This window comes from Pseudomonas sp. FW305-3-2-15-C-LB1, assembly GCF_058787615.1.
This window is the reverse complement of sequence record NZ_JBYSZX010000013.1, coordinates 57672-113021: the sequence shown is the minus strand read 5'-3', so window position 1 is coordinate 113021 and position 55350 is coordinate 57672. Positions and strand designations below refer to the sequence as shown.

General features: G+C 63.0%; 55 protein-coding genes and 1 pseudogene (1 of these 56 cut by a window edge). 35 read left to right on the top strand and 21 right to left on the bottom strand.

All coding sequences use genetic code 11. The features are described 5' to 3' along the window. From AC3WP7_RS22685 to AC3WP7_RS22595, 19 genes are all read left to right on the top strand, one after another. A protein-coding gene (locus AC3WP7_RS22685) for an iron chelate uptake ABC transporter family permease subunit (protein ID WP_102592733.1) crosses the window boundary here: on the top strand, window positions 1-811 show its 3' portion. 158 nt of this gene lie to the left of the window's left edge; the window shows 811 of its 969 coding nt (coding positions 159-969); its start codon lies beyond the left edge, outside the window; its stop codon occupies window positions 809-811. A 4-nt stretch (window positions 812-815) separates the two neighbouring features. Then, complete coding sequence (fecE, locus tag AC3WP7_RS22680) at window positions 816-1607, top strand: Fe(3+) dicitrate ABC transporter ATP-binding protein FecE (protein ID WP_092250461.1); 792 nt, start codon at window positions 816-818, stop codon at window positions 1605-1607. Window positions 1608-2094: 487 nt separating this feature from the next. Then, window positions 2095-3786: a type II secretion system ATPase GspE gene (gene gspE / locus AC3WP7_RS22675; RefSeq protein WP_102592732.1), complete on the top strand. Its 1692-nt coding sequence runs from the start codon at window positions 2095-2097 to the stop codon at window positions 3784-3786. After that, window positions 3783-4979 carry a type II secretion system inner membrane protein GspF gene (gspF, locus tag AC3WP7_RS22670; RefSeq protein ID WP_102592731.1) on the top strand — a complete coding sequence of 399 codons (1197 nt, stop codon included), beginning with the start codon at window positions 3783-3785 and terminating at the stop codon, window positions 4977-4979. The genes gspE and gspF overlap by 4 nt, the downstream gene beginning before the upstream one ends. A gap of 13 nt (window positions 4980-4992) precedes the next feature. Continuing rightward, window positions 4993-5382, top strand: coding sequence for a type II secretion system protein GspG (locus AC3WP7_RS22665; protein ID WP_010209194.1), 390 nt, complete (start codon window positions 4993-4995; stop codon window positions 5380-5382). A 7-nt stretch (window positions 5383-5389) separates the two neighbouring features. Next, window positions 5390-5815, top strand: a complete 426-nt coding sequence (locus AC3WP7_RS22660; RefSeq protein WP_102592730.1) for a GspH/FimT family pseudopilin — start codon at window positions 5390-5392, stop codon at window positions 5813-5815. Next, window positions 5812-6144 carry a type II secretion system protein gene (locus tag AC3WP7_RS22655; protein WP_102592729.1) on the top strand — a complete coding sequence of 111 codons (333 nt, stop codon included), beginning with the start codon at window positions 5812-5814 and terminating at the stop codon, window positions 6142-6144. The genes AC3WP7_RS22660 and AC3WP7_RS22655 overlap by 4 nt, the downstream gene beginning before the upstream one ends. Continuing rightward, window positions 6141-6710 (top strand): prepilin-type N-terminal cleavage/methylation domain-containing protein, encoded by a 570-nt coding sequence (locus AC3WP7_RS22650; protein WP_102592728.1) that lies wholly within the window; start codon window positions 6141-6143, stop codon window positions 6708-6710. The genes AC3WP7_RS22655 and AC3WP7_RS22650 overlap by 4 nt, the downstream gene beginning before the upstream one ends. Then, window positions 6707-7408: a general secretion pathway protein GspK gene (locus tag AC3WP7_RS22645; RefSeq protein ID WP_093513046.1), complete on the top strand. Its 702-nt coding sequence runs from the start codon at window positions 6707-6709 to the stop codon at window positions 7406-7408. The genes AC3WP7_RS22650 and AC3WP7_RS22645 overlap by 4 nt, the downstream gene beginning before the upstream one ends. Continuing rightward, the gene (locus tag AC3WP7_RS22640) at window positions 7405-8394 is read left to right on the top strand and encodes a type II secretion system protein GspL (protein ID WP_093124524.1); all 990 of its coding nucleotides are present in this window, start codon (window positions 7405-7407) and stop codon (window positions 8392-8394) included. Before AC3WP7_RS22645 ends, AC3WP7_RS22640 begins: the two co-directional genes overlap by 4 nt. After that, on the top strand, window positions 8369-8971 hold the full coding sequence (gene gspM / locus AC3WP7_RS22635; protein ID WP_102592727.1) for a type II secretion system protein GspM: 603 nt from the start codon (window positions 8369-8371) through the stop codon (window positions 8969-8971). The genes AC3WP7_RS22640 and gspM overlap by 26 nt, the downstream gene beginning before the upstream one ends. Continuing rightward, entirely contained in the window at window positions 8968-9486 is a 519-nt protein-coding gene (locus tag AC3WP7_RS22630; protein ID WP_071492154.1) for a type II secretion system protein, XpsN-like, read from the top strand. Before gspM ends, AC3WP7_RS22630 begins: the two co-directional genes overlap by 4 nt. A 5-nt stretch (window positions 9487-9491) precedes the next feature. Next, entirely contained in the window at window positions 9492-11609 is a 2118-nt protein-coding gene (gene gspD / locus AC3WP7_RS22625) for a type II secretion system secretin GspD (RefSeq protein WP_102593289.1), read from the top strand. A gap of 1171 nt (window positions 11610-12780) precedes the next feature. After that, on the top strand, window positions 12781-15174 hold the full coding sequence (locus tag AC3WP7_RS22620) for a TonB-dependent receptor plug domain-containing protein (RefSeq protein WP_102630120.1): 2394 nt from the start codon (window positions 12781-12783) through the stop codon (window positions 15172-15174). 16 nt (window positions 15175-15190) lie between these two features. Beyond that, window positions 15191-16156, top strand: a complete 966-nt coding sequence (locus AC3WP7_RS22615; RefSeq protein WP_102592874.1) for an amino acid ABC transporter permease — start codon at window positions 15191-15193, stop codon at window positions 16154-16156. Further along, complete coding sequence (locus tag AC3WP7_RS22610) at window positions 16149-16922, top strand: amino acid ABC transporter ATP-binding protein (protein WP_092244447.1); 774 nt, start codon at window positions 16149-16151, stop codon at window positions 16920-16922. The genes AC3WP7_RS22615 and AC3WP7_RS22610 overlap by 8 nt, the downstream gene beginning before the upstream one ends. A gap of 18 nt (window positions 16923-16940) precedes the next feature. Next, window positions 16941-17864, top strand: coding sequence for an ABC transporter substrate-binding protein (locus AC3WP7_RS22605; protein ID WP_071492149.1), 924 nt, complete (start codon window positions 16941-16943; stop codon window positions 17862-17864). 12 nt (window positions 17865-17876) lie between these two features. Further along, window positions 17877-19460 carry a flavin monoamine oxidase family protein gene (locus AC3WP7_RS22600; protein WP_102592875.1) on the top strand — a complete coding sequence of 528 codons (1584 nt, stop codon included), beginning with the start codon at window positions 17877-17879 and terminating at the stop codon, window positions 19458-19460. A gap of 11 nt (window positions 19461-19471) precedes the next feature. Beyond that, window positions 19472-19906, top strand: a complete 435-nt coding sequence (locus AC3WP7_RS22595; protein ID WP_093528148.1) for a RidA family protein — start codon at window positions 19472-19474, stop codon at window positions 19904-19906. Window positions 19907-19909: 3 nt separating this feature from the next. Here AC3WP7_RS22595 and AC3WP7_RS22590 read toward each other — a convergent pair whose 3' ends face one another. Further along, complete coding sequence (locus AC3WP7_RS22590) at window positions 19910-20287, bottom strand: c-type cytochrome (RefSeq protein WP_092244456.1); 378 nt, start codon at window positions 20285-20287, stop codon at window positions 19910-19912. 298 nt (window positions 20288-20585) lie between these two features. Between AC3WP7_RS22590 and AC3WP7_RS22585 the strand changes: the two genes are divergently transcribed. After that, complete coding sequence (locus AC3WP7_RS22585; protein ID WP_102592877.1) at window positions 20586-21920, top strand: LLM class flavin-dependent oxidoreductase; 1335 nt, start codon at window positions 20586-20588, stop codon at window positions 21918-21920. 78 nt (window positions 21921-21998) lie between these two features. Here AC3WP7_RS22585 and ssp4 read toward each other — a convergent pair whose 3' ends face one another. Next, entirely contained in the window at window positions 21999-22913 is a 915-nt protein-coding gene (gene ssp4, locus AC3WP7_RS22580; protein WP_093124503.1) for an Ssp4 family T6SS effector, read from the bottom strand. 184 nt (window positions 22914-23097) lie between these two features. On the opposite strand from ssp4, the gene AC3WP7_RS22575 reads away from it, so the two are divergent. Together AC3WP7_RS22575 and AC3WP7_RS22570 are read left to right on the top strand one after the other, a co-directional pair. Next, a complete protein-coding gene (locus AC3WP7_RS22575) occupies window positions 23098-23586 on the top strand; it encodes an Hcp family type VI secretion system effector (RefSeq protein WP_092244460.1) in 489 nt (162 codons plus the stop codon). 19 nt (window positions 23587-23605) lie between these two features. Further along, a complete protein-coding gene (locus AC3WP7_RS22570) occupies window positions 23606-23890 on the top strand; it encodes a hypothetical protein (RefSeq protein ID WP_092244463.1) in 285 nt (94 codons plus the stop codon). A 16-nt stretch (window positions 23891-23906) separates the two neighbouring features. Here AC3WP7_RS22570 and AC3WP7_RS22565 read toward each other — a convergent pair whose 3' ends face one another. The 4 genes from AC3WP7_RS22565 to AC3WP7_RS22550 all read right to left on the bottom strand — a co-directional run bounded on the left by AC3WP7_RS22565 (window position 23907) and on the right by AC3WP7_RS22550 (window position 27496). After that, complete coding sequence (locus AC3WP7_RS22565) at window positions 23907-24731, bottom strand: 5'-nucleotidase, lipoprotein e(P4) family (protein ID WP_102592878.1); 825 nt, start codon at window positions 24729-24731, stop codon at window positions 23907-23909. Between the two features lie 46 nt (window positions 24732-24777). Then, window positions 24778-25974, bottom strand: a complete 1197-nt coding sequence (locus AC3WP7_RS22560) for a DUF1835 domain-containing protein (protein ID WP_093513034.1) — start codon at window positions 25972-25974, stop codon at window positions 24778-24780. 150 nt (window positions 25975-26124) lie between these two features. Beyond that, complete coding sequence (locus tag AC3WP7_RS22555) at window positions 26125-26367, bottom strand: hypothetical protein (RefSeq protein WP_058426121.1); 243 nt, start codon at window positions 26365-26367, stop codon at window positions 26125-26127. Between the two features lie 52 nt (window positions 26368-26419). Further along, a complete protein-coding gene (locus AC3WP7_RS22550) occupies window positions 26420-27496 on the bottom strand; it encodes an aldo/keto reductase (RefSeq protein WP_102592879.1) in 1077 nt (358 codons plus the stop codon). A gap of 131 nt (window positions 27497-27627) precedes the next feature. On the opposite strand from AC3WP7_RS22550, the gene AC3WP7_RS22545 reads away from it, so the two are divergent. The 6 genes from AC3WP7_RS22545 (at window position 27628) to AC3WP7_RS22520 (ending at window position 32735) form a co-directional block, all read left to right on the top strand. Continuing rightward, window positions 27628-28305 (top strand): ABC transporter ATP-binding protein, encoded by a 678-nt coding sequence (locus AC3WP7_RS22545; RefSeq protein ID WP_102592880.1) that lies wholly within the window; start codon window positions 27628-27630, stop codon window positions 28303-28305. Beyond that, window positions 28302-29093, top strand: coding sequence for an ABC transporter permease (locus tag AC3WP7_RS22540; protein WP_071492141.1), 792 nt, complete (start codon window positions 28302-28304; stop codon window positions 29091-29093). The genes AC3WP7_RS22545 and AC3WP7_RS22540 overlap by 4 nt, the downstream gene beginning before the upstream one ends. A 113-nt stretch (window positions 29094-29206) precedes the next feature. Continuing rightward, window positions 29207-29827 carry a glutathione S-transferase family protein gene (locus AC3WP7_RS22535; RefSeq protein WP_092244478.1) on the top strand — a complete coding sequence of 207 codons (621 nt, stop codon included), beginning with the start codon at window positions 29207-29209 and terminating at the stop codon, window positions 29825-29827. 91 nt (window positions 29828-29918) lie between these two features. Continuing rightward, window positions 29919-30839 (top strand): LysR family transcriptional regulator, encoded by a 921-nt coding sequence (locus AC3WP7_RS22530; protein WP_102592881.1) that lies wholly within the window; start codon window positions 29919-29921, stop codon window positions 30837-30839. Then, window positions 30839-31723, top strand: a complete 885-nt coding sequence (locus AC3WP7_RS22525; protein ID WP_102592882.1) for a LysR family transcriptional regulator — start codon at window positions 30839-30841, stop codon at window positions 31721-31723. The genes AC3WP7_RS22530 and AC3WP7_RS22525 overlap by 1 nt, the downstream gene beginning before the upstream one ends. A gap of 79 nt (window positions 31724-31802) precedes the next feature. Continuing rightward, the gene (locus AC3WP7_RS22520) at window positions 31803-32735 is read left to right on the top strand and encodes a pyridoxamine 5'-phosphate oxidase family protein (protein WP_102592883.1); all 933 of its coding nucleotides are present in this window, start codon (window positions 31803-31805) and stop codon (window positions 32733-32735) included. Window positions 32736-33023: 288 nt separating this feature from the next. On the opposite strand, the gene AC3WP7_RS22515 is transcribed toward AC3WP7_RS22520, so the two are convergent. After that, window positions 33024-34511, bottom strand: a complete 1488-nt coding sequence (locus AC3WP7_RS22515; protein ID WP_102592884.1) for an aldehyde dehydrogenase family protein — start codon at window positions 34509-34511, stop codon at window positions 33024-33026. Between the two features lie 236 nt (window positions 34512-34747). Here AC3WP7_RS22515 and AC3WP7_RS22510 point away from each other — a divergent pair, with 236 nt between their 5' ends. Together AC3WP7_RS22510 and AC3WP7_RS22505 are read left to right on the top strand one after the other, a co-directional pair. Then, entirely contained in the window at window positions 34748-35917 is a 1170-nt protein-coding gene (locus AC3WP7_RS22510) for a p-hydroxyphenylacetate 3-hydroxylase oxygenase component (protein WP_102592885.1), read from the top strand. Window positions 35918-35974: 57 nt separating this feature from the next. Then, window positions 35975-36454 (top strand): annotated as a pseudogene (locus AC3WP7_RS22505) (flavin reductase family protein); the annotation flags it as partial. 32 nt (window positions 36455-36486) lie between these two features. On the opposite strand, the gene AC3WP7_RS22500 reads toward AC3WP7_RS22505, so the two are convergent. Further along, the gene (locus AC3WP7_RS22500) at window positions 36487-37809 is read right to left on the bottom strand and encodes an alginate export family protein (protein ID WP_102592887.1); all 1323 of its coding nucleotides are present in this window, start codon (window positions 37807-37809) and stop codon (window positions 36487-36489) included. A 217-nt stretch (window positions 37810-38026) separates the two neighbouring features. Between AC3WP7_RS22500 and AC3WP7_RS22495 the strand changes: the two genes are divergently transcribed. From AC3WP7_RS22495 to feaR, 3 genes are all read left to right on the top strand, one after another. Continuing rightward, window positions 38027-39526, top strand: a complete 1500-nt coding sequence (locus AC3WP7_RS22495; protein WP_092244502.1) for an APC family permease — start codon at window positions 38027-38029, stop codon at window positions 39524-39526. Beyond that, window positions 39489-40055, top strand: a complete 567-nt coding sequence (locus AC3WP7_RS22490; RefSeq protein WP_102592888.1) for a DUF3156 family protein — start codon at window positions 39489-39491, stop codon at window positions 40053-40055. The genes AC3WP7_RS22495 and AC3WP7_RS22490 overlap by 38 nt, the downstream gene beginning before the upstream one ends. 113 nt (window positions 40056-40168) lie before the next feature. Then, window positions 40169-41110: a transcriptional regulator FeaR gene (gene feaR, locus AC3WP7_RS22485; protein WP_102592889.1), complete on the top strand. Its 942-nt coding sequence runs from the start codon at window positions 40169-40171 to the stop codon at window positions 41108-41110. 134 nt (window positions 41111-41244) lie between these two features. Here the strand turns inward: feaR and AC3WP7_RS22480 are convergent, their stop codons facing one another. Genes AC3WP7_RS22480 through AC3WP7_RS22470 form a run of 3 tightly spaced genes read right to left on the bottom strand, consistent with a single transcriptional unit; the run spans window position 41245 to window position 43774 of the window. Continuing rightward, entirely contained in the window at window positions 41245-42066 is an 822-nt protein-coding gene (locus tag AC3WP7_RS22480; protein ID WP_093124462.1) for a molybdenum cofactor biosynthesis F family protein, read from the bottom strand. 13 nt (window positions 42067-42079) lie between these two features. Beyond that, window positions 42080-42445, bottom strand: coding sequence for a cupin domain-containing protein (locus AC3WP7_RS22475; protein ID WP_093124459.1), 366 nt, complete (start codon window positions 42443-42445; stop codon window positions 42080-42082). Window positions 42446-42475: 30 nt separating this feature from the next. Next, complete coding sequence (locus AC3WP7_RS22470; protein ID WP_093124456.1) at window positions 42476-43774, bottom strand: NAD(P)/FAD-dependent oxidoreductase; 1299 nt, start codon at window positions 43772-43774, stop codon at window positions 42476-42478. A gap of 207 nt (window positions 43775-43981) precedes the next feature. Here AC3WP7_RS22470 and hpaR point away from each other — a divergent pair, with 207 nt between their 5' ends. Beyond that, complete coding sequence (gene hpaR, locus AC3WP7_RS22465; RefSeq protein WP_092244522.1) at window positions 43982-44404, top strand: homoprotocatechuate degradation operon regulator HpaR; 423 nt, start codon at window positions 43982-43984, stop codon at window positions 44402-44404. Between the two features lie 123 nt (window positions 44405-44527). Here hpaR and hpaI read toward each other — a convergent pair whose 3' ends face one another. Genes hpaI through AC3WP7_RS22425 form a run of 8 tightly spaced genes read right to left on the bottom strand, consistent with a single transcriptional unit; the run spans window position 44528 to window position 51722 of the window. Further along, the gene (gene hpaI / locus AC3WP7_RS22460; protein ID WP_102592890.1) at window positions 44528-45328 is read right to left on the bottom strand and encodes a 4-hydroxy-2-oxoheptanedioate aldolase; all 801 of its coding nucleotides are present in this window, start codon (window positions 45326-45328) and stop codon (window positions 44528-44530) included. 16 nt (window positions 45329-45344) lie between these two features. Next, on the bottom strand, window positions 45345-46148 hold the full coding sequence (gene hpaH / locus AC3WP7_RS22455; protein WP_092244528.1) for a 2-oxo-hept-4-ene-1,7-dioate hydratase: 804 nt from the start codon (window positions 46146-46148) through the stop codon (window positions 45345-45347). 11 nt (window positions 46149-46159) lie between these two features. Further along, the gene (locus AC3WP7_RS22450; protein ID WP_092244531.1) at window positions 46160-47464 is read right to left on the bottom strand and encodes an MFS transporter; all 1305 of its coding nucleotides are present in this window, start codon (window positions 47462-47464) and stop codon (window positions 46160-46162) included. Between the two features lie 46 nt (window positions 47465-47510). Then, a complete protein-coding gene (locus AC3WP7_RS22445; protein WP_092244535.1) occupies window positions 47511-47903 on the bottom strand; it encodes a tautomerase family protein in 393 nt (130 codons plus the stop codon). 15 nt (window positions 47904-47918) lie between these two features. Further along, window positions 47919-48776 (bottom strand): 3,4-dihydroxyphenylacetate 2,3-dioxygenase, encoded by an 858-nt coding sequence (gene hpaD, locus AC3WP7_RS22440; RefSeq protein ID WP_093124439.1) that lies wholly within the window; start codon window positions 48774-48776, stop codon window positions 47919-47921. Between the two features lie 47 nt (window positions 48777-48823). Continuing rightward, window positions 48824-50284, bottom strand: coding sequence for a 5-carboxymethyl-2-hydroxymuconate semialdehyde dehydrogenase (gene hpaE, locus AC3WP7_RS22435; RefSeq protein ID WP_092245503.1), 1461 nt, complete (start codon window positions 50282-50284; stop codon window positions 48824-48826). Window positions 50285-50289: 5 nt separating this feature from the next. After that, entirely contained in the window at window positions 50290-51060 is a 771-nt protein-coding gene (locus AC3WP7_RS22430) for a fumarylacetoacetate hydrolase family protein (protein WP_092244541.1), read from the bottom strand. Continuing rightward, window positions 51057-51722, bottom strand: a complete 666-nt coding sequence (locus AC3WP7_RS22425; RefSeq protein ID WP_092244544.1) for a fumarylacetoacetate hydrolase family protein — start codon at window positions 51720-51722, stop codon at window positions 51057-51059. The genes AC3WP7_RS22430 and AC3WP7_RS22425 overlap by 4 nt, the downstream gene beginning before the upstream one ends. Before the next feature lie 128 nt (window positions 51723-51850). Between AC3WP7_RS22425 and hpaA the strand changes: the two genes are divergently transcribed. Then, window positions 51851-52711: a 4-hydroxyphenylacetate catabolism regulatory protein HpaA gene (hpaA, locus tag AC3WP7_RS22420; protein ID WP_102592891.1), complete on the top strand. Its 861-nt coding sequence runs from the start codon at window positions 51851-51853 to the stop codon at window positions 52709-52711. Here the strand turns inward: hpaA and AC3WP7_RS22415 are convergent. Together AC3WP7_RS22415 and AC3WP7_RS22410 are read right to left on the bottom strand one after the other, a co-directional pair. Further along, window positions 52638-54089 carry an efflux transporter outer membrane subunit gene (locus AC3WP7_RS22415; RefSeq protein ID WP_102592892.1) on the bottom strand — a complete coding sequence of 484 codons (1452 nt, stop codon included), beginning with the start codon at window positions 54087-54089 and terminating at the stop codon, window positions 52638-52640. The genes hpaA and AC3WP7_RS22415 overlap by 74 nt on opposite strands. Beyond that, window positions 54089-54880 (bottom strand): helix-turn-helix transcriptional regulator, encoded by a 792-nt coding sequence (locus AC3WP7_RS22410; RefSeq protein WP_092244553.1) that lies wholly within the window; start codon window positions 54878-54880, stop codon window positions 54089-54091. Before AC3WP7_RS22410 ends, AC3WP7_RS22415 begins: the two co-directional genes overlap by 1 nt. Window positions 54881-55350: the final 470 nt, after the last annotated feature.

Sequence of the window (55350 nt, the reverse complement as noted above, 5' to 3'; positions counted from 1 at the left end):
CCTGCCGCGCAGCCTGATCGCGATTCTCGCCGGTGCGGCCTTCGGCCTGGCCGGGGCGATTGTGCAGGGCGTGATCCGTAATCCGCTGGCCTCGCCGGAGATCCTCGGCGTAACCCAAGGCGCCGGGCTCGCGCTGACCGTGGCGATCATCAGTTGGCCACACCTGCCGATTGCCTGGCTGCCGCTGGTGGCTTGCCTGGGCGGGGCCGGCGGCGCGTTGCTGCTGGCGCTGTACAACACCGGCGTGAGTTTTTCCGGGGTGCGCTTTGCGTTGTCCGGAGTGGCGATTGCGGTGACCTTGTCCAGTGTCACCGAGTTTCTGATCCTCTCTCACCCCTTGGATATCAACACCGCGCTGCTCGCGCTGACCGGCAGCCTGTGGAGCCGCAACTGGCACCATGTGGCGCTGGTGTTGCCGTTCCTCGTATTGATCCCCGTGGGCCTGTGCCTGGCCAAGCCGCTCAACCTGATCGCCTTGGGCGATGAGGCGGCCCACAGCCTGGGCACCGCGCTGAGCCGTACGCGTTGGTCGGCGATGGCCTGCGCGGTGTTGCTCACCAGCCTGGGCGTGGGGGTGATCGGTCCGATTGGCTTTATCGGCCTGGTCGCGCCGCACATGGCGCGCCGGCTGGTGGGCGGGCATCACCAGTACCTGCTGCCGGCGGCGATGCTGATCGGTGCGTTGCTGCTGGTGCTCGCCGATACGCTGGGGCGCACGCTGATCGCGCCCAGCGAAATCCCCGCCGGGGTGCTTACGGCGGTGATCGGCGCGCCGTATTTTCTTTGGTTGCTGGCACGGTTCAAGGGTTGATGACATGAGTATTCTCCAGGCACGCGAGCTGGACATCGGCTACGGCGCCACTCGTATCGTGCAAGGTCTGTCCTTTGCACCGCCCGCCGGCAAGGTCACCGCGTTGATCGGCCCCAATGGCTGCGGCAAGTCCACCTTGCTCAAGGCCTTCGCGCGTATCCTCAAGCCGACTCAGGGCGAGCTGACCCTGGATGGCCAGGCCTATGCCAGCCTGTCTGCCCGCCAGTTGGCCCGGCACATCGCATTCTTGCCGCAAGTGTTGCCGGTGCCGGAAGGCGTCAGCGTGCGCCAGTTGGTTGCCTATGGCCGCAGCCCGCATAACTCGCTGTGGGGACGCCTGAGCGGCAGTGATCAAGCTCACGTGAGTCAAGCCATGCAGCGCCTGGAACTGGACGTGCTGGCTGATCGCGCCCTGGCGGACCTGTCCGGCGGCCAGCGCCAGCGTGCCTGGCTGGCGATGGTGTTGGCGCAGAATGCGCCGGTGGTGCTGCTGGATGAACCCACCACTTACCTCGACATCAGCCATCAGGTCGAACTGCTCGACCTGATGGGCGAACTGGCTGCCGAGGGCAAGACCGTGATCACTGTGCTGCATGACATCAACCAGGCCTGCCGTTATGCCGATCACCTGGCGGTGATGCACGGCGGCAAACTGGTCGCTGATGGCGCACCGGCGGAGGTGGTCAGTGCCGAGTTGATGCGGCGGGTATTTGAGGTGCAGGTGCAGGTGATGCAAGAGCCGGTCGCCGGCACGCCGATGTGCCTGGTTGAAAAAAGCACTCGGGCCAAGGCCTGATCAAGATCAAGAGCGACTCGCTTCGCATTGTGGATACGGTTTTTGTTCTGTGTAGCCGGCCTGCTGTGGCGAGCGGGCTTGCCCCGCGTTGGGCTGCGAAGCAGCCCCAAAAACAGTCACGCAATCCAGTCAGCGCGCTCCCACATTTCAACGCTCGATAATCCTGGTGAACAGCCACTAGAAAGTCTAAGTGTGCTTCGCATCGAAGGTGAAGTAAGTCCTGTGAATTTATTGGGCTGCCGTTTAATTGTGGCAAAGCGCACAAGTGGCTAATTGCAACTAGCGAAGTAGTGGCTATTAGCTGCTAAGGCTCTGTCACGGGGTTCTTGGTCATTGTGTTTATTTTATTCCCCTCTTTCAGGAACTAGCGCTATAACTTCCAGTCGATAACCCCGGCTTGTTCTCGCTTGGGTTATGGCTAACTAATGGCATGTTTAAGTAGTTCCAAATAGCCATACTTTTTCGCAATACTAGATACCTCAACCTTATGTCGTCAGCGCCTATCGATGCCTGCCAGATGCAGATCCCGCACACCGACCAGGTGTGTGCGTGGTTGATGCAGCATGCTGGGCTGAAAATGGTAGACCTGGAGCGCGCCCGGCGCTTGCCGTCGGATGACCTGCTAAGCCTGCTGACCCGCCTGGGCCTGGTTTCCGATATCGAACTGGCCCGCGCCTGGGCGGCGTTGCTCGGTGCGCCGCTGTTGCTGGCGGACGCCGCGCCGCCGTTGCTCGATCCCTTGCCTGCCCTGACTGAACGCTTCATGCGCCATTACCAGGTCGCGCCCATGGGCTGGACCCAGGGTGGCCTGCGCGTGCTGGCCGCCAACCCGGCGCTGCGTTATCCGTTCCAGGCCCTGGCCTATGCATGCCAGGTGCCGGTGTGGCTGGCCATCGGTCCGCGCACTGAGGTCGACACACTGATCGAGCGTTACTACGGCCAGGGCCGTTCGGCCATGGGCACGCTGATCGAAAACCTCGATGAACAGGGCGGCGCCCAGGACGATATCGAACACCTCAAGGACCTGGCCTCCGAAGCGCCGGTGATCCGCCTGGTCAACCTGATCCTGCAACGCGCCGTGGAGCAACGTGCTTCGGACATCCACATCGAACCCTTCGAACACCAGCTCAAGGTGCGCTACCGCATCGACGGTGTGCTGCATGACGCCGAAGCGCCGCCGGCCAGTTCCTCGGCGGCGGTGATTTCGCGGGTGAAGATCATGGCGCGGCTGGACATCGCCGAGCGCCGGCTGCCGCAGGATGGGCGCATCATGTTGCGTATCCAGGGCAAGGAACTGGACCTGCGGGTGTCCACGGTGCCCACCAGTTTCGGCGAGTCGGTGGTGCTGCGCCTGCTGGACCGGCAAACCGTGCAGTTCGACTTTCCCAGCCTGGGCTTCGACGGCCAGCGCCTGGCCGCCTTCCTCGACCTGCTGGAACGGCCCCACGGCATCCTGCTGGTCACCGGGCCCACTGGCTCCGGCAAGACCACTACGCTCTACACCGCGCTGTCGCGGCTCAACACCGCCGAGCGCAAGATCATCACCGTGGAAGACCCGGTGGAGTACCAGCTCGAAGGCATCAACCAGATCCAGGTCAAGCCCGCCATCGGCCTGGACTTCGCCGGGGCGTTGCGCTCCATCGTGCGCCAGGACCCGGACGTGATCATGATCGGCGAGATCCGCGACCTGGAAACCTGCCGCATCGCCATCCAATCTTCCCTCACCGGGCACCTGGTGCTCTCCACCCTGCACACCAACAGCGCCGCCGCGAGCATCACGCGGCTGCTGGACATGGGCGTGGAAAGCTACCTGATCGCCTCGACCGTCAGCGGCATCCTCGCCCAGCGCCTGGTGCGGCGCCTGGACCCGGCCACGCGTGTCGCTTTCGAAGCGCCGCCCGAACTGATCGCCGAACACGGCCTGGATCGCCTCACCGAACAACGCCCGATCCTGCTCTATCGCGGCGCCTATCACGGCCGCAGCGCCCTCACCGAACTGCTGGTGATGAACGACGAACTGCGCAGCCTGCTGATGCGCCACGCCGATGCCTCGACCCTGGAGCAGGCCGCGCGCCGCGCCGGTTTGCGCACCTTGTATGAAGAAGGTTTGCGCCAGGCACTGGCGGGGATTACTTCGCTGGAAGAAGTGCTGCGCGTGACCCGTGGAGAGGATGCGTGAGCCTGTTCAGATACCGCGCCCTGGACAGCCAGGGCACGCCGCAGAACGGTACGTTGGAGGCCACCGATCAAACCGCTGCGGTGGCGGTCCTGCACAAGCGCGGGTGGCTGCTGTTGCACATCGAACCGGCCGGCAGCCTTGGCCTGCGCACGGCACACAGGCCGTTGAAGGGCCAGGCGTTGGTGAGTTTTACCCAGCAATTGGCGACGCTGCTGGGGGCGGGCCAGCCGCTTGAGCGCTCGTTGAGCCTGCTACTCAAGCAGCCCGGCCCACCCCAGGTACGTGCGCTGATCGAGCGCCTGCGCGACCGCGTCAAGGCCGGCAAGCCATTGTCCGCCGCGCTGGAGGAAGAGGGTGCGGCGTTCTCGCCGTTGTACCTGAGCATGGTGCGCGCCGGTGAGGCCGGTGGCGCGCTGGAAGCAACCCTGCGCCAACTCAGTGATTACCTGGAACGCAGCCAATTGCTGCGTGGCGAAGTGATCAATGCGCTGATCTATCCGGCATTCCTGGTGGTGGGCGTGCTGGGTTCCCTGGCGTTGCTGCTGGCGTATGTGGTGCCGCAGTTCGTGCCGATCTTCCAGGACCTGGGCGTGCCGATTCCACTGATCACCGAGGTGATCCTGGCCCTTGGAACGTTTCTCGGCGCCTATGGCCTGGCGCTGTTGGCCGGGTTGATCGTGATCGTCTGGTTGGGGGCCGCGCGCTTGCGCGATCCGCTGTTTCGCGAGCATTGCGACCGGCGGCTGCTCGGTATTCGCGTGGTCGGCCCGTTGCTGCAACGCGTCGAGGCGGCGCGTCTGGCACGCACCCTCGGCACGCTGCTGAGCAATGGCGTGGCGTTGCTGCAGGCCTTGGTGATTGCGCGGGAAGTCTGCACCAACCACGCGTTGCAGGCGCAGGTCGGGCGTGCGGCGGAATCGGTAAAAGGCGGCGGCACCCTCGCCAGCGCGTTCGGCAGCCAGCCGCTGTTGCCCGAACTGGCCCTGCAAATGATTGAAGTCGGCGAACAGGCCGGCGAACTCGACGGCATGTTGCTCAAGATGGCCGACATCTTCGACGTCGAAGCCAAGCGCGGCATCGACCGCCTGTTGGCCGCGCTGGTGCCGTCCCTGACAGTGGTCATGGCGGTGCTGGTGGCGGTGATCATGCTGGCGATCATGCTGCCGCTGATGAGCCTGACCAGCAATCTATAAAGGAGCTGACCCCATGAGAAAACCACGCCGCCAAGGCGGTTTCACCCTGTTGGAAATGCTCGCGGTGATCGTGCTGCTGGGCATCGTCGCCACCATCGTCGTGCGCCAGGTCGGCGGCAATGTGGACAAGGGCAAGTACGGTGCGGGCAAGGCCCAGTTGGCCAGCCTGAGCATGAAGATCGACAGCTACGCCCTCGACGTCGGTGCACCGCCCACCAGCCTGCAACAGCTGGTGGACAGGCCCGGTGGCTATGCCAAGCCGTCGGACCTCAAGGACCCGTTCGGGCACGCCTTCGGTTATCGCTTTCCCGGCGAACACGGCGCGTTCGATCTGATCTTCTATGGCCAGGACGGCCAGCCGGGCGGCGAAGGCTACAGCGCCGACCTGGGCAATTGGGAGTAGGGCCGCCATGTTGCAGCGCGGCTTCACCCTGCTGGAAATGCTGGTGGTGATCCTGCTGATCAGCCTGGCTGCCAGCGTGCTGGGGCTGGGCGTGCGCCAGGGCTTGCAGGTGGCGCAGGAACGCCGTGCGGTGGGGCAGATGGTGGAGGCGCTGCGTACCACGCGGGCGGGGGCGATTGTCAGCGGGCAGCCTGCGCGTACCGTATTCGATCTGAGCGACCGTACGTTCCAGGCGCCGGGGCGTGCGTCGCAACGGTGGCCGTCGCGGTTGCATGTCACGCTGCACACCGCCGAACAGGTCGGCCCTGGCGTCGAGTTCTACCCCGACGGCAGCTCCACCGGCGGCAATCTTCTGGTGGCCAGTGGCGCCCGGCGTTGGCGCATCGATATCGGCTGGCTCACCGGCAGCGTGCAATCCAAGGCGCTGCCATGAAGCGCCAGGCCGGTTTCACCCTGCTGGAAATGCTCGCCGCCCTCACGCTGATGGCGGTGTGCAGCACGGTGCTGCTGGTTGCGTTTGGCCAGAGTGCGCGCTCGTTGTCCCAAGTGGCCCACAGCGACCGGTTGACCCACGCAGCGCTGACGATTTTCGACCAGGAAGCGGCGGGGCGCTTGAGCAACGGCGTCAGTCAGGGCGAACTCGACGGCATCCACTGGCAGTTGACCAGCACCCGGCAGCAGTCACGGATTGTGCGCCTCGACCTGGTCCTCAGCGAAGGCTCGCGCCAGGCCCGCTTCAGCACCTTGAAGGCGCGCCTGTGAAGCGCCGTGAACGGGGCTTCACCTTGCTGGAAATCCTTGTGGTGCTCAGCTTGCTCGGCGTGTTGCTGGTGCTGGTCGGCGGTGCATTGCTGGGGGCCAATCGTGCCGTGTCCAAGGCCCAGGCATACGCAGTGAACCTGGATGAAGTGCGTGCCGCCCAACAGTTCTTGCGCACGGCGATCAGCGAAGCGTTGCCGCTGGCGGTGGGCGAGGGCGATGGTTTCTTTGTCGGCACGGCGCAGCGCCTGGAGTTCGTCTCGACCTTGCCCGGCGTGCTCGGTGGCGGGATCCATCGGTTCAGCCTGCAACGGGTCGAACAGGCGTTGCAGGTGGGGTTTTCTCAGCGTGAACCCCAAGTGCTGCTGAACAACATCGAGGTGTTGCAGTTCAGCTATCGCGGTGAGTCGCCGCTGGGCCAACCCACCGGCTGGGTGAGTGAATGGCCCTGGCCCAGGCGCTTGCCTTCGGCCGTGCGTATCGCTGCCAGCGTGGAGGGGCCGGTGCCCTGGGTCACCCAGGTGATTGCCCTGCGCCTGAACCTGTCCAGCGGAAGCGTTGAAGAATGAGGCGCCAACGCGGTGCAGCGTTGCTGCTGGTGCTGTGGGTACTGGCGCTGCTCAGCGTGTTGCTCGGCGGCCTGGCTGGCTGGGTACAGCTGGAAAGTCGCCAGGCCCTGTGGCTGCGCCAGCACACCCAGACCGTATTGGCCGCCGAAGCCGGCATCGCGCTGGTCATGGCCGAGCGGCACTGGGTTGCCGATGGCCGCGATATCCCCCTGAGCTTTGACGACGCCATCTTGCACGTGAGCCTGCGCAGCGAGCGCGGCAAGCTCTACCTGATCAACGCTGATGCCCAGGACTTCACGCGCCTGGCCCTGGCCTGTGGCGCTACGCCGACCCAGGCCAGGCAACTGGCCACGGCCCTCGAAGCACGACGCAACCAGGGCCTGGCGCCGTTGCGGGTGCTGGAAGAAGTACGCCAGTTGCCCGGCATGACGCAAACCCTCTACAGCCGCTTGCTGCCCGAAATCACCTTGTGGAGCGATCTGGACCGCCCCGATCCCGCCTTCGCCAGCCCGCTGATGCGCAAGGCGCTGAACCTGCCGCGCCAGGACGCCGAAGGCGTGGACCCCGGCGAAGTACTGGTGGTCGACAGCCGCGCCGAGCGGCCCGGCGGTTATCAGGCGCGGCTGCAAGTCACCGTTTTATTGAGCCCATCGGAGGACAGCGCACAACCCTACCGGGTGTTGCGTTGGCAAGAATGAATCGACTGGAACCCATCGCCCGACACTGGCGCGGCAGCCTGCTGCAACAGGGTTGGCAGGCATGGATCGCGGAGTTGCGCGCCTGTGTACCTGCATGGCTGGCGTGGCAGGAGCCGCCCGAGCAGATCCATCACTGGCCATTGAGCGCGCCGGTTGCAGCAGCCAGCACGCGCCAGGTGCTGATGCTCGGCGCCGACGCTGTGCTGGTGCAAACCGTACAACTGCCCCTGGCGGCCGCGCGCAACCTCAGCGCCGTGGTCGGTTATGAGCTGGACCGCTACACGCCATTCGAGGCGGACCAGCTCTACTTTGTGGCGCGTCAGGAGCGGCGCACGCCCACCCACCTTGAGGTGACAGTGGTGGCGATCCTGCGCGAGCGCCTGGACCGGATCCTTGCCGACTGTGCCACCCTCGGCCTGCATCCCCACCGCGTGGATGCGGCCGACCTCGGCGTTGATCTGCTGCCCGCGCCACTTCGCCCGCAGCGGCCCACCGGCATGGGCCTGCAACGCAGCCTGCCGTGGCTGTGCGGGGCGTTGCTGATCGCGGCGATGCTGCTCTGGCTCAACGACCGCCAGCGCGTTATCGACGTGATGCACGCCAGCGTCCAACGGCAAAAAGCCGAGGTCGCCGAGGTGCACGCGCTGCGCCAGCAACTGCTCAATACCCGCGGCGCCGCGCAGTACCTCACCCGGCGCAAACTGGCGCAACCGCCACTGGCGGCGCTGCTCAACGACCTGACCACCTGCCTGCCCGCCGACACCTGGCTGGATCAACTGGACGTGAAGGATGGTGAAATTTCCATCTCCGGCCAGAGTGCCAAGGCCAGTGCGCTGATCACCCGCATCAAGGGCTGCCGCAGCCTGGAAAACGCCCAGTTCGAAGGGGTGATCCAGCCCGATGCGCGCACCGGCAAGGACCAGTTTGCCTTGCGCGCCCACCTACGCCAGGAGGCCGCCGATGCGCCGACCCCTCACACCCCGTGAACGTCGCGGCGCGGCCTTGCTGCTACTGGCCGTGGTGGTCGGCGCGGCCTACTGGCTGTTGGTCGACAGCTGGTTTGCCGGCCCCTTGCGTGACATGGGCGAACAGGCCGAACAACTGCGCGAGCAACAGCAACGTTATGCCGGTGTGTTGCGCCAACGCGATGCGTTGCGCCAACAGCTTGAGCAAGCCCGCCAGGACCCCGCCAGCAGCACCAGCCTGCTGCCGGGGGACGACCCGGACGTGGTCGCCGCCGATCTGATGCAGCGCCTCGCTGACCTGATCAATAGCCACGCCAACCTCGGCGGCGGGTGCAGCCTGACCCAGCGCAAGCCCATCACCGCGGAGCAGGACGATGGCGAGCCGTATCGCCAGGTCAAGGTCAGCCTGACACTCGATTGCGCCATCGAACCCCTGGAAGCGCTGCTGCATGAGCTGGAGTACCAGCCGCCGTTCCTGTTTGTGGATGAGTTGCGCATCCGCCGCAGTCAGCAGGCGCCGGCCAGTGGTGGTGCGGGCAAGCTGGTGGTGCACCTGCTGGTGCGCGGCTACCTGCAACCGTCGCGGGTGACGCCATGATGAGCCGGTTGCGCCCCGTGGAGTGGGGCTTGCTCGGCCTGTCGGGGTTGCTGGGCGTGTTGATGGCGGTGATCCTCAGCAGCCTCGGTGATGAACCGCAATGGCTGCCCGAAGCGCCTGTGCGCGCCCATCCCACTCCTCGAGTACAAGGGCTGCCCAGTGTGCCGTTGGACAACCTGGCCGCGACGTGGCAAGCGCCGCTGTTCAGCCCGGATCGCAGCCCGGATCGTGTGGTGGGCAAGGCACAGGTCAGTAGCCTGGCCCATCTCACCCTCAGCGGCATCATGATCACCGGCAACCTGCAGATGGCCATGCTCAAGCAGGTCGACGGCCCGCTGCTGACCGTGCGCCTGGGCCAGACCCTGCCCAACGGCTGGCGCCTGGAACACCTCACTCCGCAATCCGCCCGTTTCAGCCTGGACGGTCGCACCCAGACCTTGAGCTTCTACGCCAAGCGCTTGCCGCCACCGTCCAAGCGACCCCCCCTTACTTTGCCCCGCGAGCCCCTCCCTTGATCGACATGCGCACCTCCACGTTATGCCTGGCCACCGCCCTTGCCCTGGGCGGCTGTGGCAGCTTCCCCGACCGTCTCGAACCGGATGATGAGCTTCTGCACGAGGCCATGCAGGGCACTGGCTCGCAACGCCCGCCCGGCGAGGCGCCCCCAGTGGAAGTTGCCCGGCCCTTGGTCAAGTCCCCCGCGCAGCGCCAGTTGATGCGGGGCAACCAGCAGTTCGTGCGTCCGCCGGCGACCGCGCCGGGTGTGAAGGCAGAGGGCGGCGACATCGTGTTCAACTTCGCCGACCAACCCATCGAAGCGGTGATCAACAGCGTGATGGGCGACCTGCTGCACGAAAACTACAGCATCGCCCAGGGCGTGAAGGGCAACGTCAGCTTTTCCACCTCCAGGCCGGTGGACAAGCAGCAGGCCTTGTCGATTCTCGAAACCCTGCTGTCCTGGACCGACAACGCGATGATCAAGCAGGGTGACCGCTACGTGATCCTGCCGGCCAGCCAGGCGGTGGCGGGCAAGCTGGTGCCGCAGATGAGCGTGGCGCAACCTTCCAGCGGCTTGTCGGCGCGGCTGTTTCCGCTGCGCTACATCTCCGCCACCGAGATGCAGAAACTGCTCAAGCCCTTCGCCCGCGAGAATGCGTTTCTGCTGGTCGACCCGGCGCGCAATGTGCTGAGCCTGGCCGGTACGCCGGATGAGCTGGCCAACTACCAGGACACCATCGACACCTTCGACGTGGACTGGCTCAAGGGCATGTCGGTGGGCGTGTTCGGCCTGCAACGCGCGTCGGTGGCCGAGTTGATGCCTCAGCTGCAAAGCCTGTTCGGCCCGGACAGCGGCATGCCCCTGGCGGGCATGCTGCGCTTTCTGCCGATTGAACGGACCAACTCGGTGGTAGCGATTTCTTCCCAGCCCCAGTACCTCAGCGAAGTCGGCGACTGGATCCGCACCATCGACGAAGGCGGCGGCAACGAGCCACAGATGTACGTCTACGACGTGCGCAACATGAAGGCCGCCGACCTGGCCAAGTACCTGCGGCAGATCTACGGCACCGGCGCGATCAAGGACGACACGCCGGCCAAGGTTGCGCCTGGCCTGCGCACGACGACCCTGTCGTCACTCAATACGGGTGGCTTGCAGAACAACCCGCCCGCTGCCGAAGAACCGGAGCCGGAGGAGAAGGTGATCGCGCCCACCAACGCGCTGGAGGCGGGTACCCGTATCACCGCACAAAAGAGCAGCAACCAACTGTTGGTGCGCACCCGTCCCGCGCAGTGGAAAGAGATCGAAGCGGCGATCAAGCGTCTCGACAATCCGCCCCTGCAAGTGCAGATCGAGACACGGATTCTTGAGGTCAAGCTCACCGGTGAACTGGACCTGGGTGTGCAGTGGTATCTAGGGCGGCTGGCGGGCAATTCCGGCAGCACCACGGTGGCCAATGCCTCCGGCAGCCAGGGTGCGCTGGGCGGTGGCGGGGCAGGGCTGGGGGCGACGGACTCGTTGTTCTACTCATTTGTCAGTTCGAATCTGCAGGTGGCGTTGCATGCGCTGGAAACCAATGGACGCACCCAGGTGCTCTCGGCGCCGTCGCTGGTGGTGATGAACAACCAGCCGGCGCAGATTCAGGTGGGGGACAACATTCCCATCAGCCAGACCACCGTCAATACCGGGGATGCGGACACCACCTTGAGCAGCGTCGAGTATGTGCAGACCGGGGTGATCCTGGATGTGGTGCCGCGGATCAATCCGGGGGGATTGGTATACATGGATATCCAGCAGCAGGTCAGTGATGCCGAGAGTCAGAGTGGTACTAGCGATACGCCGGTGAATCCGCGTATCTCGACGCGTTCGGTGTCGACGCAGGTGGCGGTGCAGAGTGGGCAGACGGTGTTGCTGGGAGGGTTGATCAAGCAGGACAACGGGGAGAGTGTCAGTGCGGTACCGTATCTGGGAAAGGTCCCAGGGTTGCGCTGGTTGTTTGGGAGTACCAGTAAGTCCAAGGATCGGACGGAGTTGATTGTGTTGATTACGCCCAGGGTGATTACCAGTAGTGGGCAGGCGCGGCAGGTGACGGATGATTATCGGCAGCAGATGCAGTTGTTGCGGCCTGGGGGAGGTAGGTAGTGCGGTGTACATATCCGTTATTTAGGTAACGGCGGCTTATGGTTCCGCCCTTACGGCGGCTCACTTTTGAAGAGCGCAAAAGTAAGCAAAACGCTCTTGCCCCAACACTCGGCACCTCGCTTAGGCTCGGTGTGCCCTCACTCCGGCTTGAATCCGTGGGCCGCCGCAATGGGCCATCCATGGCCCAGTGCAGCTAACCCGGCGTCCTGCCGGGTTACCCACGGATTCAAGCCTGCGTTCGGCCAGCGTGTTTGACGGGGCGCCCCAGATCAAGAGCAAGAGCAAGAGCAAGAGCACGGCGGCCTGGTAGCCGACCTGAGTGGTGTAGATCAAAAGCAGAGCTGGTTGATTCCTCAGCCCAGAGTGGCCGGTATTTTACTGTCGATCTCGGTTAAATGTGGGAGGGAGCTTGCTCTCGATAGCGGTCTGTCAGTTGATGCATCTGTGCCTGCTTCACTGCTATCGGGAGCAAGCTCCCTCCCACAGTTTGATCTCCATACAGCAGTCAGATATCCGTCTGCTTTTGATCTGCTTTTGATCTGGCTTTTGATTTTGATCTTAGGCGCCCCGTCAAACACGCTGGCCGGAATTCGGCAGGGATTTGGGGGGTAAACCGGCAGGGATGCCGGTTTAGCCGCCCCGCGCCATGGATGGCGCGTGGCGGCGGCCCCCCAAATCACTGTCGAATTACGGGCACACCGAGCCTAGGCGAGGTGCCGAGTGTTGGGGCAAGAGCCTTTTGGTTACTTTTGGGCTCTTTTCAAAAGTGACCCGCCGTAAGGGCGGAACCATAAGCCGCCGTGACCCAAATAACGGATATGCCCCAATCCCCAAATCGCAAAAAAACATTACCTATATGAATAACCTCGCTAATAAATAATTAAATACAAGAATATTAGCTTATACCCAAATAGCATTATATTTTCAAAACCCATTCCGTTATGTTTGAACTCAACAGCCTACCCCTGACCTCGGATGGTACCAATCTAGACTCGGATTCTGCGCTGCCACCCCGCAGCAGAACCGTTGGAAGGGAGTTCAACGTATGTTGCCAATTCAAACCTCGCCCCACACCTAGCCCCAAATCGCCCTGACACCCCAGAAAAAAACCGAGCACCGCGCCCACCCGCGTGACGGCCCGACTTCGCGATTTGGAAACGCAGGAACCCCTATGAAGCGAGTGCTACAACCCACTGCCGCATTCACCCTGGCCATCCTGGCCAACACCGCACACGCCCAGGATGACAGCACCCTGTCCACCGTGGTCGTCACCGGCAACCGCGGCGCCGAGCAGCGTACCGTCACCAGCAGCCCGGTGCCGATCGATGTGGTCAGCGCCAAGCAATTGCAGAACACCGGCAAGCCCGGCCTCATGGAGGCCCTGAGCGCAGTGATCCCCTCGCTGACCCTGCCGGAAAAAACCGGCTGGGACGCCAGCGGTATTGCCCGAGCCCCCAACCTGCGTGGCCTGAGTGCCGCCGAGGTGCTGGTACTGGTCAACGGCAAGCGCCGTCACACCGCCGCCACCTTGAACATCAACGGGATCAATATCGGTGCGGCCCCGGCCGACCTCGACCTGATCCCCATCAGCGCCATCGACCATGTGGAAGTCCTGCGCGACGGCGCCGCCGCCCAGTACGGTTCCGATGCCATCGCCGGGGTGATCAACGTGATCCTCAAGGCCGACACCAGCGGCACCGCGGTGACCAATATCGGCCAGGGCTATGACGGCAAGAAACAGACGGTGCAGCAAAGCCTCAACAAGGGTTTCGAGATCGGCGACGGCGGCATCGTGCAGCTCGCCCTCGACGCGCGCAGTCAGAACGATGACAACAAGGCCAGCGCCAACGGCTACACCTATGCCCAGGCCTACGAGCAGGCCGGGCGGTCGACGTACGGCGGTTATGGCACGCCCAAGACCAACCTGCTGACCCTGGGCTACAACGCCGAGTTGCCGATCGACGACAACCTCAGCCTGTATTCCTTCACCACCTATTCACGGCGCAAGGCCGAGCAGGGGCAGAACTTCCGCCTGCCGACCATCACCAACACCATCACCACCGGGCCCAACGGTTATCCCGGCGGCTACACGCCGACGTGGTTTATCGACGAGGATGATTTCCAGGCGGCATTCGGCGGCAAAGGCACGGTGGGCGAGTGGGACTGGGACCTGTCCACCACCTACGGGCGCAACGAGGCGGAGCAGGGCACCACCCATAACCAGAACCCGTCCCTGGGGGAGGCCACGCCGAATCACTTTACCTCCGGTACCTGGATCGCCACCGAGCTGACCACCAACCTCGACTTCAAGCGCGGCTTCGACATCGGCCTGCAAAAGCCTCTGGACCTGAGCGTTGGCTTCGAGCATCGGCGCGACACTTATGAGGTGCAGGCCGGTGACTATGAATCCTATGCCAACGGCGGCTACTGCGTGGCGCCGGGCAATTGCGCGTCGTCGGGCGCGCAGGTCACCAACGGCATTTCGCCGGACGAAGAAAGCAGCGCCTCGCGCAACAGCCTGGCCAGTTACGTCGACGTGGGCTTCAACCCGGTGCCGGACTGGTACGTCGGCACGGCGTTTCGTTACGAGCACTACAACCAGGGCGTCGGCGCCACGCGCAGCGGCAAGCTGACCACCCGCTATGACTTCACCCCGCAGTTCGCCGTGCGCGCCACTGTCAGCAACGGTTTCCGAGCGCCGTCCCTGGCCAACAGCCTGTTCAGCGCACGCTCCACCACCTATGGGGTGGTGGACGGCGTGTACCAGTCGATCAACTACGGCGTGTTGCCCGTGGGTTCCGCCGCAGCCCAAGCCCTCGGTGCCCAGCAATTGAAGCCGGAGCGTTCGACCAACTTCAGCCTGGGTTTCACCCTCACGCCCACCGACCGCCTGAGCTTCACCGCCGACGCCTACGTGATCAACCTGCGCGACCGCATCACCCTCACGGGCACCTTGCTCGGCCCCGAGATCACCCAGGTATTGCAGAACAATGGCATCCACTCCACCTCCGGCGGGCAGTACTTCATCAATGGCGCCGACACCCGTACCAAAGGCCTGGACCTGGTCAGCAACTACAGCCAGGACCTCGGCCGGTACGGTTCGGTGAAATGGACCGCAGCATTCAACTGGAACCAGACCAGAATCCTCAACTACAAGGAATCCACCCACATCCTCGGCACCTCCTACGAGCTGATGAACCGCGAGGCGCGCAACCTGATCACCGGCGTGCAGCCCAACACCAAGCTGATCCTGGGCGGCGACTGGAGCATCGATCGCTTCAACCTCAACCTGGCCCTGACGCGCTACGGCTCCTACAAGGAAGTGAACTCATCGGCCAATCGCGACCTGGACCGCATCTACAGCGCCAAGTGGATCACCGATCTCGACCTTGGCTACAACCTCACCAAAGACCTGAACATCGCCGTCGGCGCCAAGAACCTGTTCGACATCTACCCCAAGAAACAAGGGGTGCCGAGCAGCACCATGGTCAGCAGCTATGGCGTCTATTCGCCCTACGGTTTTACCGGCGGGTACTACTACACCCGCTTGACCTATGCCTTCTGAGGCCGAGGAATACACCATGCCTATCGTCGCCAAACCCTATGACCTGATCGACGCGCCCAGTCCGGTGCGCCAGGCCCGTGTCTCCACGCCGATCAAGGCCCTGCAGGTGGTGCCCGCCCGGCATCCCTGGCGCTGGGCCGGGTCGATCTTTGCGGCGCTCGTGCTGCTGGCCATCGTGCACTCGCTGGCCACCAACCCGCGCTGGGAGTGGGGCGTATTCGGCCAGTGGTTTTTTTCGCCGTCGGTGCTGCGTGGTCTGGGGCAGACGCTGTTGCTGACCCTGCTGAGCACGCTGTTCAGCATCATCCTTGGTACCGCGCTGGCATTGGCGCGGCTGTCGGGCTCGCCGCTGCTGGGGGCATTGGCCTGGGGCTATATCTGGTTTTTCCGCTCGATGCCGGCGTTGCTGGTGCTGATCATCCTCTACAACTTTGCCTACCTGTATGACCACATCGTGCTCGGTGTGCCGTTCACCAGCGTGGTGTTCGCCGAGTGGTCGACGGTGGATGTGCTCAGCCAGTTCACCGTGGCCGTGCTGGGCTTGAGCCTGATGCAGGCGGCGTATGCGGCGGAGATCATCCGTGGCGGCCTGATCGGCGTCGACGCCGGCCAGCATGAAGCCGCTGCGGCCCTGGGGTTGCCGGCCTCGCGGCGCATCTTCCGGATCATCCTGCCCCAGGCGCTGCGCTCGATCCTGCCGTCGGGTTTCAACGAGATCATCGGCCTGGTCAAGGGCACGTCCATCGTCTATGTGCTGGCCCTGCCGGAGCTGTTCTACACCGTGCAGGTCATCTACAACCGCACCCAGGCGGTGATCCCGCTGCTGATCGTAGCGACGGTCTGGTACCTGATCATCACCACCGTGCTGACCAGCGCGCAGTACTACGTCGAACGCCACTTTGCGCGGGGCACCGCACGGGTGCTGCCACCCACGCCGCTGCAACGCATTCGCGGCTGGATCAAGGAGAAGACCCATGGCTGAAGCACGCGCCGGGCGTATCCAGATCCAGGGCGTGGGCAAGCGCTTTGGCAACCAGCAGGTGTTGAAAGACATCGACCTGACCATCGACCCGGGCAAGGTCACGGTGATCCTCGGGCCGTCCGGCTCGGGCAAGTCGACCTTGCTGCGCACCATCAACCACCTGGAAAAGATCGACAGCGGGCATATCACCATTGACGGTGAATACGTCGGTTACCGTCGCAAGGGTGATCTGCTCTACGAACTCAAAGAACGGGAGATTCTCAAGCGCCGTATCGACGTCGGTTTCGTGTTCCAGAACTTCAACCTGTTCCCCCACCTCACCGCCTGGGAAAACGTCGCCGAAGCGCCCCTGGCCCACAAGCGCTGGAGCAAGGCCGAGGCCCAGGCCAAGGCGGCCGGGTTGCTGGCCAAGGTCGGCCTGGCGGACAAGGTCGATGCCTATCCGCGCCAGCTCTCTGGCGGCCAGCAACAGCGCGTGGCCATCGCCCGTGCCCTGGCGCTGGACCCCAAAGTGCTGCTGTTCGATGAACCCACCTCGGCCCTCGACCCGGAACTGGTGGGCGAAGTGCTCGACGTGATCAAGGGCCTGACCCAACTGGGCGTGACCCTGGTGATCGTCACCCACGAGATCGGCTTTGCCCGTGAGGTGGCCGACCACGTGGTGTTCCTCTGCGACGGCCAGTTGATTGAAGAAGGCCCGCCCGAACAGATTTTCCGCCAACCGCGACATCCCCGCACTGTGGCCTTTCTCGGCAAGGTGCTGTAGTTCAAGGAGTGACTGCCCATGTTTATCTCTACTGCCCGCGTGGCCCTGCTGGCGCTTGCCGTCAGCACCGCGCAACACGCATTCGCCGTGCAACAGGTCGACCTCAGCCCCGACCGCCCGCGCATCCATGTGCCGCGTAACGAGGCGGCCATCGCACAGATCCCGCCGGGCTTCAAGTTCGCCCAGCCGGGCAAGTTCACCGTGGCCGTCTCCGGCGTGGCCGGGCCGCCCCTGGCGCTGCTGGCCAGCGACGACAAGACCACCATCGGCAGCGAGGCTGACACCGCGCAGCTTGTTGCCGATAGCTTGGGCTTGCAACTCAATGTGGTGCAGACCAGTTGGGAGGACTGGCCCCTGGGCGTCAGTTCGGGCAAGTACGACGCGGTGATCAGCAACGTCACCGTGACCGAGGCGCGCAAGAAGCGCTTTGACTTCGCCACCTACCGCCAGGATGTGCTCGGCTTCTACGTGAAGAGCACCAGCAAGATCAGCGAGATCAAGCAGGCGGCGGACATCGCCGGGTTGAAGATCATCGTCGGTTCCGGCACCAACCAGGAAAAAGTCCTGCTGGCCTGGAACGAGGCCAACGAGAAGGAGGGGCGCAAGCCGGCGCTGTTGCAATACTTCGACGACCAGGCTGCCGCCCAGTTGGCCGTGCAGTCCGGGCGCAGCGATGCGCTGTTCGGGCCTAACTCGGTGTATGCCTATTCGGCGGCAATCACCGGCGGTATCAAGCTCGTCGGCACGGTGAATGGTGGCTGGCCGTTGAAGGCCGATATCGCGGTGACCACGCGCAAGGACAACGGCCTGGTCAAGCCGATCCACACCGCCCTGGAAGGTGCGATTGCCGGCGGCCAATATGAGCAGGTGCTGCAACGCTGGGGCCTGGACATCGAGCGGGTCGACACGTCGCTGATCAATCCACCGGGCCTGCCGGATTAAGGAGCATCGAGCATGGGACTGACACGACGTGAAGCGCTGTCGAGCATCGCTGCGGTAGGGGGCGAGCTGGCGGTCAAGGACGCGCTGGCGGCATTGGGCCTGGGGCCGTCGTCACACCGCCGTCCGCAACCGTTGAAACTCAAGGAAGGCCTGGGGCAGGGCACGCGTGTGCTGGTGCTGGGCGCGGGGATCGCGGGGCTGGTCACAGCCCTGGAACTGACCCGCGCCGGCTTCGAGGTGCAAGTGCTGGAGGCCCGTGAGCGGGTGGGCGGCCGCACCTGGACGATCCGCAACGGTGACCGCGTGGACTACAAGGACGGCCGCACGCAAACCGCTGCGTTCGACCCGGGGCATTACTTCAACGCCGGGCCGGCACGGATTCCCAGCCAGCACCGCACGATTCTCGACTATTGCAATGAGCTGGGCGTGCCGCTGGAAGTGCTGGTCAACAGCAGTCATGGCGCCCAGGTACGGCCTGATGTGGGCAAGCCTGCATTCACGGTCGGCCAGGCCATCAACGATGCGCGCGGGCACCTGTCCGGCTTGCTCGCCAAGGCCGTGCAGCGCGATGCTCTCGATGATCTGTTGAGCGGTGAAGAGCGTACGCGCTTGCTGGCGTTCCTGCGGGTGTATGGCGACCTGTCCCAGGAGCTGGCTTTCGAGGGCACGATCCGTTCGGGGCACCTGGAATCGCCAGCGCACCCCGGCGCCTTGCCCGCCAGCCGCCGCCCGTTGGCGCTGGACCAACTGCTGCATCCGGAACTGTGGGGCGCGTTGCTGCACACCGAATTCCCGGAGTTCTCTGCCACCATGTTCCAACCGGTGGGCGGCATGGACCGCATCACCGACGCCTTCTACCAGCGCGTCAGCGGTCATGTACAACTGGGCGCCCAGGTGCGCCGTATCCGCCAGTTGGAAGACGGCGTGGCGGTGACCTATCACGACCAGCGCAGCGGCCGCGAGCAGGTCGTGCGCGCCGACTACCTGATCTCGACGTTGCCGCTGCCGTTGCTGGCCAGGCTCGACACCGACTTCAACGACCCGATCAAGGCCGCCCTGCTCAGCACCCGCAGCGACCAGGCGACCAAAGTGGCGTGGCAGTCGCCGCGCTTCTGGGAGACCGACTACCGCACCTACGGCGGCCTGTCGTGGATCGAACACCCGGCGCGCCTGCTGTGGTACCCGAGCAATGACCTCAACACTCGCGAAGGCCTGCTGGTGGCGGGCTATGTGACCGGGGAGGGCGCCGATGTGTTTGGCGCGCAACCGTTCGACAACCAGTACGCTACCTCCAGGGAGGCCGTGGAACTGCTGCATCCCGGGTATTCCAAGCACCTGCGCAATCCGCTGGCGGTGTCCTGGGAGCAGATTCCCTACAGCGAAGGCCCGTGGCTGCAGCGCGAGCATTTCCCGGCCGACGCCAGCGCCTTGCTCGAAGCCGGGCATGGTCGGGTGTATTTCGCCGGCGACGGGCTGGTGCAAAGCGGCGTGGGTATCTGGCAGGAATCGGCGGCCAACTCGGCGCGCCATGTGGTGGGGCAACTGGCTGAACGGGTGACTCAACACCGTCATAGCGCGGCATTGGCCGCTTCATAAGGAGATTCATCATGAGCGACAGCATTCAACGTACCAGCGTCGGCGACTTCCCGATTTCCCAGACCGTCACGGTGCCGGCATCCGCCAGCCTGATCTTCATCAGCGGCACCTTGCCCGACCTGCACGATGCCAGCGCCCCGGCGGGCACACCGGCGGCCTATGGCAATACCGAAGTGCAGACGGTGTCGGTGTTCAATAAACTGCGCAAGATCCTGCGCCAGCAGGACCTGGACCTGGGCGATATCGTGCAGTTGCGGGTGTTCCTGGTGGGGGCCGATGAGACGGGTGGCAAGCTGGATTTCGCCGGCTTGCAGGCGGGGTACACGCAGTTCTTCGGTACACCTGAGCAACCGAACAAGCCGGCACGTACGGCGCTGCAAGTGGTGGCGTTGCCATTGCCTGGTGCGTTGATTGAGGTCGAGGCGGTTGCTGCAAGAGCGGTGTGAGGCTCAACGAGTCTTGGCAATCACACCGCTCATGTATTGATTCAAATCGCGGAAGTCGCTAACCCTCCATGCGAACGGCGCTAGCTTCACGCCGTTCTCTCGCAACGTCCTTGGGATCAGGTCGCCATTGGGGCGAAGTATGATTGAAGAGACGATAACGCCTGGGTAGTCATTCAGGCGTTTTTTGAACGCGGCGGTGGTCAGGTCAGGTGTGGGGGGATTGCTCTTGTTGGCCAGGGGGCCAGTGCCTTTGATATCGGCGCCGTGACACATCGCACACCGCTGGGAAAAGAGAGTTTTCCCGTTGAGGTTATCCGCGAAGGACAGTGAGGGTTGGGTGAGCGATAACAGGCCGAGCCAAGCGATAAGTGCCCGTTTCATATCCATATGACCTTGTGGCTTGAATCAGATTGGGATCGAGGGAATAACCTGATGCCAGCGCGTTGAGTTTGAAAGGTCGCCATTCTCCTTGTTTTCTCATGACCGTGTCCAAAGCCGCTTCAACGGCCCGCGACAGCGCTGTTGTCTTTTATGCCTGTTGCGGAGTTTCTTGCTTGGTTTATATCAGTAATTTTAATAATTAGCATATATCTACAAAGCCTTTCACAAGCCCCGCTCGCGGGCATTAACGTCGATCTCTACAGGCCAGCACCGCGGCCACCCACGGAGGAATACCCTGATGCCCACCTCACCCCGGCAACTCAAATTCGGCGCCATTCTCACCGGTGTAGGCACTGCACAAAACGAATGGCTGCACCCGCAGATCCCCGGCGATGCCAGTGTGGATATCGACTGGTACCGCGCCCAGGCCCAGCAGGCAGAAGCGGCCAAGTTCGACCTGGTGTTCATCGTCGACAGCCCCTACATCACCCCGGATTCCGCGCCGCATTTCCTCAACCGCCTGGAGCCCTTGACGCTGCTCTCAGCCATCGCCGGGGCGACCTCGAAAATCGGCCTGGTGGCGACGCTCACAACCTCCTATACCGAACCCTTCAACGTGGCGCGGCAGTTTGCGTCCCTGGACCACATCAGTGGCGGCCGCGCCGGCTGGAACGTGGTCACCACCGGCTTGGAAGGCGCGGCCGGTAACTTTGGCCGCGCGCAACACATCGACCACACCGAGCGCTATCGCCGCGCGGCCGAACATCTGGAGGTGGTGCAGGGCTTGTGGGACTCCTATGAAGACGACGCCTTTGTGCGTGACAAGCAAACCAAGGTGTTCCTCGACCCGCAGCGCCAACACCGCCTCGATCACCACGGCGAGTTTTTCTCGGTCACCGGACCGTTGAATATAGCCCGTTCAGCCCAAGGCCAACCGGTGATTTTCCAGGCGGGAATCTCCGAATCCGGGCGCAGCCTGGCGGCGAACTATGCCGAGGGGATTTTTGCCGGCGTGGGCAATTTCGAAGATGCCCAGGCGTACTACAGCGACATCAAGAAACGCACCGCCGCCGCTGGACGTAACCCTGACCACGTAACCATCCTGCCGGGTGTTTCTCCAATCATCGCGGATACCGATGAGCAGGCCCAGGCCATCGACCGCGAGCGCAATGGCGAGCTGGATCTGCACAAAGCGCTGGTGCAGTTAGGCCGGCCATTCAATTACCACGACTTCAGCCAATATCCGTTGGATGAGCCGTTCCCGGAGTTGGGTGACTTGGGTAGCAATGGCTATCGTGGGCATGCGGAAAACATCAAGCAAGTCTCCCGTGAACAGGGTCTGACGTTGCGTCAGGCGGCGCTGCGGTTTGCCAAGCCGTTTTCCAGTTTCGTCGGCTCGCCCAAGACCGTGGCGGATGAGATCGAGCGCTGGTTTGTGGAGGGCGCGGTGGATGGGTTCAACATCCATGTGGGCGCGCCGGAGGACTTTGCGCGGTTTACCGATCAGGTATTGCCGCTGTTGCGCGAGCGCGGGTTGTTTCGCAGTGAGTACAGTCACAGCACGTTGCGCGGGCACCTGGGGTTGCCGGTGCCGGTGAATCGGCATACGGCGGCACGTGACGTCGCGGCATGACGGGTTACCACCACTTCCAGCGACCCTGTTTTTTCAGGGTCGCTTAGGTTTTTCATACCTCTTGTTTTTTCTGCTTGTTCAATCGATCAACTCTTCGTAAAGGCCGATCGCAAGTGTTTTGACGTTTCCGGACATAGCGCTACTGGTAAAGCTCAGAGTTGCTGCCAAGCTCTCCGTTAGGTGGTGAAGGGTGGTCTGATGCATTTCTGTAGCACTGATGCGTTTGGGCAGCCGGCCTGCCGCCTGTTCCAATTTGAGCAGTTTCGTTGTGAGTCGAGGGTCACGGATTCTGAGTAACTCGTTGTTCAGTTGTGCTCGCTCTGGTCGTGAAAGACCTCGCAGGACTTGGCGCAGTGATTTTCCTGTCACTCGCGTAGCAGTGCTAACCGCTCTGATTGTCACGAGTGTTGAAGTAACTACACCTAGCAGCGCAATGCTATCCAACACCACCATTGCCGCCTGGTACCAAGCTTCATTGTCCAGATTATCGTTAGATTGAGGGCTGTAAACCTCAAATGCCGTTCGAACAGTGCCAGCGATGCATTGAACTGTACTCGCTACTGCAGCAGCCTTTCCTACAAAGGAAATCACTGCACTTGCTCCCGCAGTGAAGGGCATGAACGCAATCCCGCTCCAGACTACCACCCAACTCAATAATGCCCCTGCACAAGTCATTGTGGTGTTGGTCGCCTCCGCGACCAACCTGGACTCCCGCGTCTCATGTTCCAGCATCCGCTTGAACTCCACTGGCCCCACGTACCTTGGCGCCTCCCGCAGTACTATTTTGATCGGCTGTACCCTGCAAATCGCCTGAAACTCACGCAGGACCACGACATTGAACTCCGCATCGATATACACCACGCCAGCACCAATCACTGACGGGTCGGCGTCGATGGCTGAGAACAATCGAGGCAGATCAATGCTGCTTTCAATACGTTGCCGTGTGGTGCGATGGGCCGAGGGAAATCCATCCTTGAGCAGTGAGGCCGTCATTCCTTAACTCCTGGTTTTGGAAGTCGAGAGAGTAAAGGCGCGGTTGCGCAAATTAATGTCGGATGTTTCGTCTTTTCGAGACAGGCGCGTCCCAATACCGGTTTTCAACCTTGTCGGCCCTTTGTCGAATAAGGAACAGTTCGCCCCGCGTCACTTCCGACGCTGACAAGGACAAGGAGCCAATATGGCCGTCGATATGTTTTTGAAACTGGGCGATATCAAGGGTGAATCACGCGACCACGCTCATCTCGACGAGATCGATATCACCGAGTGGGCGTGGGGAGTGTCTCAGGCAGGATCGATGCACTCCGGGAGAGGTGGCGGCGCCGGCAAGGCCGATTTTGCCAACCTCAATCTGACCAAGCCGCTGGATAAATCCAGCCCAAATTTGATGATGGCCTGCGCTAGCGGCAAGCATTACCCCGAAGCACGGCTTGTGGTGCGCAAGGCAGGTGGTTCCAGCCCTGTGGAGTATCTGGTGATCACCTTGAAGGAAGTGATGGTGGTGTCCTACGGCACGAGTGCCGGAAATAAGGATGATGTGCTTTACGACAGAGTTGCGCTGAATTTTGCCACCGTCGACGTCAGCTACCAGCCACAGAAAGCCGATGGTGCCAAGGACGGTGGCCCAGTGAAGTTCGGTTGGAATATCCGGCAGAACGTCAAGGTCTGAGGCTTCTAGGAGAAATGCTATGAGGCTGTCGGACAGCCGATCGCTTTGGTGTATCACAGCCGCTCTCATCTTTGTTGTAGGGCTTCATGGCTATCTCATTGTCGACGGGTTAATTCGCGGTGTGGCGATTTCTTACAGTCGCGTGGGGCCTTCCATCACCTACACGCTTGTAGGGCAGCCGAAGCTGTTCTGGTTCACGATCATCTGGAACGTAGTATGTGAAGCCGTATTCATTGCTCTGACCCTTGGTATGGCTTGGGCCGCCAGGGCGATGTCTAAAAACGAGCGCCCCAAAAAACGTTGATATCCAGGCACCATCGCTACTCCTGCAACTGCAACGCCCGCTGCTTGAGCTTGCGCTTTTGCTCGAACGGCAGCTTCTCATCATCCCCATACGGCGCGCTGTACCAGTTGCCATAGGTCGGGTTGGGCAACAAGAACCAGCGTTGCCCCAACCAGTTCACATAGGGCTCCACCGCCTTGCGCTGATCCGCGAGGGTGTTGTGGTCGGCCTGCACGAAATCCCCCAGGGAATCCCCGGCCATCAATAACACGCGGGCATGGGCGGCGACCCATTGGCGGCGGCAGTTCTTGCCGTAGCCGGCGCTTTCGCAGTGGCCGGTGGGGGTGCTGGCGGCCAGGACCTGTTGGTCGCTTTCAACCGGGAAACCGCGCAGGCGCAGGTTCTTCACCGTGGCGGCGACCTGGCTGTGTTCGCGGTTGGTCAGGTAATACACCTTGATGCCTTTTTGCCGGGCTGCCTGCAGGAACGCCACGGCACCGGGCAAGGCCTGGGCCCTGGCCTGGTCGACCCAGGTGTTCCAACGGTCGTAGGAATAGACCTGGTTGTTGACCACATCGCGGGCGTTGAGCGGTACGTTGTCCAGCAGGGTTTCGTCGATATCGACCACCACCGCCGGCGGTAACCCGTTCAGGTTGCGCGGGGGAAAGGGCAGGGCATCCCAGGTGGGATCGGCCAACGCCACGTCAAGTTGACGGGTGGCATTGGCGAAGAGCTGGCGGTAAATCAACTCATGCTCGATGGAGGTCTGGGTCCAGAGCACGGCATCGAGTTGGTCATTGGCCGGCGGCGTTTGTTGGCAGCCCGCCAGCAGAAGCAGGCTGGCGAAGATCAGGTTGCGCATGGGCAGTCTCGCAAGTGAGGGGTGAATGGGCAGCACGTTAGCGTAATCACGGGCGCCATACAGGCATGATGTGTTCATCAATCGCCCAGTGGGGTTGGCGAGGTCGCAGGCATATGCCACCCACCCATCGCACATGGCTGGCGTGATCCAGCCAGTTGGCGTCACCGTTCAACACGGCCTGCCCCAGCGCAGTCAACGCCAGCACCTGGCGTGGCCATTCCAGGTGCGTCTCGGTGGCGGTCAGTAAAGGGTTGTCGCCATCGATCAGCGGTCGCAACAGCGCATGAAACATCATGTCCCCCAGGAACGGCAGGGGTTCACGCTTGGCCATCAGTTCGGCGAACACCCGACCGAATGGCGTTGGCCCGTTTTCGGCGAGGTACGTCAGGGCCAGGCGCTCGGTCAGCGACAGGCCGTCGTGCAGGCCGGGCAATTCCTGTAATTGACGCAACAACGCCGGGGCAAGCAACGGCAAGGCGGTGTGGCTGTCGTGGGCTATTTGCGCCCATCTGACTGGCGAGCTGTCGCAGTACGCCGACCAGGCCTGTTTGGCCAGTTGCACGGCGTCCTCCTCGAGCAAGCGCCGTTGCGGCCATAGCCACGCCAATACATCCGGCGCCAGTTGGCCGATGCCGATAAAACGCTGCACGCCGGGAATGCGGTCCACCTCGATGAGCTCCAGTTTGTGCGGCACCTGTTCAAGACCGGCGAGTGCGCGGATCAGGAACAGCTGGTCATAGGCATCCGCTTCGCACCACAGCACACTGTGGTCGGCGCTGGCCAATGCGTCGAGGTGGTCATATTCAACGTCGACGCGACGAGCTGCATCGGCGTCATCGATGGCGAAGGCCTGGCTGATAAAGGCACTGCGCAGGGCGCGGAACGCCTGGCGGGGCAAATCGCGGACCGGGCCCATGCACAGCGGGTCGGCGAGCATCCGGAACTGCCCTTTGAACCCTGCCAGTTGCAGGCTGTGGGCAATGTCATTGCCGCAGCGCCAATGGGTGGTACGGGCTTCATCGCTGGCGGTGAAGTCGGGGTGGCGGGCGGCGAAGTCGATGGCATCGATATGGGCCTTGAGCTTTGGCCAACTGCTGAAACCCAGCTGCCTGGCGATTTCCCATTGGGCCAGGGACAGGGTAGCGTTCGGGTTTTCGGCTTTCAGGCGTGGCAGCAGTTCCTTGGCACGCTTGCGCTGTTGCTCAAGGTTGAGACGGCCATCGGTGTTGAGTGGTTGGGACATACGATCTCCTTGCACAAACCTTTTCCGCTTCAAGGTGGGGAGTCGTAGAAAAAGAGGGTGTTGCAGTGTCCTGGGCGCAGCCCTTTCCGCGGAAGGTGGCGTAGAGAGCGCCAGGCGGGAAATATAGGCAGTGCCGCGCTCGTTTGCAAATCAGTGTTGCGCGTCTGGCGTGTGATCAACCCAATGGGTCTTGATCCCCTTCGCCCACGCCACTGTGTAGAAACAGCTCAGCAATACAATCCCCCACTGTTCGGCATTGATGGATGACCAGAACCAGAACGGCTGGCCCGCCATGCCGAACAGGCAGGCGTAGCGGCGCACTTTCAAGCGTTTGCTTTGGCTGAACCAGATGGCAACGACGCCGAGGGCGGCGATCATGATTTGGGCAATCACGGGGGGCTCCTTGAATGGGAAAAGGCAGCCTTGGCGCAAGGCTGCCAAGGCATTACTTGTCCTTGCGCGCATCCATGGTCTTTTGATGCTCAGCCAAAAACGGCTGCTCCGCCGGATCAAAGCGGTCGATCCCGGCGGTAAAGCGATGCCAGTATGGGTATAACGGCTGGCGGCGCGTCACGGCTTCGATGCGTGAAGCTTGTTCCTGGGTCAGTGCCAACTCAGTCGCCGCGAGGTTGTCGCGCAGGTGCTCTTCGGTGCGGGCGCCGACGATCAGCGACGTGATGCCCGGCCGGTCCTTGAGCCACGCCAGGCATGTGCGGGCTACCGAGACGCCGTGTTCGTCACCGACGCCGGCAAGGGTTTCGATGATGTCGAGCGCACGCTCCTGATCGTGCACATAGGGTTCCGGCCAACCGCTGCCCTGGCGGGTGTTGGCGGGCGGCTTGTGACCCCGACGGGTAGACCCGGTCAACAGGCCTTCGCCCATCGGGCCCCACACCAGTGTGCCCACCGACTGGTCCAGCGCCAGTGGCAGCAGTTCGTACTCGGCCTCGCGGGATTCCGGGGTGTAGTAGATCTGCTGGGTGACAGGTTTGAGCATGCCGTGCAGTTCGGCCTTGCCCAGGGTTTTCATCATCTGCCAGGCGGTGAAATTGCTGGTGCCGAAGTAGCGTATTTTCCCCGAACCTACCAACAGCCGCAGCGCTTCGAGGGTTTCCTCGATGGGGGTCATACCGTCCCAGTTGTGCAGTTGATAGAGGTCGATATGGTCGGTGCCCAAGCGTTTCAGGCTGGCTTCGCACGCGCGAATCAGATGGTAGCGCGAAGAACCGGAGTTGTTGGGGTTGTTGTCCACCGGGCTGCGGCCCTTGGTGGCCAGCAGGATATCGTTGCGTTTGGCGCCCAAGGCTTTGCCGACGACTTCCTCGGCCAGGCCGTGGGAATAGAGGTCGGCGGTGTCGACCATGTTCACACCCGCGTCGAACGCGATATCGAACATGCGTTTGGCCTGGGGTACATCCACCGATCCGCATTGCTCAAACTCGGCGCGACCGCCGAAGGGCACGGTGCCCAGGATGATTTCAGATACCAGCAGGCCGGAATGGCCCAGTTGTCGGTATTGCATGTCGCCTCCTCGGTAACGTTGAATCTAAAGCTCTGAGCCACACCGGATGCGATAGTTTGAATTTTTTGCATGAAATCCTGGCGAGTGTGCCTCACCATTGCATCATCCGGATTGAGAGGAACACCGCGTCCATGAGCGCACTGATTGAAACCCGCGCCCTCACGCGCCTGGACGAGCGTCGCCAGGTGCCGTTGCTCCAGCCCACCGATTTCAGCCTGCAGGCCGGCGACCGGGTGTCGATCACCGGCTCATCCGGCTCCGGCAAAAGCGTATTCCTGCGCGCACTGGCGCTGCTGGATGCGCCCTCGTCCGGGCAGATCCTGTGGAACGGCGAGCCGATCGGCAACGCGCAGATTCCTCACTACCGCTGCCATATCAGCTACCTCTCTCAACGTCCGGCGCTGCTCGACGGTACGGTGGAAGACAACCTGCGTTTTCCCTACAGCCTCAAGACCTCGCGCAAGCGCAGCTTCGACCTGGCGACGGTGACCGCACTGCTGGGCCACGCCGGCAAGACGCCGGACTTTCTGGCCAAACACGCCGCCGACCTCTCAGGCGGTGAGTCCCAGGTGGTCTCGCTGATCCGCACCCTGCAACTCAACCCCGAAGTGCTGCTGCTGGACGAGCCCACCGCCGCCCTCGATCCCACCTCGTCCCGCGAAGTGGAAGCGCTGATCGACGCCTGGTTTGCCGGGGACAGTTCCCGTGCCTGCATCTGGGTCTCCCACGACCTGGACCAGGCCCGGCGCATGAGTGACATCCACTTGCAGATGAGCGCCGGTGTACTGAGCGGAGTGGCCCAGCCATGAATTACCAGAACCTCACCGCGCTGGACATGGGCATTGCCGCCTCGCTGATCCTGATCAATGGCGCGCTGTCGCTGCTGTTGCGCCTGGGCCTGGGCCGCCAATTGCTGTGGGCGGCGGTGCGCACGGTGGTGCAACTGCTGGCCATCGGTTACCTGTTGGGCTGGGTCTTCGAGTTCGCCTATTGGTACGTGGTGCTGCCGCTGATGTGCGCCATGACCCTGATCGCCGGTCTCTCCGCCGCCGGGCGAGGACGGCGGACTTACCGGGGCCAGCGGGTCGACAGCATCCTGTCGGTGTGGGGCAGCTCATGGCTGGTCACCGCCGTGGGGCTGTTTGCGGTGATCCGCATCCACCCCTGGTACGAGCCGCAGTACGCGATCCCGATCCTTGGCATGATCCTCGGCAACACCCTGACTGGGGTCTCCCTGGGTATCGAACGCATGACCCAGGAACTGACCTCGGGGCGCAACACCATCGAAATGATCCTGGCCCTCGGCGGCTCACGCTGGGAGGCCGCGCAGGACGCCATCCGCCAGGCGGTGCGCGCCGGGATGATCCCGACGCTGAACCAGATGACGGTGGTCGGCATCGTCAGCCTGCCCGGCATGATGACCGGGCAAGTGCTGGCGGGAGAAAGCCCGGTGGACGCGGTGCGCTATCAGATCGTGATCATGTTCCTGATTGCCGCGTCGTCGGCGTTGGGTACGGTGGGGGCAGTGTTGCTCACTTACCAGCGGTTGTTTTCTGCGAGCCATCGGTTTTTGCGCGACAGACTCGAGGAACGCTGAGCGGTATTGTTTCACTGGGTGAAATGCTCGATTGTAGAGCGTGGGGATTCCAACGTCAGGGGCCGGCGGTAGAGCATGTGCGGCGTTGCCATCCCATTCTCTTGGAGCCTTTCATGATCAAACTCTATGGTTTTCCGTTGTCCGGCCACTCTCATCGGGTCGAGCTGATGTTGTCCCTGCTGGGCTTGCCCACGGAATTTATCCTGGTGGATCTCAAGCAAGGCGCCCATAAGTCCTCGGACTATCTGGCCACGATCAACAGCTTCGGCCAGGTGCCGGCGATTGATGACAACGGCGTGGTGTTGGCCGACTCCAATGCGATCCTGGTCTACCTGGCCAACACCTACGGCAAGGGCCAGTGGCTGCCGGGTGATGCTGTGGGGCAGGCGCGGGTGCAGCGCTGGCTCTCGGCCGCCGCCGGTCAACTGCACGTCGGGCCCGCGTCGGCGCGGTTGGCCACGGTGTTTGGCGCGGACATCGATACCTGCGTCGCCATTGCCCGTTCCCACGCCTTGCTGAAACTGATGGAGACGCAACTGAGCCAAAACCGCTTCCTGGCCGGCGAGCAACCGACCATCGCCGATGTCGCTTTCTACACCTACACCGCCCATGCGCCGGAAGGCAATGTGTCCCTGGCCGACTACCCTCAGGTGCGTGCCTGGCTCGCCAGCATCGAAGCGCTGCCGGGATTTGTCGGCATGCCACGCACAGCTGTGGGCTTGCAATCCCACTAACGCGAACCCCGGTTGTGGTCAGTGAGCCTGTTGTGGCAAGCGAGCTTGCCACAGGGGAATAGCAATATGCAGTTGCTCGAGAGGAGTGCCGATGGACCGATTTCATGAAATGCAGGTGTTCCTGGCGGTGGCCGAGGAGGAGGGTTTTGCCGCCGCCGCACGCCGCCTGAACACCTCGCCACCCAGCGTGACCCGGGCCATCGCCGCCATGGAGGAACGTATCGGCACCCAACTGCTGGCGCGCACCACCCGCAGCGTGCACCTGACCGAAGCCGGCCAGCGTTACCTGGAGGATTGCCGGCGTATCCTGGCAGACCTCGATGAAGCCGAAGAAGCGGCGGCCGGCAGTTACTCCATCCCCTGCGGCCACCTGACGGTCACGGCGCCAGTGCTGTTTGGCGAGCTGTATGTGGCGCCGGTGCTGGGGGAGTACCTGGACCGCTTTCCGTTGGTGAACATCAATGCCTTGCTCGTCGACCGCGTGGTCAATCTGGTCGACGAAGGCGTCGATGTCGCGGTGCGTATCGGTCATCTGCATGAGCCGGGCCAGCAGGCGATCAAGGTCGGCGAAGTGCACCGGGTCGTCTGTGCAGCGCCAGCCTATCTCGACCAGCACGGGCGACCGGAGCACCCGTCGCAGTTGCGTGAGGCCAAGATCGTCACGTCATCGTCGAGCCAGCTGGTGAGTGGCTGGGAGTTTGTCGACGCCGGCCAACCCTTGACCGTGCCCATCGAACCGCGCCTGGTCGTTACGGCAAACAATGCCGCGATCAACCTGGCGCGCCTGGGCTGGGGCATGACGCGGGTGCTGTCCTACCAGGTCGCAACGGCGGTGGCAGCGGGCGAGTTGGAGATCGTCCTTCAAGCGTATGAGGCCGAGCCGTTGCCGATCCAGGTGGTGTTCCAGAAAAGCGGCCGCGTGCCGGCCAAGGTCAACACCTTTGTCGACTTTCTCAGCCATCGCCTGGGCCAGGACGCCGCCCTGAACCCTGCGATGAAACGGCGCGGTTGATGGAGCGCTATCGCGATATGCAGTTGTTCGCCGCACTGGCCGGACACTCGAGCCTGGCCGGCGCAGCGCGCAGTGCGCAGGTGTCCGGGCCGACCCTGGTCCGTGCGGTGGCCCGCCTGGAAGCGCGCCTGCGCGTGCCATTGCTTGAACGCAGCACGCAGGGCGTGAGCCTGACCGACGCCGGCAACGCGTACCTGGCCGATTGCGTGCGCCTGCTCGCCGCCGTGGACGCCGCCGAAGCCTCGGCCAAAGGCTTGCATGTGCAGGCCCAGGGCAACCTGCGGGTGTTTTTGCCCTTTCTGTTCAGCGCTCATGTGATGGCGCCGGTCTTGGCCGACTACCTGGACCGTTATCCCGAGGTGAGCCTCGCGGCGCACTACCACGACTATTATCCCAACCTGCACGAAGAAGGGCTGGACGTGGCGATTCTCGTCGGTGAGTTGCCCGACTCGTCGTTGATCGCGCGGCCGGTGGGGCAGGTGCTGCATATCCTTTGCGCCAGCCCCGGTTATCTGGCGATTCACGGTGAGCCTCAACGCCCGGACGACCTCCAGCACCATCGGCTGATCGCCACTGCCGACCAGGTGCATTGGGATTTCCAGGGCTACCCACTCAAGGCCCGTGCGCGCCTGGGCTGCGCCACGGTGCAGGGCGCGATCAATGCGGCGGTGCATGGGGCGGGGGTGATTCGCTGCCTGAGTTACCCGGTTCACGAGCATGTGCAGAGCGGGCAATTGCGTCGCCTGTTGCCGGGTTTTGAACAGCCACCATTGCCCGTGCACGTGGTGTACCGCGAAGGCCGCAACGCACCGATGCGCGTGCGCAGCTTTGTCGACCACTGCGTGGCGGCGCTGCGTGAACACCCGGCATTTCAACTGGCGTAACAGTGGATTGCCTGGCGTGGTGATTCCCTCGGTGGCGGGCAGGGCGCAGCATCGGGCTATCCAACATGAGGTGCTTGCCATGAACCTGATCGAACCATCGCCCTGGCATGCCGGCGAACGGCACATGCAACAAGCAGTGGGGGTCGCCGAGCGCATGGCCGTGGTCGGGCCCAAGGTGATCCGTGATCATTTGCCCGAACAGCATCGGGATTTCTACCCTTTGTTGCCGTACCTGATGCTGGGTGTGGTGGACGAGCAAGGCATTCCCTGGGCGACGCTGCTTGAAGGTGCCCCGGGCTTTGCCCACTCGCCGGACCCGCAGACCTTGCAGGTCGACAGTCTGCCGTCGGCCAACGACCCGGCTCGCAACGGCTTGCGTGAGGGGGCATCCATCGGCCTGCTGGGCATCGACCTCAACACCCGCCGCCGCAATCGCATGAACGGGCATATCGGTGCGCTTGATCACGAAGGCTTTTCGGTCGACGTGGTGCACACGTTCGGCAACTGCCCCAAGTACATCCAATTGCGGCCGGTGGATGCCATCGCACGCAAACCCGGCAGCGTGGCCGAACGTTCCAGCAGCCTGGATGACGCGGCCCAAGCGCTGATCCGCAATGCCGACACCTTCTTCGTCGCCAGCTACGTCGAGGTGGACGGCCAGCGCTCGGTGGACGTTTCCCATCGTGGCGGCAATACGGGTTTTGTGCGGGTCGAAGGCAACGTGCTGACCATCCCCGACTTTGCCGGCAACCTGTTCTTCAACACCCTGGGCAATCTGCAGGTGAACCCGGTGGCGGGGTTGTTATTCATCGATTTTGAATCGGGGGATGTGCTGCAGGTGGCCGGGCGCACTTCACTGATCCTCGACGGCCCGCAAGTGGCGCTGTTCGAGGGCGCCCAGCGCTTGTGGACCGTCACCGTAGAGCATGTCGTACGGCGCCCGGCGGCGTTGGCGTTGCGGTGGCAGTTCGCGGAGTTTTCGCCGTTCAGTCTGGCGATGGGGAGTTGGTAGCCAGCACCCCTCGATGATCCCGATATGTTGCGGGATGTTGAACCGCCGGATTGAACAATTGCTTTGGTGGGTTTTCTGTGGCGAGCGGGCTTGCCCCGCGTTGGGGCGCGAAGCGGCCCCAGGTTCGGAAGAGTGCGGTGTGTCAGGTAATCCTCGGCGCCTGGTTTTGGGGCTGCTTCGCAGCCCAACGCGGGGCAAGCCCGCTCGCCACAGTTGCAGTGTCCGCCCCAATTGGGAGGGTATCAGCCAGATATGGCCGGTTTTCAAAGGCCTTGAAAGAGCTGACCCTCAGTACCGAATCATCACCGACTTGAGCTCGGTGTAATCCTCGATGAATGCACTGCCAAACTCCCGGCCAACCCCCGAAGACCGACTGCCCCCAAACGGCACGGCCGGGTCGAGCAGTGTGTGCATATTCACCCACAATGTGCCGGCCTTGATCGCCGGCACCATGCGCAGGGCCTTGCCCAAGTCGTTGGTCCACAGGCTGGCGCTGAGGCCGTAGGGGCCGTTGTTCATCAGCGCGAGCAGCTCCTCTTCACTGTCGTAGGGCAGGAAGGTCGCGATGGGGCCGAAGGTTTCTTCGTTGAGCAGGGTGTCGTTGATGCTGTTGGCGAGGATCACCGTGGGCTCGACGTAGCAGCCGGGGCGGTCGATGAGTTTGCCGCCGTGGATGATCCGGTTGTTTTCGGCGCGGGCCTGGCTGAAATAGCCGAGCAGCTTGAGTTGGTGCTGATGGTGGGTGACCGGACCGAATTCGGTGCTTTCGTCCAGCGGCGAACCGATGGTGAGGCGGCTGAGGCGCTGGCTGAGTGTGTCCAGCACCGCGTCGATCTGCGAACGGTGCACGAAGAAACGTTCGGCCGCTGCGCAGATTTGCCCGGCGTGCAAAAAGCCGGCTTCGATGATGCCGTCCACCGCCTTGTCCACCTCCACGTCGCGCAGGAACCCGGCGGCGTTCTTGCCGCCCAGTTCCAGGGTCGCACGGGTGAGGCCGGCGCCCATGGCACTGCGGCCCACGGCGATGCCGGTGGGCACCGAACCGGTGAAGGACACCTTGTGCGTGCCGGGGTGTTCCACCAGGCCTTTGCCGACATGGCCGCCGCCTGTCAACACGTTGAGCACACCCGCCGGCAACCCCGCTTCGATGGCCAGCTCGGCGATGCGCAGGATCGTCAGCGGCGTGAATTCGCTGGGCTTGATGATAATGCTGCAGCCGGTCACCAGTGCCGAGGCGAGTTTCCAGATGGCGATCATGGTCGAGAAATTCCACGGCACGATGCCCACCACCACGCCCACCGGTTCGCGCAGGGTGAACGCGGTGTAGCGTTCGCCATTGAACGAAGGCAGCGACGGGGTGAGCGTCTGGCCGCTGATCTTGGTCGCCCAGCCTGCGTAGTAACGCAGGAAGTGCGCCGCCTGGTCGACCTCGAACGCGCGGGCAATCTGGATGACCTTGCCGGACTGACAGGTCTCGATCTGCGCCAGTTCTTCGCGGTTGCGCTCCAGCAGGTCGGCGAGTTTGTGCAGCACATTGCCGCGTGTCGCCGGCGCAGCCTGGGACCACAGTTCAAAGCCCCGGTTGGCGGAGTCCACCGCTGCATCGATATCCGCCAGGTCGGCCTCCGCCACGTGGGCGATCACTTCACCGGTGGCCGGGTTGGTCACCGCCAGCGTCTGGCTGGAATGGCCGTGGACGTTGACGCCGTCGATGAACAGCCCATGGGGGCGACGTAAAAACGCTTCGACGTGAGGCAACAGCGGGATATCACTCATGGCGGGTTCCTGGCAGTTCACAAAAGAAAACCCGAGGGTATCCAAGCCGCCCGCGCCTGGCTTGACTGTGCCTGCCAGGCGTCATGCCTGTGGCTGCCGCGCCTGTGAAAAGTACAACCTTGCCTGTGGAACGTGCATTTTCCACGCGCCCGACCCGTTCGATACTGGCCCTGCATCCAGCGCTGCTCCTCGACTTGGAGCGGCTGCCGGACTTCCAATAATAAGCAGGGCCGTCCATGAAAAAGCCAAATCCGCTCCTCGAAGACCTCAAGCCCCTCCTGCCCCAGATTGCGGCAAATGCCACGCGTGCCGAACAGCAACGCCAGGTGCCGGATGAGAACATCGCCTTGCTCAAAAGCATCGGCCTGCACCGTGCCTTTCAACCCAAGGCCTTTGGTGGCCTGGAACTGTCGCTGCCCGAGTTCGCCGACTGCATCGCCTTGCTCGCCGGCAGCTGTGCCAGCACCGCCTGGGCCATGAGCCTGCTGTGCACCCACAGCCACCAACTGGCGCTGTTTTCGGCCCGGTTGCAGCAGGAAATCTGGGGCGAAAACCCGGATGCCACCGCCAGCAGCAGTATTGCGCCGTTCGGGCGCGTGGTGGAGGGCGAAGGCGGTGTGCACTTCAGCGGTGAAATGGGCTGGAGCACTGGCTGTGACCATGGCGAGTGGGCGATTGTCGGCTGCCGCCGACAGAACGCCGAAGGCACCCAGGATTACTGCTTTGCCGTGCTGCCGCGCAGTGACTACCAGATCCGCGATGACTGGTTCGCCGCCGGCATGAAGGGCAGCGGCACCAAGACCCTGGTCATCGACAATGCCTGGGTGCCCGAGCACCGGATCCAGAAGGCCAAGGACATGATGGAGGGCAAGTCCGCAGGTTTTGGCCTCTACCCCGACAGCCAGATTTTCTACGCGCCGTACCGGCCGTATTTCGCCAGTGGTTTTTCCACCGTCAGCCTTGGCGTGGCCGAGCGCATGCTGGAGGTGTTCCGCGAAAAAACCAAAACTCGCGTGCGCGCCTACACCGGTGCCGCCGTGGGCGCGGCAACGCCGGCGTTGATGCGCCTGGCCGAGTCCACCCACCAGGTGGCCGCTGCCCGTGCGTTCCTTGAAAAGACCTGGCAGGACCACGCCGAACACAGCGCCGCCCAGCGTTACCCGAGCCGCGAAACCCTGGCCTTCTGGCGTACCAACCAGGCCTACGCCACCAAGATGTGCATCGAGGCAGTGGACCGCCTGTTCGCCGCCGCCGGTGGCAATGCCTGGTTCGAACACAACGAAATGCAGCGCCTGTTCCGTGATTCCCATATGACCGGCGCCCATGCCTACACCGACTACGACGTCTGCGCGCAGATCCTCGGCCGTGAGCTGATGGGCCTGGAGCCGGACCCGAGCATGGTGTGACCCGTTCTTCCACTACAACAATCAGGGCGTCCGCTCGAGGGCGCCCGGGAGTCTTGCATGCCTGACAACAGCCTTTTCGACCCACGGGCCTTTCGCCGCGCGCTGGGCAACTTCGCCACTGGCGTGACCGTGGTCACCGCCGCCACCGCGTCCGGGCGCAAGGTGGGCGTGACCGCCAACAGTTTCAACTCGGTGTCCCTCGACCCGCCACTGGTGCTGTGGAGCATCGATAAACGCTCCAACAGCCACGAAGTGTTCGAGGAGGCCAGTCACTTCGCAGTGAATGTGCTGGCGGCGGATCAGGTGCACCTGTCCAACAACTTTGCGCGCCCGCGTGAAGACCGCTTCGCCCTGATCGAGTACGAACCGGGGGAGGGCGGTTCACCGGTGTTCGCCGATTGTTCGGCACGGTTCCACTGCGAGAAATACCAGCAGGTGGACGGTGGCGACCACTGGATCATGATCGGCAAGGTGGTGGCCTTCGATGATTTCGGGCGTGCGCCGCTGTTGTATCACCAGGGCGCCTATGCCAAGGTCCAGGCGCTGCGTCCCTGCGCGCCCGAGACGGTTCAGAACGGTACGGCGACCACCAACTGACTGTAGACATTGGTGCCGTTGCCACCGACCTGGTTGCCACCGGTCTCTGCATCCTTGTCGGGTGTGTAGAGACCCAGCAGCGGCGTGATGATCAGGTGCTCGTTCACCGCCCACTCGGCGTACAGGTCCAGCTCGCGACCGTCCAGGTTCAACTGGCCACGGGTGCTGACGGTCTTGTAGTCGAAGAACAGCGCACCCAGGGTGAGGTTCTCCAGCGGCTTGACCTTGAGCGCCAGGTGTTGCACGGAGGTGTTGGTGTTGTACGGGCCGGAGTAGTTGCCTGCCACTTCGCCCTGCACCCAGGTGCCGTAGCCACGGTTGAAACCGGCGAACATTGCATCCCAGTTCTTTGAATAGCGCGCGTAGCGGTAGGTCAGGTCCGGCGACCAGGGCAGGTCGACGAAGGTGTAGCCGCCTTCGGCGTAGCCGGCATTTTCCTGGCTGTCGCGGCGGTCCTGGCGCGCCAGTTCAAAGGCGAAGTGCGCGTTGTCGATACCGGCATTGCCGGCGCCGCGCAGGCTGTACAGGTTCATGCCTTTGCGCTGGCGCTGCACGTCGCTGGCGAAGCGCTCGTCCACATCGATCCCATGAATATACGTGATCCCCAGGGTGCCCGGCGCGGCGCTGTACTCCAGGGTGCCGGCGGCCATTTCGGTCATGGCCTGGGCGGGGTTGTCGGACTTGATCCACATCAGGCTGCCATGCACGCCGTCCTTGCCGCCGAGGCGGATCACCGCGGTCTTGTCGACGGCATGGCGCGCGGCGATGTAGTAGGCGCCACCACGATTGAACTCGCCGTCACCCACGCCCTTGCCGAGATTGGGGCCATCGTCGTTGATCAGGAAACCGTCGCCCAGCATGATGATCTGCCGGCCGAACGACAGGTCCACGCCGTCCTTGCCCAAGGCCGGGAACAGCTCGCCCGAGCGCCAGCCGGCGAAGGCTTCATCGAACTTGGTGGTGCGCTCCTTGCCTGTGGTGACCCCGGAGGCATCGCCATCGCCCCAGGTGCCGGAACTCACCAGGTTGGCCGTGCCATACACGCCACCAAGGCGGCCCAGGCTCTGGTCGACGCTCAGGCCGTACTTGATGAAGGCTTCGCGCCAAGTGGAACCGCCGCTGCGCCCATCGTAGTTCTTCGGGCTGTTGAACATCCCGTACACGGCGAGGAAGTTGCCGGTGACGTGGGTGTCGGCATCGGCGTACAGCTCGACCGCCTGGGCCTGGCCCACCAGCAACGCAATCCCCAGGCCGACCGCCTGGCGCAGGCCGCGATTTTTCAGTGTGTGCTCCATTGTTATTGTCCCCAGCTTGGTTAAGAGTGAGGGCGCATTAGGGCGAGTGACGGGGGCCTGAGTCTTTTCTCTGCGTGCCAGGGAATTGACCCTGGCCGCCACGCCGCCCGCTGTGGCAGGGAGCAACAAAAGCGGCGGCAGACAGGGGCAAGACGAGCAATTGGAGTGGGGCGCAGAGTACCGACACATTAAAAAAACCGTCTTCGAGGACCCCACCATGTCGATCAACGACCGACTCACCGCGCACCTCAACCGGGGCACGGTAGGTTTCCCCACCGCCTTGGCCAGCACCATTGGCCTGATCATGGCCAGCCCGGTGATTCTCACCGCCACCATGGGGTTTGGCATCGGCGGCAGTGCGTTCGCCCTGGCAATGCTGATCGCCGTGGTGATGATGCTGGCCCAGGCCACCACCTTTGCCGAGGCGGCGTCGATCCTGCCCACCACCGGCTCGGTGTACGACTACATCAATTGCGGCATGGGGCGGTTTTTCGCGATCACCGGCACCTTGTCGGCGTACCTGATCGTGCATGTATTTGCCGGCACCGCCGAAACCATCCTGTCCGGGGTCATGGCCCTGGTGAACTTCGAGCATCTCAACACCCTGGCGGAATCGGCGGGTGGCTCGTGGTTGCTCGGCGTGGGCTTTGTGATCGTCTTTGGCGTGCTGAACGCGTTTGGCGTCAGTGCTTTTGGCCGAGCGGAAATCATCCTCACCTTCGGCATGTGGATCACCCTGATGGTGTTCGGCGTGCTCGGCTTGATCGCCGCGCCCGCCGTGCAGTTGGACGGCTGGTTCGGCGAGTCGCTGGTAGGCACCGACCTGATCACCGTGCTGTCGCTGGTGGGCATGGCGATGTTCATGTTTGTCGGTTGCGAGTTCGTCACGCCCCTGGCGCCGGACCTGCGCCAATCGGCCAAGGTGATGCCGCGCGCAATGATGCTGGGGCTGATGGGCGTGGCCACCTGCATGTTCATCTATGGTGGGGCGATGAAACGCCAGGTGGAAAACGTGGTGCTCGACGCCACGTCAGGCGTGCACCTGCTGGACACGCCCATGGCCATCCCCAGGTTCGCCGAGCAGGTGATGGGGCAGATCGGCCCGCTGTGGCTGGGCATCGGTTTTCTGTTTGCCGGCGCGGCCACCATCAACACCCTGATGGCCGGTGTGCCACGGATCCTCTACGGCATGGCGGTGGACGGCGCGTTGCCCAAGGTTTTCACCTACCTGCACCCACGCTTCAAGACGCCGCTGCTGTGCATCCTGGTGGCGATGCTGATTCCCTGCCTGCACGCGTTGTACCTGGGGGGCAACACCGACAACATCATGCACCTGGTGCTGGCGGCGGTGTGTGCGTGGAGCTTTGCCTATCTGCTGGTGACGATCTCGGTGGTGAGCCTGCGTATCCGTCGGCCGGACTTGCCACGGGCCTATCGTTCGCCGTGGTTTCCGCTGCCGCAGATCGTGTCGAGCATCGGGATCCTGCTGGGCATGTGGTTCATCACGCCTCCGGGCATGAACCCGGCAGACATCTATGTGCCGTTTGGCGTGATGCTGGCGGGCACGGCGGCGTATGCGCTGTTCTGGACCCTGGTGGTGCAGAAGGTCAACCCCTTCAAGCCGGCCTCCGTGGAGGAAGTATTGGCAAAGGAGTTCAGTAACCAACCGGAGCAGGCTGATGACGGTTATGGCGACTTTGCGGCAAAGACTGTTTGAGCTGTGGCGTGCCGATCGTGCGCCATCGGGATATCGACCGGGGGTGACCCTGGCGCACCTGCGGCGCAACCTTGGGCTGGCAACGCTTGAAGTGGACGGCGTGGGGTTCGAGATTGTCGAGCGCACCGAATCGCAATGGTTGATGCATCTGGTGCTGACCGAGTTTGTCCTGTGCGTACCGGCAGCAACGGGGGGCACGGCGAGCTTCGCGGTGCACCATGGCGGCGCGATCCGGCGCCATGGAATTCGGGTGCGGCGCCGTGCCGGCAACCAGGCGCTGGGGCGTGAGTTGCAGGCACGCTTGCTGGCCGACGAGGCCTTGTTCCAGGCGCTGATGCCGCTGGATTTCAAGCGTCTGCGCATCGAGCTGCACGACCGGCAATGGTGCGTGCGCCTGGAGCATATGGGGGGCAGCGAGGTGGTCAATCGTCTGCCGGCGTTTCGGCGTTATATCGTCCTGAGCCCGGTGCAGCGCAGTCATTTGCTCGCGGCGCTGGTCGGGTTGAATCGGGTGTTGTCGGAGCTCTGATTGGCATCATTAGTGCTTGCGCAATGGGTACACAGGTTGTTGTTGCGTGCATATAGATAACATGTTAACTATTGCATCAGAACAACAAAAAGAAGCCATTGCGGAGACACCCCATGAGCATCCCACAGCATGCACACGACGGGCTGGACACTTGGAACCGCGAGCTGCGCGCGGCGTGCGGTTATTTCGAGACGGAACTGGCGTTCAACCGCTCGCTGTTCATCGGCGAGATCCGGGACTTGCCGCGCGGCGTGGCCATCCTGCGCACCAATGCCGGGCTGATCAAACGCCCGGCGCACCACGCCGACCATGACAACGACCAGGACTGTTTCCTGGTCAGCCAACGCAGCGGCTATTCGCAGATCGCGCAGAACGGCCAGACCCTGCACCTGGCGCCTGGCGAGATGTTGTTGATGGACTCGGTGGGCTCCATCGAAATCACCCCCTTCGGTTTGATCGAACACGCCTCGTTGTCACTCTCGCGCCCGCAGGTGTGCAAGCACCTGGGCGGCGACGCACGGGCTTTCGCCAAGATCTCCTCGACCAAAGCCTGCGGACGCATGCTGCATGTGCTGATGGATCAACTGTGCAAGGACGACACCGCAGACGGCGCGGGTGAAGTGGAGGCGCTGCAAATGGCCTTCGTGTCACTGCTGGGTTCGGCCCTGGAGCAGGGCGACGAGTGTCGCGAGGGCCTGGCAGCGTTGCAGGGCAGTAACCTGCGCAGCTATGTGCAGAAGGTCATCGATGAATCCCTGAGCCAGCCGGGGCTCAGCCCGATCGGTCTGGCCAACCGGCTGAATATCTCGGTGCGCCACCTGTACCGTCTGTTCGAAGAACAGGACGACAGCGTGTGCCGCTACATCCAGCGTGCGCGGCTCAAGCGCAGCGCGGATGACCTGACCAACCCGTGCCTGCGCAGCGAGTCGATCACCTCGATTGCCTATAAGTGGGGCTTTACCGACTCGGCGCACTTCAGCCGGTCGTTCAAGAAGCAGTTCGAGGTGTCGCCGAAGGATTTCCGCTCAAGCCGGATGCAGGCGGTGGGGGCATAAACGGGATCTTCAAAACAAAGGAGATCAAATGTGGGAGGGGGCTTGCCCCCGATAGCGGTGGTTCAGCCAAGCCTGTGGTGACTGACACACTGTTATCGGGGTAAGCCCCCTCCCACATTCAGACCGTGCGCGGCTCAGTCATCGGGGTACTCCGTGCGGTTGAGCACCTGGCAATACGAGCTGATGGGGAAGTTCGACAGCGCATCGAAGGATGCACCGGCATAGCCGAAAATCTTGCCGTCGCTGCGGTGCTGCTGCAGGTCGATCAGCACCAGGCCGAGGGTCGGTACGATCTTCTCCTGCCATACGAACAGGTACAGCTGGTCGGCGATCTTGTAGTAATGGCAGCGGTCGGTGTCGCACAGGCCTTGCTCCACGCCTTTGAGGCATTGCCAGGCGTAGAAGCGCTCGTTGAGGTAGATGTGCTCGTAGACTTCGCTGGGGCTGTAGCGGTATTGGTTGCGCAGGCCCACCAGTTCGGCGGTGGGCGCATGCAGGCAGTGGCCGGCCTGCCACGGGCGGTCGAGACTGCCGTGGAGGAAGTCGACCTCCACCGAGCTCAGCGGCTTGCCGGCCAGGGCGCGGTGGTAGAGGCCTTCGTGGGTCTGGGCCTGATCCGGCAGGCGCCCGATCACGGCAGTGAACGAGGCGTTCGGTGTGTCCAGCACCAGGCTGATCGACCAGCTATGCCCGGCCTCGTGCTTGATGAAGTCCACCAGGTACAGGCCCGGGCGAATCGAGGTGGCGCGGTAAGGCGCGTTGCCGCTGGAGTGGCCATCGGCGGCGCGCCAGGCCAGGCGGTCCTGCTCGAAACGGTGTTCGATCTGCCAGCCATTGGCGAAGTACAAGGTGAAGGCCTGGCCCGCCAGCTCGGCCAGGTTGGGCAGGATAAAGGCGTCCGGGGCGAAACCGTCAGCCAGTGCGCCTACGGTGATCCAGTCGGGAGAACTTGTCATGCCAACCCCTCCCTTACACGACGGCGAAGTAATGTTTGACGAAGCTTTCGCTGAGCACTTCCCACAACACCGGCGTGCCCTTGGTCACGAACCAGCTGTCACCGGCCTTGTAGCGCGTGGACTGGCCGGTGGATTCGTCGGTGAGCAGCACTTCGCCGGTGACCACCGTGGCCTGCTCGGCGAACGGGTAGACCATGCGGAACTTGCCCTGGGTGGTGCCGAAGTAAGCGCTGCTGACCGGGTCGGTGGGCGCGCCGAAGGTCATCTTGCCGAAAGCACGCACTTGGCCTTCGAGGATCTCGGAGCCGAGGTCGGCCACGGTGCCCCAAGGGTCGAGTTCCGAGAGTTGGACGTTATGCTTGAGGGTGGTAAGGGGCATGACAGTTCTCCAGTTGAGTAAATAATGCGGTTAGCGGCGCCCGTTCCAGTAACCGGAAAGCTGGTGCCAGGATTTGCCCGCCGTCAGCAGCAAGGGGCGGATCGCGTCCTTTCCGATGATGGTCGGGCGATGAATCGAGCTGACCAGGTCGTAGCGCGCCGAGCCTTCGCTCATGCCTTCGGCCAGGACCTTGCAGATGATGTGGCTCGGGGTCACGCCAAAACCGGAATAGCCCTGCACGAAAAACGCGTTGCTGCGCCCCGGCAAGGTGCCGATCTGCGGGAACAGGTTGGGGCTGCACGCCATGGGGCCGCCCCAGGCCAGGTCGATTTTCACGTCCTTGAGGTAGGGGAAAATCTTCAGCATCAGTCGACGGTTCCAGGCCTTGAGGTCACCGGGAATATGCTCTACCAAGGGTGTGGCCGCGCCGAACAACAGGCGGTTTTCCTGGGTGACGCGGTAGTAATCGATCACCGGGCGAATATCGCTGTAGGCCCCGCGAATTGGGCTGATGCGCTGGATAAGCTCCTCTGACAACGGCTCGGTCATCATCTGGAACGCGTAGGTGTTGATGGTCGAACGGTGCAGCTCCGGCTCCAGCTTGTTGAGGAAACTGTCGCAGGCCCACAGCAGCTTGCTCGCGCGCACCGAGCCACGGCCGGTGCGCACGGTGATGCGTTCGCCGTAGCTGACTTCCAGCGCCGGGCTGTTCTCGAAAATCCGCACGCCATGACCGGCCAGCGCGGTGGCTTCGCCCAGCAGCAGGTTGAGCGAATGCACATGTCCGCCGCCCATGTGCAGCAGGGCACTGCTGTAGGCCTTGGAGCCGATGATCTGTTGCACGTCGGCGCCGCCGAGAAAGCGGATTTCGTGCTGGCTGTTGATCGACTTGAAGTCCTTTTCCCAGGCGCGCAGGGTTTTTTCCTGGCGGGCATTGAAGCCCATGTAGCCGTAGCCGTGGCAGAAGTCTGCGTCGATGTTGTACTTGGCGATGCGGTTCTTGATGATGTCTGCGCCCAGGTCGCTGATCTCGAACACCTGGCGCAGGCCGTCTTCGCCCACGTCCTTCTTGATCTTCTCCAGGTCATGGCCGATACCGGCCATGATCTGCCCGCCGTTGCGGCCGGTGCCGCCGAACCCCAGGTAGCGCGCTTCAAGCACCACGATGTTGGTGATGCCTTTTTCCGCCAGTTCCAGGGCCGTGTTGATGCCGGAAAAACCGCCGCCGATCACCACAACGTCGGCGTCGATGTCCTGTTCCAGGGTGGGGAAGCTCAGGTTGTATTTCTTGGTGGCGGTGTAATACGTAGGGGTTTCGATGTTGATCATGGCGCAGCCTGAAAAAGTGAAGGAAGGCTCTGAAGCGGATGCCTCCATTAGGGGCCATGGCAGGATGGAAGTCTTGACCCTGCGTGCCCAGGCATTTGATTCAGCGCGCCATGGGCGGTGCGCTCGACAAGTTATAGCGCGCTCGCCGGCAGGGAATGTTAGAGTTTCGTTAAATTATTAACTAAATACTTCGTGACCCTGATCCCTATGTCCAAACCTCGACAATCCCTGACCCTGGCCTTGCTGCAAGCCCGCGAAGCCGCCATGAGTTTTTTCCGTCCGTCCCTGAATGAACACGGCCTGACCGAACAGCAATGGCGGATCATCCGCATCCTCGAGCAATACGGTGAACTGGAGATTTACCAGTTGGCGGAACTGGCCTGCATCCTCAAGCCGAGCATGACCGGCGTGCTGGTGCGCATGGAAACCGCCGGCATGGTGCACCGGCGCAAGGCCGAGCAGGACCAGCGCCGGGTACTGGTGACGTTGGCTGACAAGGGCAAGGCCAGCTTCGAGTCGATGAGCCAGTGCATGGAGGCCAACTACCAGCGGTTGCAGGATCAGTTTGGCGAAGAGAAGTTGCAGACCCTGCTGGGTCTGCTGGATGACTTGAAGAACATCAACCGCTGAGGTAACAGCTGAGTCCCCACCGAGCAAAATGTGGGAGGGGCTTGCCCCCGATGGCGGTGTGTCAGTCACCAGATGTTTGGCTGAACCACTGCTATCGGGGCCAGCCCCCTCCCACATAAGATCTCAGTAGACGCCACTACTGTGGCCGGCCGTGGGCGTGCCTTTGAATTTCCCCGCCAGCGCCTGCAACCCACGCATCAATACAGTGGTATCCACGCCCACCGCGACAAAGGTCGCGCCCAGCTCAATGTAGCGCCGCGCCAGGTTTTCATCTGCGCTGAGTATCCCCGCCGCCTTGCCCGACTGCACGATGCGTGTGATCGCATCCTCGATCGCCGCCTGCACATCCGCATGCCCGGGATTGCCCCGGTGCCCCAGCGACGCACTCAAATCCGCCGGGCCGATAAACACACCGTCCACGCCCTCGACGGCGGCAATTTCATCCAGGTTCGCCAGGCCTTCGCGGTTTTCGATCTGCACCAGCAGACACATCTGTTCGTCCGCCTGATCCAGGTAGCCGGGGATGCTGTTCCAGCGCGACGCCCGCGCCAGGGCACTGCCGACACCGCGCAGGCCCTGGGGCGGGTACCGCATGGCACGCACCAGGTCACGAGCCTGGGCGGCGCTTTCCACCATGGGCACCAGCAGCGTCTGGGCGCCGATATCCAGCAGTTGCTTGATCAATGCGCTGTCGCCGATGACCGGGCGGATCAGTGCCTGGCTGGGGTAGGGCGCGATGGCCTGCAACTGGCCGAGCATGCCGTGCAGGTGATTGGGCGCGTGTTCGCCGTCGATCAGCAGCCAGTCGAAACCGGCATTGGCGGCCAACTCTGCGCAATAGGCGTCGGCCAGGCCGAGCCACAGGCCAATTTGCACCTCGCCACTGTGCAAGCGTTGTTTGAAGCGGTTGATGGGCAGGTCCATGGCAATCCTCCAGGGTTCAGATGAAGCGGCAGGCAATCGACCCAAGCAGGTCGTAGTCGACATGGAACGTATCGCCAGGGCGGGCCGCGACCGGTCGGGTGAAGGAGCCGCCGAGGATCACTTGCCCCGGCAGCAGGGTCACGTCATACGGCGCCAGTTTGTTCGCCAGCCAGGCCACGCCTTTGGCCGGGTGGTTGAGCACCGCCGCCGACACGCCGGACTCTTCGATCACGCCATTGCGGTACAGCACCGCCGGCACCTTGCGCAGGTCGATCTCGGTCGGCCGCACGGCACGGCCACCCAGCACCACGCCGGCGTTGGCGGCGTTGTCGGAGATGGTGTCGAAGACCTTGCGCGTCGCGTTGGTCTGCGGGTCTACCTGCTGGATGCGCGCGTCGATGATCTCCAACGCGGGGATCACCCACTCGGTGGCGTCGAGCACATCGAACACCGTGCAGTTGGGCCCCTTGAGCGGTTTGCCGAGGATAAACGCCAGCTCCACTTCCACTCGCGGCACGATGAAGCGTTCGAAGGGAATGTCGCTGCCTTCGTCGAAAAACATGTCATCGAGCAGGGCGCCGTAGTCGGGCTCGGTGATGTTCGACGAGACCTGCATGGCCCGTGAGGTGAGACCGATCTTGTGGCCTTTGAGAGTGCGCCCGCCCTTGATCTTCAGTGCGACCCAGGCGCGCTGGATGGTGTAGGCATCTTCGATCGTGATATTCGGATAGTCGAGGGAAAACTGGCGCACTTGTTCGCGGCTGCGTTCGGCGCGGTCCAGGCGGAGGGCGGCATCAAGGATCTGCTGGGAGTCGAGCATGGCAACGGTCTCTAGTCTGGGTTGACGATGGCGGCGTGGGTGCGCAGCACCAGCAGGCCGCCGAGGGCGATGAACAAGGCAAGTACGTACAGCGCCAGGCTGGCGCTCTGGGTGGCGTCGCGCATCCAGCCGATCAGGTACGGCGCGAGGAACGCGGCGACGCTGCCGAAGGAGCTGATCATGGCAATGCCGGCGGCCTGGGTGGTGGTGGATAGATACGCCGGTGGCAGTTGCCAGAACATCGGCAGGGCGGCACTGGCGCCCATGCCGGCAACCACCAGCCCGCCCATCACCAACAGCGGATTGCCCGGCGCCAGGCCGGCCACGGCGATCCCGACCGCCGCCATCAGCAGTGGCACGCACAGGTGCCAGCGGCGTTCGCGATGGCGGTCGGAGGAACGCCCGCAGCCAATCATGAAGAAGCACCCGGCCAGGTAGGGCACGGCGCTGAGCAGGCCGACCTGGCTGTCGCGGCCGATGCCGGCGCCGTGGATCAGGGTGGGCATCCAGAACGCCAGGGTGTTCACTGCCAGCATCACGGCGAAGTACACCGCTACCAGTAGCCATACCTGCGGGTCGCGCAGGATGGCGCCGAACGAGGTGATGGTCTTGCGCTGTTCCTCGCTGCGCAGTTGGTCGCGCAACTGGTGTTTTTGCTCGGCGGTCAGCCAGTGCACCGCGTCGAAGCCGTCCGGCAGCCACTTGAGCACCACCAGCCCCAGCAGCACCACGGGCAGGCCTTCGATCAGGAACATCCACTGCCAGCCACGCATCCCGCCGACATCGTGGAAGTGTTCGAGGATCGCCCCGGACAACGGCCCGCCCAACACCCCGGCCATGGGCACCGCGATGGCGAACAACGCGGTGACCTGGCCGCGGCGGCGAGCCGGGTACCAGCGGTTGAGAAACACCAGGATGCCCGGGAAAAAACCGGCCTCGGCCACCCCCAGCAAAAAGCGCAGCACATAGAAACCACGGGCGCTCTCCACCCACAGCATGCCGGTGGACAACAGGCCCCACACCACCATCAGGCTGGCGATCCAGCGCCTGGGGCCGACGCGGTCCAGGGCCATGTTGCTCGGCACGCCGAACAGCGCATAGGCGATGAAAAACAGCCCGGCGCCGAAGCCGTAGACCGTGTCGCTGAACTGCAGGTCGCTGCTCATCTGCATCTTGGCGAAGCCGATATTGATGCGGTCCAAGTGGGCGAACAGGTAACACACCAGCAACAGCGGCAGCAGGCGCCACGTCACTGAACGATGGGTACGGTCGTGCTCGGCCAGCACGCGGCTGGCGGTGGAGTGGGCTGTGCTCATGATGTTGTACTTTTTGTCTGAGAGGCCGTGAGGAGAGCAGCGGGTTTTACCCCGCCGGGTTGTTCAGGAACGCATGCACATTGTTCTGCTTGAAATTGAGTTGCGGGTGCAGCTCGACCATCTCGAATGACAGCGCCAGCAAACGTTGCGCCTGCAACTCGGCAAAGTGCGCGGTGATCACCGCGAACACCGTTTCGGCCACTGCCTGGCGCGTGGCCAGGTCGCGGCCATGGCCGACCTTGAGGGTCATGTGCACAAAGGCGTAGTCGTGCTTGCCATCGGCCATGCGCCAGGTGTCCAGGCGTACGCCACGGCTGCGAATACCCCCGAGGGGGAACACGCCACTGTCGCCCAGCACGCGGTGGATTTTTTCAAACAGACCGGGCAGGTCGGCCTGTGGTTCGAGGTTGTCGGTGTACTCGGCGATAAAGTGCGGCATGGGGTGCTCCCGGTTCTACAGGGGGAAAATCGCATTGACCTGGCCGGTGCCCGAACTGCCGAACGGCGGCGTGACGATCTCGGCGGGCCTGGCGTAATCCGGCCCACCGAGCAGCCCCAGGAGCATCGCGGTGTCGTGCATCTTGCCTTCGCCGAAGCAGTGCTCGGCGTAGTCCGGCAGCATCGCGCAGAACTCCTTGAAGCGGCCCTGCTTCCACATCTCCACTACGTGCAGGTCCACTTGCTTGTCGAACTCGCGGGTCCAGGTGTGGATATTCGCCTCCGCCTGGCGGTCGTCCGAGAAACGGTGCGACAAGGAGCCTGAGGCCAGCACCAGCACCTTGCGGTCACTCTTTTCGATTGCCCGGCGTACGGCGGCACCGAATGCGAAGCTGTCTTCGAGGCGGTGCCAGGCGCACCAGGCGGCGATGGAAATGACCTTGAATTTCTCATCCTCCGGCACGTCCATGTGCATGTAGCGCATGGGCACCAGCGTGCCGTATTCCAGCTCCAGGCTCGGGATGTCATGGGCCATGCTGCGCACGCCGGCCAGGTTGGCCTCGGCGGCGATCAACGCGCCCAGCTCGGGGCAGCCGGGGTAGGCGTATTCCATGTTCTTGATGAAGTGCGGCAGCTCGTTGCTGGTGTAGGTGCCCTGGAACCGCTCGCCGCAATTGACGTGGTAACCGCTGTTGACCAGCCAGTGCACGTCGAACACCACCGCCGTGTCGGCGCCCAATTCGCGGGCGCGCCGGCCGATCTCCTTGTGACCGGCAATCGCCGCTTCGCGACAGCCGTGATGCTTGCCGGGCAGTTCCGACAGGTACATCGACGGCACGTGGCAGATCTTCGCCGCCAGGACCACTTCGCCCATGATGATTCTCCAGGTTCATTATTGTTGTTGGAGCGCCTTGGCGGGGGTTAAACACCCCAACGCGGAATGTGATGGCTGCCCATGGAAATGCACACGTTCTTGATCTCGGCAAACACTTCGAAGCTGTACTGGCCGCCTTCACGCCCGGTGCCGGAACCTTTCACCCCGCCAAATGGCTGGCGCAGGTCGCGCACGTTCTGGCTGTTGATAAATACCATGCCGGCTTCGATCCCGCGCGCCAGGCGATGGGCCTTGCCGATGTCCTGGGTCCAGATGTAGGAGGCCAGGCCGTACTCGGTGTCGTTGGCCAGTTGCAGGGCCTCGGCTTCGTCCTTGAAGGGGATCAGGCACGCCACCGGGCCGAAGATTTCTTCCTGGGCAATGCGCATCCGGTTGTTCACATCGGCAAACACGGTCGGCTGGATGAACTGGCCTTTGCTCAGGTGCGCCGGCAGGTTGGCCGGGCGTTCCAGGCCGCCGGCGAGCAGGGTGGCGCCTTCCTCGATACCGATCCTGATATAGCCGGTGACCTTGTCGTAGTGGGCCTGGGTGATCATCGAGCCGACCTGGGTCTTCGGATCCTGCGGGTCACCGACGATCAAGCGTTTGGCGCGGGCGGCGAATTCGGCGACAAACTGCGGGTAGACGCTTTCCTGGATAAAGATGCGGCTGCCGGCGGTGCAACGTTCGCCATTCAGGGAGAAGATGGTGAACAGCGCCGCATCAAGGGCGCGCTCAAGCTCGGCATCCTCGAAGATCAGCACCGGCGACTTGCCGCCCAGTTCCATGGAGTATTTTTTCAGGCCGGCGGTCTGCATGATCTTCTTGCCGGTAGCGGTGCCACCGGTGAACGAAATGGCACGCACATCCGGGTGCCGCACCAGCGCGTCACCGGCGGTGGCGCCGTAGCCCTGGATCACGTTGAGCACGCCGTTGGGAATCCCGGCTTCCACCGCCAGGCGCCCCAGTTCATTGGCGGTCAGCGGCGACAGCTCCGACATCTTCAACACCGCCGTATTACCCAACGCCAGGCACGGCGCGGTCTTCCAGGTGGCGGTCATGAACGGCACGTTCCACGGCGACACCAACCCGCACACGCCCACCGGCTGGTACAGGGTGTAGTTGAGCATCTGATCGTCCACCGGGTAGCTGTGGCCATCCATGCGCGTGCAGACTTCGGCGAAGAAATCGAAGTTGTGCGAGGCGCGGGGGATCAACACGTTCCTGGTCTGGTGGATCGGCAGGCCGGTGTCGAGGGTTTCCAGTTCGGCCAGGTGCGGCACGTTCTGTTCGATCAGTTCGCCGAGCTTGCGCATCAGGCGTGCGCGTTCCCTGGCCGGGGTGTTGGCCCACTTCGGGAATGCCGCTTTGGCGGCCGCTACGGCCTGGGCCACTTCCTCGGCACCGCCGCTGGCGACTTCGCCAATCGCCTCGCCGGTGGCCGGGTTGTAGTTGATGAAGGTGTCTTTGCTTTCGACCTCACGGCCGTTGATCCAGTGTTTGATCATGCTGCTCACGCCTCTTTCCGGGCGGAGAAAAACTCCGCCTCGCTGACAATCCGGTTGACCAGGCGGCCCACGCCTTCGACTTCCACCACCACTTCATCGCCGGGCACCACGTCGGCCAGGCCTTCGGGCGTGCCGGTGGCGATCATGTCGCCGGGTTGCAGGGTCATGAAACTGGACAGGTATTCGATGAGGTACGGGATGTCGAAAATCATGTCGCGGGTGCTGCCTTCCTGGCGCAGTTCACCGTTGATCCAGGTGCGCAGGGTCAGGTTGCCCGGGTCGGGCACATCGGCCACATCGACGATCCACGGTCCGACCGGGGTGGTGGCATCGCGGTTTTTCACGCGCAGGTTGGGGCGGTAGTAGTTTTCCAGGTAGTCGCGGATCGCATAGTCGTTGCACACGGTGTAGCCGGCCAGGTAGTCCAGGGCGTCGGCGCGCTTGACGTTGCGCGCGGTCTTGCCGATCACCGCCACCAGTTCGCACTCGTAGTGCATGTAGGCGACGTCGTCCGGGCGCCATGTGACCTGGCGGTGGCCGGTGTAGGTGCCGACGGACTTGATGAAGGCCAGGGGTTCGGTGGGTGGGGTGAAGGCCAGTTCAGCCGCGTGGTCGGCGTAGTTCAAGCCCAGGGCGAACATGCTGCCGGTGGCCGGTGGCAGCCATTGCACCTGGTCTTCGGCGAGCAGGCGACCATCGCTCAGGCGCACGGCGTTGTCGGCTTGCACCTGTACGGCGTGCACGTCACCTTCAAAGCGGATACGGGCGTGTTTCATGCTTGAGTCTCCGCTTGAATGTGATTGAGCAGACGGCCCACGCCGTCGATCTCGACTTCTACCCTGTCGCCCGGCAGCACATCCACGCGGCCTTCGGGGGTGCCGGTGATCAGCACATCGCCGGGGTGCAGGGTCATGAATTCGCTGATTTCGGCGAGCAGTTGCGCAATATCGCGCACCCAATTCGCCGTGGTGTTTTCCTGGCGCAGTTCGCCGTTGACCCACAGCTTAAGGCTCAGTTGACCGGGGTTGGCGACTTGGTCCCGAGGGATCAACTGCGGTCCGAGGACACAAAAACCATCGCGGCACTTGGCTTTCACGGCGGGGCGGTAGTAGCTGTCTTCCGGCAGGCTGAATTCATTCACCACCACATAGCCGGCCACATGGGCCATGGCATTTTCCAGGCTGACACGACTGGCGAGCTGGCCGATCACCACGCCTAGAGCGGGGCCGGGTTGCAGGCGTTCACCCTGGGGGTGCAGCACCACGCCACCCTGCTCGTTGCGCGTATTCGGGGTTTTGATAAACAGCACCGGCTTGCTCGGCGGCTTCTGGTAGGGCGCCTGCTGGAAGGCGGCGAGATGCTGGTCCAGCAGGCCCTGGTAGTTCAGCGCAACGCCGAACAGGGTGCCGCTGGCAACATCATGCAGGGTACGGCTCATGCGTTTCTCCTGGCGGTGGCGACTGCTGCATAGGCAGTTCGTTAATGTGTTAACGTTATAATTAATATGTTAACTACCGTCAAGCGTGGCAAAATCAGGCAGCATCAAAACAACAAGAAGAGGGCACCGTGCAGCCGATCCCCAACATCAACATCGGGCAGGTCTACGACCAGCGTTACAGCGATGCCGAGGTGCATTACGACAAGCTCGGCAACCTGGCGGGTTTTTTCGGGCGCAACATGCCCGTGCATCGGCATGACCGGTTTTTCCAGGTGCATTATGTGAAAAGCGGCGCGGTACGGGTGTACCTGGATGACCGCCAGTTCGTGGAGTCCGGGCCGATGTTCTTCCTCACGCCGCCCACGGTGCCCCACGCCTTCGTCACCGAGGCGGATGCCGATGGGCATGTGCTGACCGTGCGCCAGCAGTTGGTGTGGGGATTGATCGACGCTGATCCCAGCCTGGCCTCCGGCGCAGCCTGCGTGGCGCTGAACGCAGGTGACCAAGGCCTGGATCAGCTGTTCGAAGAACTCAACGATGAGATCAACGCCGAGCGGGCAGGGCGCGCCGCCGCATTGGACAGCCTCACGCGCCTGATCATGATTCGCCTGCTGCGCCTATGCGCCCACTCACTGCCCGCGCGCCCGACCCGGCACGAAGACCTGCGCATCTTCCATCGCTTCAATGAACTGATCGAGGCCCACTATCTGGAGCACTGGCGGCTGGCGCGTTACGCCGAGGGGATTGGCGTGACCGAGGCGCGCCTCAATGAGGTGTGCCGGCGCCTGGCCGACCTGCCGTCCAAGCGCCTGATCCTGGAACGTGTGATGCAGGAAGCCAAGCGCCTGTTGCTGTTCACCGGCAGTTCCGCCAACGAGATCTGCTACCAGCTGGGCTTCAAGGATCCGGCGTATTTCAGCCGGTTTTTCCTTCGGTATGCGCGGGTGACGCCGGGGGAGTATCGGCTGCGGCAGTCGGGCTTGCGCTGACGTCCCACGCGCCGCCCAGCGCTGTATACAACTTCACTTCCGCCACCAGTTGTGCCAGGCGGTCGACGATCAACGCCTGTTGCGAGCTGAACAACGTACGTTGCGCATCCAGGAAGGTGAGGTTGCTGTCGACGCCACTGCGGTAGCGATGCTCGGCCAGGTTGTAATACTGCTGATTGGCCGCGACGAAATCCCGTTGCGCCTCCAACTGGTCGGTATAGGTCTGCCGCGCCGCCAGGCCATCGGCGACTTCCTGGAAGGCGGTCTGGATCGATTTTTCGTACTGCGCCACGCTGATGTCTTTTTGCAGTTTGGCGTAGTCGAGGCTGGCGCGCAGGCTGCCGGCGTTGAAGATCGGCAGGTTGATCTGCGGCTGGAACGTCCAACTGCCCGAGCCGCCCTTGAACAGCCCCGACAGTTCGGTGCTGGCGCTGCCGGCGTTGGCGGTCAGGCTCACCGACGGGAAAAACGCTGCACGTGCCGCGCCGATATTGGCGTTGGCGGCGCGCAACTGGTACTCGGCCTGGAGGATATCCGGGCGGCGCTGCAGCAAGTCCGAGGGCAGGCCGGCCGGCACGCGGGCCACCAGGTCGGCGGCGAGTGGACGCGACGGCAATTGTTCGTCCACCGGGCCGCCCACCAGCAGGGCGAGGTTGTTGAGGTCCTGGGCGACCTGGCGCTCATAACGGGCCACGCTGGCGCGGGTGCTTTCGACGCTGGTGCTGGCTTGCACCACGTCCAGCGCCGAGGCTTTGCCGGCGGTTTTGCTGCGGCTGGTGAGGCGCAGGCTATGCTCGTTGGCCACCAGGGTTTGCCGCGCCAGGGCCAGCAATTCCTGGTCGGCACGCCAGGTCAGGTAGGCATTGGCGACGTTGGCGACCAGACTCAATTGAGCACTGCGCCGCGCCTCTTCGGTGCCCAGGTAGGAGAGCATGGCCTGTTCGCTGAGGCTGCGGATGCGGCCGAACAGGTCCAGCTCATAGGCGCTGATGCCCAGGGTCGCGGAATAGCTGGAGGTGATGGCGGCCTTGCCGGTGCCGGTCACGTCCCCGGGCACACGCCGACGCTGGCCGGCGCCGGTAGCGGACACCGCCGGGAACAGATCGGCACGCTGGATACGGTACTGCGCCTGGAACGCCTCGACGTTCAACGCAGCCACGCGCAAGTCGCGGTTATTGACCAGCGCATCGCCAATCAACCCTTGCAGCGCCGGGTCGTGGAACAGCTGCTGCCAGTCCGATGTGCCGGACTGCGCCAGCGCATACACGCCAGCCTGGGGATACTGCGCAGGCACGGGCGCCGCAGGCCGTTGGTAGTCCGGGATCAGCGAGCAGCCGCCAAGCATCCAGGCCATCGCAAAGGTACTCAATTTATGCATCAGGCGCCCACCATCCACTTGGCCAGACCGTGCCTTCCACTCACGCCCAACTTGGCGGCGGCGCGCTTGAGGTAGGTTTCGATGGAGCTGTTCTTCACGCTGAGTTTCTCCGCGATCTGCGGCACGGTGCCGCCGGTCAGCAAGCCGAGGCACACCTCTTGCTCGCGCGCCGACAAGGTGATGTCGCCCAGGGACAGGCGCTTGTAGAACTCACGTTGCAATTGCGATTGCTCCAGCAACGTGTGGGCCGGTTCGACCTCGGTGTGCGGTGCCTGGCGCAGGCTCTGGGCGTGGCACTCGATCAGCGGCAGCAGGGTGTCCGACAGGCACTTGAGAAACGACAACTCGGCCAGGGAAAACCCGCGCTGGGTCGGCGGGCGATAAAACGAAATCACACAGCGCCGGTTGCCCTGGCGCGACACCAGGTTGCACTGGTGTGAGGTGTCACGCGGGTCTGCGCTGTTGGCCTTGGCTTTCAACTGGATCAGCAGCGGGTCCTGCATGCCGAGCATTTCGCGCAACAGCGGATGGTCGTCCATGGAATTCAGGGCCAGGGGCGGCAGGTCCTGCGTCTGGCCGGCGCTGCCCAGCAGCTTGATATCGAGCACACGGTCGCGTAGCTCGTCGAGGGTCCATTCGCTCAGATCCACCAGGTGGATCGGCACCCACTTGTCCACCAGGTGCAGCATGTGGGCGGCAAAGCCCGGGTGGCCACTGCTGGCAATCAACTCGCCCATTTCGGCGTAGAAATGGGGGCTTTGGGTGTTGGCAATACTGCTGGTCAAACTCATAGCCTTCTCATCCTTGATATCGAAAACCGTGTACAGACCCTCTGGGCCTCTGCGGGGCGATCCGTTGCTCACACACCAGAGTCGGTATTCGAAAGTGTATTTAGCCAGTGGATTTGTCCTACGTATGTAGCGGAAACGAGGGACATAACCTGCCATAAAAACCACGTCATTAATTCGACATTTCTGAGAGGTAATTCCCACTACGAATAGCCAATGGAGATTTTTAGGTTTAAGTAACTCTTTGATAGATAAGTAAAATATTATCTTTAGAAAGCGTTCGCACAAAAAAGCATCGGCCAGATATAGCCAATGTCCTACAACTCTTTAATCGTTTCAGCAATGAACCATCAGCCAAGCCCGGTCTATCCATTCGGATGTCCGGGTTTAGGGTGACAGACAGCCCCTGGCCCCCATGCTCCAATCCGGCCCATTCGTCGTAATGGGCACCCCTGCGCGGCCAGTGCCTGACC

Excerpts from the sequence above, each read along its gene's own strand:
- feaR (WP_102592889.1), top strand. The coding sequence starts at position 40,169 with ATGAGCATCCCACAGCATGCACACGACGGGCTGGACACTTGGAACCGC.
- AC3WP7_RS22540 (WP_071492141.1), top strand. The coding sequence starts at position 28,302 with ATGAATTACCAGAACCTCACCGCGCTGGACATGGGCATTGCCGCCTCG.
- AC3WP7_RS22425 (WP_092244544.1), bottom strand. The coding sequence starts at position 51,722 with ATGAGCCGTACCCTGCATGATGTTGCCAGCGGCACCCTGTTCGGCGTT.
- AC3WP7_RS22640 (WP_093124524.1), top strand. The coding sequence starts at position 7,405 with ATGAATCGACTGGAACCCATCGCCCGACACTGGCGCGGCAGCCTGCTG.
- AC3WP7_RS22545 (WP_102592880.1), top strand. The coding sequence starts at position 27,628 with ATGAGCGCACTGATTGAAACCCGCGCCCTCACGCGCCTGGACGAGCGT.
- AC3WP7_RS22605 (WP_071492149.1), top strand. The coding sequence starts at position 16,941 with ATGTTTATCTCTACTGCCCGCGTGGCCCTGCTGGCGCTTGCCGTCAGC.
- AC3WP7_RS22410 (WP_092244553.1), bottom strand. The coding sequence starts at position 54,880 with ATGAGTTTGACCAGCAGTATTGCCAACACCCAAAGCCCCCATTTCTAC.
- AC3WP7_RS22500 (WP_102592887.1), bottom strand. The coding sequence starts at position 37,809 with ATGGAGCACACACTGAAAAATCGCGGCCTGCGCCAGGCGGTCGGCCTG.
- AC3WP7_RS22565 (WP_102592878.1), bottom strand. The coding sequence starts at position 24,731 with ATGCGCAACCTGATCTTCGCCAGCCTGCTTCTGCTGGCGGGCTGCCAA.
- AC3WP7_RS22600 (WP_102592875.1), top strand. The coding sequence starts at position 17,877 with ATGGGACTGACACGACGTGAAGCGCTGTCGAGCATCGCTGCGGTAGGG.
- gspD (WP_102593289.1), top strand. The coding sequence starts at position 9,492 with ATGCGCACCTCCACGTTATGCCTGGCCACCGCCCTTGCCCTGGGCGGC.
- AC3WP7_RS22590 (WP_092244456.1), bottom strand. The coding sequence starts at position 20,287 with ATGAAACGGGCACTTATCGCTTGGCTCGGCCTGTTATCGCTCACCCAA.
- AC3WP7_RS22430 (WP_092244541.1), bottom strand. The coding sequence starts at position 51,060 with ATGAAACACGCCCGTATCCGCTTTGAAGGTGACGTGCACGCCGTACAG.
- hpaE (WP_092245503.1), bottom strand. The coding sequence starts at position 50,284 with ATGATCAAACACTGGATCAACGGCCGTGAGGTCGAAAGCAAAGACACC.
- AC3WP7_RS22665 (WP_010209194.1), top strand. The coding sequence starts at position 4,993 with ATGAGAAAACCACGCCGCCAAGGCGGTTTCACCCTGTTGGAAATGCTC.
- fecE (WP_092250461.1), top strand. The coding sequence starts at position 816 with ATGAGTATTCTCCAGGCACGCGAGCTGGACATCGGCTACGGCGCCACT.
- AC3WP7_RS22560 (WP_093513034.1), bottom strand. The coding sequence starts at position 25,974 with ATGTCCCAACCACTCAACACCGATGGCCGTCTCAACCTTGAGCAACAG.
- ssp4 (WP_093124503.1), bottom strand. The coding sequence starts at position 22,913 with ATGACGGCCTCACTGCTCAAGGATGGATTTCCCTCGGCCCATCGCACC.
- AC3WP7_RS22550 (WP_102592879.1), bottom strand. The coding sequence starts at position 27,496 with ATGCAATACCGACAACTGGGCCATTCCGGCCTGCTGGTATCTGAAATC.
- AC3WP7_RS22480 (WP_093124462.1), bottom strand. The coding sequence starts at position 42,066 with ATGACAAGTTCTCCCGACTGGATCACCGTAGGCGCACTGGCTGACGGT.
- AC3WP7_RS22645 (WP_093513046.1), top strand. The coding sequence starts at position 6,707 with ATGAGGCGCCAACGCGGTGCAGCGTTGCTGCTGGTGCTGTGGGTACTG.
- AC3WP7_RS22515 (WP_102592884.1), bottom strand. The coding sequence starts at position 34,511 with ATGAGTGATATCCCGCTGTTGCCTCACGTCGAAGCGTTTTTACGTCGC.
- AC3WP7_RS22575 (WP_092244460.1), top strand. The coding sequence starts at position 23,098 with ATGGCCGTCGATATGTTTTTGAAACTGGGCGATATCAAGGGTGAATCA.
- AC3WP7_RS22530 (WP_102592881.1), top strand. The coding sequence starts at position 29,919 with ATGGACCGATTTCATGAAATGCAGGTGTTCCTGGCGGTGGCCGAGGAG.
- gspE (WP_102592732.1), top strand. The coding sequence starts at position 2,095 with ATGTCGTCAGCGCCTATCGATGCCTGCCAGATGCAGATCCCGCACACC.
- AC3WP7_RS22495 (WP_092244502.1), top strand. The coding sequence starts at position 38,027 with ATGTCGATCAACGACCGACTCACCGCGCACCTCAACCGGGGCACGGTA.
- AC3WP7_RS22490 (WP_102592888.1), top strand. The coding sequence starts at position 39,489 with ATGACGGTTATGGCGACTTTGCGGCAAAGACTGTTTGAGCTGTGGCGT.
- AC3WP7_RS22585 (WP_102592877.1), top strand. The coding sequence starts at position 20,586 with ATGCCCACCTCACCCCGGCAACTCAAATTCGGCGCCATTCTCACCGGT.
- AC3WP7_RS22445 (WP_092244535.1), bottom strand. The coding sequence starts at position 47,903 with ATGCCGCACTTTATCGCCGAGTACACCGACAACCTCGAACCACAGGCC.
- AC3WP7_RS22610 (WP_092244447.1), top strand. The coding sequence starts at position 16,149 with ATGGCTGAAGCACGCGCCGGGCGTATCCAGATCCAGGGCGTGGGCAAG.
- AC3WP7_RS22630 (WP_071492154.1), top strand. The coding sequence starts at position 8,968 with ATGATGAGCCGGTTGCGCCCCGTGGAGTGGGGCTTGCTCGGCCTGTCG.
- AC3WP7_RS22470 (WP_093124456.1), bottom strand. The coding sequence starts at position 43,774 with ATGATCAACATCGAAACCCCTACGTATTACACCGCCACCAAGAAATAC.
- AC3WP7_RS22535 (WP_092244478.1), top strand. The coding sequence starts at position 29,207 with ATGATCAAACTCTATGGTTTTCCGTTGTCCGGCCACTCTCATCGGGTC.
- hpaI (WP_102592890.1), bottom strand. The coding sequence starts at position 45,328 with ATGGACCTGCCCATCAACCGCTTCAAACAACGCTTGCACAGTGGCGAG.
- AC3WP7_RS22510 (WP_102592885.1), top strand. The coding sequence starts at position 34,748 with ATGAAAAAGCCAAATCCGCTCCTCGAAGACCTCAAGCCCCTCCTGCCC.
- AC3WP7_RS22620 (WP_102630120.1), top strand. The coding sequence starts at position 12,781 with ATGAAGCGAGTGCTACAACCCACTGCCGCATTCACCCTGGCCATCCTG.
- AC3WP7_RS22595 (WP_093528148.1), top strand. The coding sequence starts at position 19,472 with ATGAGCGACAGCATTCAACGTACCAGCGTCGGCGACTTCCCGATTTCC.
- AC3WP7_RS22570 (WP_092244463.1), top strand. The coding sequence starts at position 23,606 with ATGAGGCTGTCGGACAGCCGATCGCTTTGGTGTATCACAGCCGCTCTC.
- AC3WP7_RS22450 (WP_092244531.1), bottom strand. The coding sequence starts at position 47,464 with ATGAGCACAGCCCACTCCACCGCCAGCCGCGTGCTGGCCGAGCACGAC.
- hpaD (WP_093124439.1), bottom strand. The coding sequence starts at position 48,776 with ATGGGCGAAGTGGTCCTGGCGGCGAAGATCTGCCACGTGCCGTCGATG.
- AC3WP7_RS22615 (WP_102592874.1), top strand. The coding sequence starts at position 15,191 with ATGCCTATCGTCGCCAAACCCTATGACCTGATCGACGCGCCCAGTCCG.
- AC3WP7_RS22475 (WP_093124459.1), bottom strand. The coding sequence starts at position 42,445 with ATGCCCCTTACCACCCTCAAGCATAACGTCCAACTCTCGGAACTCGAC.
- hpaR (WP_092244522.1), top strand. The coding sequence starts at position 43,982 with ATGTCCAAACCTCGACAATCCCTGACCCTGGCCTTGCTGCAAGCCCGC.
- AC3WP7_RS22655 (WP_102592729.1), top strand. The coding sequence starts at position 5,812 with ATGAAGCGCCAGGCCGGTTTCACCCTGCTGGAAATGCTCGCCGCCCTC.
- AC3WP7_RS22520 (WP_102592883.1), top strand. The coding sequence starts at position 31,803 with ATGAACCTGATCGAACCATCGCCCTGGCATGCCGGCGAACGGCACATG.
- hpaH (WP_092244528.1), bottom strand. The coding sequence starts at position 46,148 with ATGCTCGACTCCCAGCAGATCCTTGATGCCGCCCTCCGCCTGGACCGC.
- AC3WP7_RS22660 (WP_102592730.1), top strand. The coding sequence starts at position 5,390 with ATGTTGCAGCGCGGCTTCACCCTGCTGGAAATGCTGGTGGTGATCCTG.
- AC3WP7_RS22415 (WP_102592892.1), bottom strand. The coding sequence starts at position 54,089 with ATGCATAAATTGAGTACCTTTGCGATGGCCTGGATGCTTGGCGGCTGC.
- AC3WP7_RS22525 (WP_102592882.1), top strand. The coding sequence starts at position 30,839 with ATGGAGCGCTATCGCGATATGCAGTTGTTCGCCGCACTGGCCGGACAC.
- gspM (WP_102592727.1), top strand. The coding sequence starts at position 8,369 with ATGCGCCGACCCCTCACACCCCGTGAACGTCGCGGCGCGGCCTTGCTG.